Annotated in this window: 49 protein-coding genes (2 of these 49 cut by a window edge); 15 read left to right on the top strand and 34 right to left on the bottom strand. The window is 40.1% G+C overall.

The genetic code is table 11. The features are described 5' to 3' along the window. From ACFSKV_RS19485 to ACFSKV_RS19440, 10 genes are all read right to left on the bottom strand, one after another. Window positions 1-1,813: the 5' portion of an efflux RND transporter permease subunit gene (locus ACFSKV_RS19485; RefSeq protein ID WP_380806724.1), read on the bottom strand. 1,319 nt of this gene lie to the left of the window's left edge; the window shows 1,813 of its 3,132 coding nt (coding positions 1-1,813); its start codon is at window positions 1,811-1,813; its stop codon lies beyond the left edge, outside the window. Window positions 1,814-1,905: 92 nt separating this feature from the next. Then, window positions 1,906-3,279, bottom strand: coding sequence for a sensor histidine kinase (locus tag ACFSKV_RS19480; protein WP_380806721.1), 1,374 nt, complete (start codon window positions 3,277-3,279; stop codon window positions 1,906-1,908). Further along, complete coding sequence (locus ACFSKV_RS19475; RefSeq protein ID WP_380806718.1) at window positions 3,276-3,944, bottom strand: response regulator transcription factor; 669 nt, start codon at window positions 3,942-3,944, stop codon at window positions 3,276-3,278. Before ACFSKV_RS19475 ends, ACFSKV_RS19480 begins: the two co-directional genes overlap by 4 nt. A 78-nt stretch (window positions 3,945-4,022) precedes the next feature. After that, window positions 4,023-6,275, bottom strand: a complete 2,253-nt coding sequence (locus ACFSKV_RS19470; protein WP_380806715.1) for a lipid-A-disaccharide synthase N-terminal domain-containing protein — start codon at window positions 6,273-6,275, stop codon at window positions 4,023-4,025. Continuing rightward, window positions 6,268-6,996 carry a glycosyltransferase gene (locus ACFSKV_RS19465; protein ID WP_304518165.1) on the bottom strand — a complete coding sequence of 243 codons (729 nt, stop codon included), beginning with the start codon at window positions 6,994-6,996 and terminating at the stop codon, window positions 6,268-6,270. Before ACFSKV_RS19465 ends, ACFSKV_RS19470 begins: the two co-directional genes overlap by 8 nt. A gap of 193 nt (window positions 6,997-7,189) precedes the next feature. After that, window positions 7,190-8,629 carry a TolC family protein gene (locus tag ACFSKV_RS19460; protein ID WP_304518164.1) on the bottom strand — a complete coding sequence of 480 codons (1,440 nt, stop codon included), beginning with the start codon at window positions 8,627-8,629 and terminating at the stop codon, window positions 7,190-7,192. Further along, window positions 8,619-11,864: an efflux RND transporter permease subunit gene (locus ACFSKV_RS19455; protein WP_380806711.1), complete on the bottom strand. Its 3,246-nt coding sequence runs from the start codon at window positions 11,862-11,864 to the stop codon at window positions 8,619-8,621. Before ACFSKV_RS19455 ends, ACFSKV_RS19460 begins: the two co-directional genes overlap by 11 nt. 24 nt (window positions 11,865-11,888) lie before the next feature. Further along, window positions 11,889-12,977, bottom strand: coding sequence for an efflux RND transporter periplasmic adaptor subunit (locus tag ACFSKV_RS19450; protein WP_380806709.1), 1,089 nt, complete (start codon window positions 12,975-12,977; stop codon window positions 11,889-11,891). A gap of 123 nt (window positions 12,978-13,100) precedes the next feature. Continuing rightward, window positions 13,101-13,514: a hypothetical protein gene (locus ACFSKV_RS19445; protein WP_380806706.1), complete on the bottom strand. Its 414-nt coding sequence runs from the start codon at window positions 13,512-13,514 to the stop codon at window positions 13,101-13,103. 78 nt (window positions 13,515-13,592) lie between these two features. Continuing rightward, window positions 13,593-14,309 (bottom strand): VIT1/CCC1 transporter family protein, encoded by a 717-nt coding sequence (locus ACFSKV_RS19440; protein WP_380806703.1) that lies wholly within the window; start codon window positions 14,307-14,309, stop codon window positions 13,593-13,595. Between the two features lie 343 nt (window positions 14,310-14,652). On the opposite strand from ACFSKV_RS19440, the gene ACFSKV_RS19435 reads away from it, so the two are divergent. The 3 genes from ACFSKV_RS19435 (at window position 14,653) to ACFSKV_RS19425 (ending at window position 19,328) form a co-directional block, all read left to right on the top strand. Continuing rightward, window positions 14,653-16,125, top strand: a complete 1,473-nt coding sequence (locus tag ACFSKV_RS19435; protein WP_380806699.1) for an APC family permease — start codon at window positions 14,653-14,655, stop codon at window positions 16,123-16,125. Between the two features lie 15 nt (window positions 16,126-16,140). Next, entirely contained in the window at window positions 16,141-17,580 is a 1,440-nt protein-coding gene (locus ACFSKV_RS19430) for an aldo/keto reductase (RefSeq protein ID WP_380806696.1), read from the top strand. A 254-nt stretch (window positions 17,581-17,834) separates the two neighbouring features. Next, a complete protein-coding gene (locus ACFSKV_RS19425; protein ID WP_380806693.1) occupies window positions 17,835-19,328 on the top strand; it encodes a S10 family peptidase in 1,494 nt (497 codons plus the stop codon). A 513-nt stretch (window positions 19,329-19,841) separates the two neighbouring features. On the opposite strand, the gene ACFSKV_RS19420 is transcribed toward ACFSKV_RS19425, so the two are convergent. The 5 genes from ACFSKV_RS19420 to ACFSKV_RS19400 form a co-directional block, all read right to left on the bottom strand. Continuing rightward, on the bottom strand, window positions 19,842-20,720 hold the full coding sequence (locus ACFSKV_RS19420; RefSeq protein ID WP_380806690.1) for a PIG-L deacetylase family protein: 879 nt from the start codon (window positions 20,718-20,720) through the stop codon (window positions 19,842-19,844). Between the two features lie 206 nt (window positions 20,721-20,926). Next, window positions 20,927-22,405 (bottom strand): IMP dehydrogenase, encoded by a 1,479-nt coding sequence (gene guaB / locus ACFSKV_RS19415; RefSeq protein WP_380806687.1) that lies wholly within the window; start codon window positions 22,403-22,405, stop codon window positions 20,927-20,929. A gap of 192 nt (window positions 22,406-22,597) precedes the next feature. Continuing rightward, on the bottom strand, window positions 22,598-23,338 hold the full coding sequence (locus ACFSKV_RS19410) for a hypothetical protein (protein ID WP_380806685.1): 741 nt from the start codon (window positions 23,336-23,338) through the stop codon (window positions 22,598-22,600). Continuing rightward, window positions 23,338-23,778: an ABA4-like family protein gene (locus tag ACFSKV_RS19405; RefSeq protein WP_380806682.1), complete on the bottom strand. Its 441-nt coding sequence runs from the start codon at window positions 23,776-23,778 to the stop codon at window positions 23,338-23,340. Before ACFSKV_RS19405 ends, ACFSKV_RS19410 begins: the two co-directional genes overlap by 1 nt. Window positions 23,779-23,840: 62 nt before the next feature. Then, window positions 23,841-25,055 carry an RsmB/NOP family class I SAM-dependent RNA methyltransferase gene (locus ACFSKV_RS19400; protein WP_380806679.1) on the bottom strand — a complete coding sequence of 405 codons (1,215 nt, stop codon included), beginning with the start codon at window positions 25,053-25,055 and terminating at the stop codon, window positions 23,841-23,843. 82 nt (window positions 25,056-25,137) lie between these two features. On the opposite strand from ACFSKV_RS19400, the gene ACFSKV_RS19395 reads away from it, so the two are divergent. The 3 genes from ACFSKV_RS19395 to prmC are packed head-to-tail and all read left to right on the top strand — an operon-like array spanning window position 25,138 to window position 26,632. Next, complete coding sequence (locus tag ACFSKV_RS19395) at window positions 25,138-25,422, top strand: hypothetical protein (protein WP_380806676.1); 285 nt, start codon at window positions 25,138-25,140, stop codon at window positions 25,420-25,422. Continuing rightward, entirely contained in the window at window positions 25,419-25,802 is a 384-nt protein-coding gene (locus tag ACFSKV_RS19390; RefSeq protein ID WP_380806673.1) for a magnesium citrate secondary transporter, read from the top strand. The genes ACFSKV_RS19395 and ACFSKV_RS19390 overlap by 4 nt, the downstream gene beginning before the upstream one ends. Continuing rightward, on the top strand, window positions 25,799-26,632 hold the full coding sequence (gene prmC, locus ACFSKV_RS19385; RefSeq protein ID WP_380806670.1) for a peptide chain release factor N(5)-glutamine methyltransferase: 834 nt from the start codon (window positions 25,799-25,801) through the stop codon (window positions 26,630-26,632). Before ACFSKV_RS19390 ends, prmC begins: the two co-directional genes overlap by 4 nt. 59 nt (window positions 26,633-26,691) lie before the next feature. On the opposite strand, the gene ACFSKV_RS19380 is transcribed toward prmC, so the two are convergent. Continuing rightward, a complete protein-coding gene (locus tag ACFSKV_RS19380; protein WP_380806668.1) occupies window positions 26,692-27,312 on the bottom strand; it encodes a thiamine pyrophosphokinase in 621 nt (206 codons plus the stop codon). A 105-nt stretch (window positions 27,313-27,417) separates the two neighbouring features. After that, window positions 27,418-28,407, bottom strand: coding sequence for a dipeptidase (locus ACFSKV_RS19375; protein ID WP_380806666.1), 990 nt, complete (start codon window positions 28,405-28,407; stop codon window positions 27,418-27,420). Between the two features lie 94 nt (window positions 28,408-28,501). On the opposite strand from ACFSKV_RS19375, the gene ACFSKV_RS19370 reads away from it, so the two are divergent. Then, window positions 28,502-29,014 carry a 3-hydroxyanthranilate 3,4-dioxygenase gene (locus ACFSKV_RS19370; protein WP_380806664.1) on the top strand — a complete coding sequence of 171 codons (513 nt, stop codon included), beginning with the start codon at window positions 28,502-28,504 and terminating at the stop codon, window positions 29,012-29,014. A 129-nt stretch (window positions 29,015-29,143) separates the two neighbouring features. Here ACFSKV_RS19370 and ACFSKV_RS19365 read toward each other — a convergent pair whose 3' ends face one another. The 4 genes from ACFSKV_RS19365 to ACFSKV_RS19350 form a co-directional block, all read right to left on the bottom strand. Further along, complete coding sequence (locus ACFSKV_RS19365; protein WP_380806662.1) at window positions 29,144-30,418, bottom strand: BamA/TamA family outer membrane protein; 1,275 nt, start codon at window positions 30,416-30,418, stop codon at window positions 29,144-29,146. A 414-nt stretch (window positions 30,419-30,832) separates the two neighbouring features. Then, window positions 30,833-33,181, bottom strand: coding sequence for an arylsulfatase (locus tag ACFSKV_RS19360; RefSeq protein ID WP_380806660.1), 2,349 nt, complete (start codon window positions 33,179-33,181; stop codon window positions 30,833-30,835). 152 nt (window positions 33,182-33,333) lie between these two features. Beyond that, window positions 33,334-34,167: a transporter gene (locus tag ACFSKV_RS19355; protein WP_380806658.1), complete on the bottom strand. Its 834-nt coding sequence runs from the start codon at window positions 34,165-34,167 to the stop codon at window positions 33,334-33,336. A 154-nt stretch (window positions 34,168-34,321) separates the two neighbouring features. After that, window positions 34,322-34,813 carry a DUF6702 family protein gene (locus tag ACFSKV_RS19350; protein WP_380806655.1) on the bottom strand — a complete coding sequence of 164 codons (492 nt, stop codon included), beginning with the start codon at window positions 34,811-34,813 and terminating at the stop codon, window positions 34,322-34,324. 90 nt (window positions 34,814-34,903) lie between these two features. Here ACFSKV_RS19350 and ACFSKV_RS19345 point away from each other — a divergent pair, with 90 nt between their 5' ends. Together ACFSKV_RS19345 and ACFSKV_RS19340 are read left to right on the top strand one after the other, a co-directional pair. Next, window positions 34,904-35,485, top strand: a complete 582-nt coding sequence (locus ACFSKV_RS19345) for a HupE/UreJ family protein (protein WP_380806653.1) — start codon at window positions 34,904-34,906, stop codon at window positions 35,483-35,485. Window positions 35,486-35,555: 70 nt separating this feature from the next. After that, window positions 35,556-37,892 carry a M1 family metallopeptidase gene (locus tag ACFSKV_RS19340; RefSeq protein WP_380806651.1) on the top strand — a complete coding sequence of 779 codons (2,337 nt, stop codon included), beginning with the start codon at window positions 35,556-35,558 and terminating at the stop codon, window positions 37,890-37,892. A gap of 58 nt (window positions 37,893-37,950) precedes the next feature. Here ACFSKV_RS19340 and ACFSKV_RS19335 read toward each other — a convergent pair whose 3' ends face one another. Beyond that, the gene (locus ACFSKV_RS19335; RefSeq protein ID WP_380806648.1) at window positions 37,951-38,331 is read right to left on the bottom strand and encodes a HepT-like ribonuclease domain-containing protein; all 381 of its coding nucleotides are present in this window, start codon (window positions 38,329-38,331) and stop codon (window positions 37,951-37,953) included. Then, window positions 38,321-38,908 carry a helix-turn-helix domain-containing protein gene (locus ACFSKV_RS19330; RefSeq protein WP_380806646.1) on the bottom strand — a complete coding sequence of 196 codons (588 nt, stop codon included), beginning with the start codon at window positions 38,906-38,908 and terminating at the stop codon, window positions 38,321-38,323. The genes ACFSKV_RS19335 and ACFSKV_RS19330 overlap by 11 nt, the downstream gene beginning before the upstream one ends. Window positions 38,909-39,093: 185 nt before the next feature. Here ACFSKV_RS19330 and ACFSKV_RS19325 point away from each other — a divergent pair, with 185 nt between their 5' ends. Continuing rightward, complete coding sequence (locus ACFSKV_RS19325; RefSeq protein ID WP_380806644.1) at window positions 39,094-42,225, top strand: WD40/YVTN/BNR-like repeat-containing protein; 3,132 nt, start codon at window positions 39,094-39,096, stop codon at window positions 42,223-42,225. A 475-nt stretch (window positions 42,226-42,700) separates the two neighbouring features. On the opposite strand, the gene ACFSKV_RS19320 is transcribed toward ACFSKV_RS19325, so the two are convergent. Both ACFSKV_RS19320 and ACFSKV_RS19315 read right to left on the bottom strand, forming a co-directional pair. Next, complete coding sequence (locus ACFSKV_RS19320) at window positions 42,701-43,111, bottom strand: hypothetical protein (RefSeq protein WP_380806641.1); 411 nt, start codon at window positions 43,109-43,111, stop codon at window positions 42,701-42,703. 181 nt (window positions 43,112-43,292) lie between these two features. Further along, window positions 43,293-44,237 carry a DUF4097 family beta strand repeat-containing protein gene (locus tag ACFSKV_RS19315; RefSeq protein WP_380806639.1) on the bottom strand — a complete coding sequence of 315 codons (945 nt, stop codon included), beginning with the start codon at window positions 44,235-44,237 and terminating at the stop codon, window positions 43,293-43,295. Window positions 44,238-44,929: 692 nt separating this feature from the next. Here ACFSKV_RS19315 and ACFSKV_RS19310 point away from each other — a divergent pair. Continuing rightward, window positions 44,930-46,483, top strand: a complete 1,554-nt coding sequence (locus ACFSKV_RS19310; protein WP_380806637.1) for a sulfatase family protein — start codon at window positions 44,930-44,932, stop codon at window positions 46,481-46,483. Window positions 46,484-46,617: 134 nt separating this feature from the next. Here ACFSKV_RS19310 and ACFSKV_RS19305 read toward each other — a convergent pair whose 3' ends face one another. From ACFSKV_RS19305 to ACFSKV_RS19290, 4 genes are all read right to left on the bottom strand, one after another. Then, a complete protein-coding gene (locus ACFSKV_RS19305) occupies window positions 46,618-47,547 on the bottom strand; it encodes a DUF4097 family beta strand repeat-containing protein (RefSeq protein ID WP_380806635.1) in 930 nt (309 codons plus the stop codon). A 22-nt stretch (window positions 47,548-47,569) separates the two neighbouring features. Next, window positions 47,570-47,896 (bottom strand): type II toxin-antitoxin system RelE/ParE family toxin, encoded by a 327-nt coding sequence (locus ACFSKV_RS19300; RefSeq protein WP_380806633.1) that lies wholly within the window; start codon window positions 47,894-47,896, stop codon window positions 47,570-47,572. After that, the gene (locus ACFSKV_RS19295; protein WP_380806631.1) at window positions 47,886-48,092 is read right to left on the bottom strand and encodes a hypothetical protein; all 207 of its coding nucleotides are present in this window, start codon (window positions 48,090-48,092) and stop codon (window positions 47,886-47,888) included. The genes ACFSKV_RS19300 and ACFSKV_RS19295 overlap by 11 nt, the downstream gene beginning before the upstream one ends. A 621-nt stretch (window positions 48,093-48,713) precedes the next feature. Further along, window positions 48,714-49,217 carry a hypothetical protein gene (locus ACFSKV_RS19290; protein WP_380806628.1) on the bottom strand — a complete coding sequence of 168 codons (504 nt, stop codon included), beginning with the start codon at window positions 49,215-49,217 and terminating at the stop codon, window positions 48,714-48,716. A 613-nt stretch (window positions 49,218-49,830) separates the two neighbouring features. Here ACFSKV_RS19290 and ACFSKV_RS19285 point away from each other — a divergent pair. The 3 genes from ACFSKV_RS19285 (at window position 49,831) to ACFSKV_RS19275 (ending at window position 53,865) form a co-directional block, all read left to right on the top strand. Next, window positions 49,831-50,103 carry a hypothetical protein gene (locus ACFSKV_RS19285; protein WP_380806626.1) on the top strand — a complete coding sequence of 91 codons (273 nt, stop codon included), beginning with the start codon at window positions 49,831-49,833 and terminating at the stop codon, window positions 50,101-50,103. A 16-nt stretch (window positions 50,104-50,119) separates the two neighbouring features. After that, window positions 50,120-50,617: a hypothetical protein gene (locus tag ACFSKV_RS19280; protein WP_380806624.1), complete on the top strand. Its 498-nt coding sequence runs from the start codon at window positions 50,120-50,122 to the stop codon at window positions 50,615-50,617. Window positions 50,618-50,721: 104 nt separating this feature from the next. Beyond that, a complete protein-coding gene (locus ACFSKV_RS19275; RefSeq protein ID WP_380806621.1) occupies window positions 50,722-53,865 on the top strand; it encodes a DUF3427 domain-containing protein in 3,144 nt (1,047 codons plus the stop codon). On the opposite strand, the gene ACFSKV_RS19270 is transcribed toward ACFSKV_RS19275, so the two are convergent. The 4 genes from ACFSKV_RS19270 to ACFSKV_RS19255 form a co-directional block, all read right to left on the bottom strand. Next, window positions 53,842-54,027: a hypothetical protein gene (locus tag ACFSKV_RS19270; RefSeq protein WP_380806618.1), complete on the bottom strand. Its 186-nt coding sequence runs from the start codon at window positions 54,025-54,027 to the stop codon at window positions 53,842-53,844. The two genes, ACFSKV_RS19275 and ACFSKV_RS19270, sit on opposite strands and share 24 nt — an antisense overlap. 138 nt (window positions 54,028-54,165) lie before the next feature. Further along, complete coding sequence (locus ACFSKV_RS19265; protein WP_380806616.1) at window positions 54,166-54,489, bottom strand: four-helix bundle copper-binding protein; 324 nt, start codon at window positions 54,487-54,489, stop codon at window positions 54,166-54,168. A 97-nt stretch (window positions 54,490-54,586) separates the two neighbouring features. After that, a complete protein-coding gene (locus tag ACFSKV_RS19260; protein WP_380806613.1) occupies window positions 54,587-55,930 on the bottom strand; it encodes an amidohydrolase in 1,344 nt (447 codons plus the stop codon). Window positions 55,931-55,952: 22 nt separating this feature from the next. Continuing rightward, entirely contained in the window at window positions 55,953-56,111 is a 159-nt protein-coding gene (locus tag ACFSKV_RS19255; RefSeq protein ID WP_380806611.1) for a hypothetical protein, read from the bottom strand. Window positions 56,112-56,392: 281 nt separating this feature from the next. On the opposite strand from ACFSKV_RS19255, the gene ACFSKV_RS19250 reads away from it, so the two are divergent. Next, window positions 56,393-57,106, top strand: a complete 714-nt coding sequence (locus tag ACFSKV_RS19250; RefSeq protein WP_380806608.1) for a head GIN domain-containing protein — start codon at window positions 56,393-56,395, stop codon at window positions 57,104-57,106. A 229-nt stretch (window positions 57,107-57,335) separates the two neighbouring features. Here ACFSKV_RS19250 and ACFSKV_RS19245 read toward each other — a convergent pair whose 3' ends face one another. Beyond that, a protein-coding gene (locus ACFSKV_RS19245; RefSeq protein WP_380806606.1) for a class I SAM-dependent methyltransferase crosses the window boundary here: on the bottom strand, window positions 57,336-57,671 show its 3' portion. The gene runs 333 nt beyond the window's last position; only the last 336 of its 669 coding nucleotides appear in the window; its start codon lies off the right edge, out of view — the gene reads right to left on this strand; the stop codon is at window positions 57,336-57,338.

The raw sequence follows: 57,671 nt of genomic DNA, 5'->3' as shown, positions 1-57,671 counted from the left end.
GAAAACCAAGCAGAATTTTTTCAATTTCAGTTGTGGTGGTAATAGTATTGCTCAGGGTAGTTCCTGTTTTAAGAACAGGCTGAATGACAAAATCACCCTCATCCAAAGTAGGAATGAATTCGGCACCCATTCTTGAAAATATACCTACTGCCGTGACCAAAATAGCAACCGCAAGAACCAAAACAGTTTTTTTTCTTTCCAAAGCCCAGCTTATCGACGGTTGATAAAGACTGTTGATCCAATCAATCAATCTGTTGGTAATAGTTTTCTTATTTGGATCAGTGGCTTTGAGAAAAAGGGAAGAAACCACAGGTACATAAGTAAGTCCCAGAATCATTGTTCCTAGCAGAGCAAAGCTGAATACCTGGGCCATTGGACCGAACATTTTGCCTTCAACACCTGAAAGTGAAAGAATAGGGATAAAAACTATGATGATGATGATCTGGCCAAAAACAGCCGAATGCATCATTTTAGAAGCACTTTCAACAGCTATTTTGTCTTTTTGGATCCTTGTTTCTGACTTAGAAAGGCCTAAAATCATTCCGTATTTTGCAGTCAGTTGGAAAGCAATAAATTCCACAATGATCACAGCGCCATCAATGATGATACCGAAGTCGATCGCTCCAAGGCTCATCAAATTAGCATCTACCCCAAAAAGGTACATCATGGAAAGGGCGAATAACAAGCTCAGAGGAATCACTGAGGATACCACTAAACCAGACCGGAAATTTCCTAGGAGCAGTACTACTACAAACACAACAATCAAACAGCCTAAAATCAGGTTTTCAGCTATCGTGAAAGTGGTTTTGTCGATCAGTTCACTTCTGTCCAGGAAACCGTTGACAACTATGCCTTCTGGTAATGTAGGTGAGATCTGTTCAAGTTTTGCCTTCACCCGATCGATAGTTGCTTTTGAATCCGCGTCTTTGAGCATCATCACTTGACCTAAGACTTTTTCACCTTGTCCATTGGCGGTAATTGCACCAAACCGATTGGCATGGCCAAATTTCACTTTTGCCAGATCCCTAACATAAATAGGCGTGCCGTTACGGTTTTCGACAACAATCAACCCAATTTCTTCTAAGGTTTTGACCTGGCCTTCTGCCCGTATAAAAAAAGATTCATTGGTTTTTTCGATATATCCACCTCCGGCAATGGCATTGTTTTCCTCTAGTGCTTTAAAAACCTGGAGGAGATCAATGTTCATGGCTTTAAGCCTCTCTGGACTGACAGCCACCTCATATTGTTTTAGAAATCCCCCCCAGGTATTGACTTCTACTACGCCTGAAATGCCAGACAATTGTCTTTTGACAATCCAATCCTGAATGGTCCGTAGGTCTGTCAGGCTATACCTATTTTCATATCCTGGTTTGACATCAATAATGTACTGGAATATTTCTCCAAGTCCTGTGGAAATGGGGCCCATAAATGGTTGACCAAATCCCATTGGAATATTTTCCTCAGCGGTTTTGATCTTTTCTGCAATCAATTGCCGAGGTAGGTAAGTTCCCATTTTATCCTCAAAAACAATGGTAACCACAGATAATCCGAATTTCGAAACAGACCGTATTTCTTTCACTCCCGGAAGGTTGACCATTTCCAGTTCTATAGGATAGGTTAGGTATTTTTCAACATCTTCGGTTGAAAGGTTTCTCGAAGTGGTGATCACCTGCACCTGATTGTTGGTCACGTCAGGAACTGCCCCAATAGGAATTTGGGTCAAGGAATATGATCCGAAACCTATAAGGCCCAGAACAAAAAGAAAAACAATGATCTTGTTTCCTACACTCCAACGTATGATTTTGTCCAGCATGGTTTTACACTTGAGTTTTAATTCACTCAAATGTACCCACCTCTGTCTTTTGGGTTTCTTAGGGAATTCTTAAGGTTTGCTTAAGATCAGTTTTATTCAGGGAAAATAAGCCGAACATCTGTTCCATGTCCTTTTTCACTGACTATGGAAATATAGATGCCTAGCTGATCACAAAGTTTTTTCACTATAGAAAGCCCCAGACCTGAACCTGGGACCTTTCCCAATTCAGCTGAATTTTCCCGGAAAAAGGGATTGAAAATATTTGATAAAGCTTCTTTTTCAATACCAATTCCCTGGTCTTTGATTTCTAAGAGATTCTTACTATTTTCTTTCCAAATGGTAACAGAAATTTCGGAATCCTCTTTGGAATATTTCAGGGCATTTTGGATTAGGTTGGTCAAAATGATGAAAAGTGATTTTTCATTTGACCTTATAAAAACAGGCATTTCAGATTTGTTTAGGAAATGAATCTGCCTGCCTTCGTTATTAAAGATGGAATCTATCAAATCCTGCACCATGCTTCCCAGATCGATCTCGTGGATATCCAATGCACCTTTCTGAGATCTTGCCAAAGCCAACAGCTGATCAATAATGCTGTTTAATTTGTTTATTTCTTCAAGTCCTGCTTTTATCTTGTTGATGTATTCTTCCTGTTCCCTAGGTTTGCGTATCAACACCTCAAAGTTTCCTTTTATGACAGAAAGTGGGGTTCTGAGCTCGTGGGAGGCATCTGAGGTAAACTGCCGCTCTCTTTTCATGGCATTTTCCAACCTGTTTAGGAGGTCATTGATCGCCTCAGTTAATGAATAGATTTCATCATGGTTTTGTGGGAGAGGAATTCTTTCATTGAGGTTATTTTGAGAAATCAAATGAGCCTTTTGGGTAATGCTTTGAACGGGTTTGATACTTTTACCGGCCAAAAATCTCATGGTCAAAAAAAGTGATATCAGAATCAAAGGAAATAGTAAAAAAAGAATCGTCTTTAAGTTATTAAGTAAGGTTCTGGATTCTTCGAAAGACTTTGCTACCAACAGAAATCCTTCCAATTTATTTCCTTGCCTGAGGGCAATCTGCATGGTTCTTAATTCCTGATTTCCCAGAATCTGGTTAAATCCAATTTTTGATTCCGATTGGTCTTTGATAAAACCAAGTCTTAGATTTCCCAAATTTGGGGATTTGTCCAGTTGCTTTCCGTTTGAATCTACTATTTCGATGAAGATAGGGTGGAACTGCGTTTCCTGATGTTCTCTTTCTTCCCACTCATCTTTGTGCAAAAACCGGATTTCCCCATCTATCAAGGTAATCTGATCCTGATGTACGGCTGTTTCCCGTTCCAGGTCATTGTCCATATTCCTGATCAGGGTCCAATTGGCAACTCCGTAAATCAAAAGGAAAGCCATTAAAACCAGCATTGCGGAGGCAGTGGTCAGGTAAATAGATAAGCGGATTTTGTAGGGAAGATTCATTTTTCTTGGGCTATGTAACCGACTCCTCTCACAGTTTGCAAATAGTTGTCTTCTTTGGAAAACCCGAGTTTCTTTCTAATTGAATTGATAAAAACATCAATCACACCTGTATCATAGTCAAAATGGATATCCCAGACACTTTCGATGATTCTGCTTCTCCGGCATACCTTACCTTTATTTCGAAGTAGGTACTCCAGCAAAGCAAACTCTTTTTGGGTAAGGATTATCTCTTCACCCTCTTTTTCCACTCGGTGGCTGTCTGTATAAAGTTTGATGGGGCCAAGGGTAAATACCGTGCTTTCTCCTGATTTTGGGCGAAGTTGCACATGGATTCTTGCAAGCAACTCTTCAAAATGAAATGGCTTCCTGATATAGTCATTTGCCCCTGCTTCCAGCGCAAATACCAGTTCATCAGTGGTATCTTTTGCGCTAAGAAAAATTAAAGGAGTTGAGGGAAAAACCTTCCTGAAATTTCTGGTGATCTCAATTCCGCTCATTCCAGGGAGCATCCAGTCCACCAACAATAAATCATATTCCCCACTCAACGCCATCTGAAGTCCCTTTTTTCCCTCTTCAGCTACATCTACAGCATAAGATTCCTCTTCCAGTCCTTGTTTAAGAAATCCTGAAATACCGGGTTCATCCTCTATGACCAAAATTCTCATGCTGTATAATGCTTATGATTTTTCCTAAAATTACATATTCTAAACAAACACTGGAAAATTGGATCAGGTGAAAGAAAATCAATAAAATAAAACCCAACCGTCCATTTCCGTTTGATTTTTGAAATCTTCTTTAGGAAATGCTACCGTTCCTTTTGTTAACCTGCTCTTTTTTACCATCAATACGGAGGATGGAGGCAATTTTTCCAAAAGCCAATCCTGTTCCTCCTTTAGATTAATGAGATTCTTTTTCCAATTTTCATTTTTTTCAAATTGGGTTTCCCTATTCAGGTCCTCTGACCCATCATAGAGGGAAATGATGTTTTTATCAGTTAAGAAGGACATGGAAGGCAATCTTTTGTCATAGACTATGATGTTTTCTTTTTGAGGCAGCTCTTTTTGAATAAATTCAGCAATATTTTTTTGGTCATTGGCCAATCCCGCATTGTTTGTGAAAAAATAGGTGGAGGCTGCCGTAATACCCATAATAAATATATAGGCATTAAAAACTGTCCTATCCCTTACCTTCATGGGTATGGCCCGTACAGAAATCAAAACTGAAGCGGTCACTATTAAAATAAAATAAAATTTATAGTTCAGTACGATTTTGGGGTCTATTAAAGGACTGATGGCAAGACCTATTAAGATCAGTAAATGAAAATAAAACAATACCCTGTCCCATTTCTTTTGGGTTTCCGCTTTTAAGCCCAACCAAATAGCTGCTGCAGCCAATGCAATTCCCGGATAAACCGGCAAAATATAAAGCACTAATTTCGATTTGCTGATGGAGAAAAAGATGAGGGGAACAAATACCCAAATGAGGAAGGGAAGTAGATTTTTGTTTTTTTCATTCCAAACTTTTTTAGCTTGGAAAGCTATGATAAGTATCCATGGAAAAGCAGTGCCTATGACAATTGGGATATAGAACCAGAAGGGTTGACTTCTTTTGAAGGTATCTGAGGCGAAGCGCTCTACTGTATGCTTAAAAAGGAAATAATCCAGAAATTGCCTGTCTTCTATAAAAAGGAATACAAACCAGCTCAGTCCGATTCCCAAAAACAAAAGTATGCCTGTTAAGTGAAACCATCCGTTTCCTGATTTTAATTTTAAAAAGATTTTCTGCGATATCAAAAGCACAACCGCCACAATTAATACTACTGGGCCTTTGGTCAGGAATCCCAGCCCCAACATCAAGTAAAACAGCAATAAATACCTTCTTTTCTCTTTTTTTATGTAGAGAAACCAACAATATATACCGGTAAGAATAAATAATGCCAGGTATCCATCCGTTGTCAATGCCCTTCCTGAAATAATGACTGTTGGAAAAGAGGCATATAACATTGAGGCATAAAAAGCGCTATCCTTATCCCCAAAGATCAATCCCCATAATTTATAAACCAGCCATATCTGCAGCAGGATAGAGATTTGAAGAAACACCCTTGCTGACCAAGCCGAAATCCCGAATATTTTGTAGGAAGCAGCAGTAATCCAATAGGTTATTGGTGGTTTATGGTAATGGTAAATGCCCATTAAAGTGGGGTGGAGGTAATCTCCCGATTCCAACATTTCTTTTGGAATTTGGGCATACCTGGCTTCGCTGCTTTCAGTTACACCCCAACTGCCCAAATTAAAAAACAATACCATTGCGGTAAAAATCATCACGGCCTGAAATCTATAAGGCTTGAACTTGACGAAAAGGGACATTGATTTTCTAAAGCTAAATTGATAATTCAAATAAAGATTGCGGAAATAAACAATCAATCCAAAAGATTGCCCAATAAACAGAACCGCATCTTTTCTGAATATCGCATATACAGATATGATTATTGCTCCCACTATACTTATATACCAAAAAGACACCGGAAAAGCAGATTCATTGATTCTTTCAGAATAAAGCCACTGGATGACAAACCTTGAAGTAAATATCACCTGTCCAATTGTTCCCCAGGTTAACAAAAGACTCTCAATTTCTGGATTGTCCATCAACTTTTCCCAATTATAATCAAGGCCAAAGACTAAAAATAACAGTAGTAAGGCAGGTAAAAGATAGGCAGAGGACCTGATAAAAAGTGGAAGTATTTTCCATTCCCCTTTGATCTGTAAATTCCGGATATAGATCAGATAACCTACCAATTGACCTCCAACAATCACAATGTCATTCCTGAAAAAGCCATAAAGAATCAGTAAAAAAGATGCAATTAGGCTCAACTGCCAAAATAGGGCAGGGGAAACCACTTTATTTTCTTTTTCCGATTTTAATAGCTGGACAATAAATCTGGCCGCAAATAGGCCTTGTGCAAATAGTCCAAGACCAAGAATCAAAAAATTACTCATATATCAAAGGGTCCTTTACTTCCGAAATTTGATACCTGATATTCCTTTTTTTAAGTCTATAGACCAGTAAGGTATCCAAAAAGGGCTGGACCATCCTATTAAAAGCATTGAATTTGGATTTCCCTTCAATTCTTGGAAAATGACTTACTGGAATGACCTTAACTTTTCCACCGTAAATTTGGGTCAGGGCAGGGAAAAAACGGTGAACTCCATTAAAAAAGGGAAGAGTGATTACAAAATCCCTTTGAAATATCTTTAAGGGACAACCTGTATCCGAAATCCCATCATTTAGAAAACTATTCCGCACCCAATTGGCAAAGCCGGAAGAGAGTTTTTTTCCAAAACCATCCTGTCGGTTTTGTCTTTCCCCTGTGATAAGCTGAAAGTCATCCATATAGGGTTCAAAAGTCAAAAAATCCATCGGGGTGGTCTGTAAATCAGCATCCAGATAACCTACCCATTTTGTTTTTGCATGGTCAAAACCTGCTTTAATGGCTGTACTTAAACCAGCATTCTTTGAAAATGAAATAAATCCAAAATTTGGATTGGTATCACAGACTGATTTGATTTTGGATATGCTTGAATCAGTCGAACCATCATTTACAAAAAGAGCAAATACCTTACAGCTGGATTTTTTTTGATAGTTTTCCAGTTCGGTTTTTATTCTAAGGATATTACCCTCTTCATTGAAAATAGGAACGATGATAGTGATAAGCTTCATTTTTTCTTTATATCGGACAGACGAAAAAGGGGGAACCCAGGCTTTCAGAATTTTACGAAAGATCCTTTGGTTAATCAAATCAAATGTAAAGCTACAATAAATTAAAATTTCTCCTTAATAATTATTTTTCCTTTACAAAAAACCAGGCAAGTTCTTGAAAACCTGCCTGGCTCATTTTCTATTTCACTAAAGGTTAATTGGATTGCCATCCTCCACCCAAAGCCCTGTAAATATTTACTTTGGCATTGAGCTGTTTGGACTTGATTTCAATCAGATCAATTTTGGCTTCTAATGCTTCCCTTTGTGTCAACAATACCTCTGCATAATCAGCCCGGGCAGAATTGAACAGATTATTGGCAATACCGATTGACTGCTTTAGTAATTCTACCTCTTTATATTTGGTTTCTTGACTTTTTGAATAATTATCCAATTTGGAAAGCTGATTCAGCACATCTACATAAGCATTTAAAATGGTTTGCTCATAGTGATAAATGGCCTGAATCTGCTGTGCATTGGCACTGAAGTAGGCTGCTTTAATTGCATTTCTGTTGATTAAAGGTGCCATCAGGTCACCCGCTAAATTGTAAAATAAGGATTCAGGACTAAAGATGAACTTTGGATTAAATGCCTGAAATCCGATAGCCGATGAAATACCCAAAGAAGGATAGAAATTAGCTCTAGCTACCTGAACATCCAATTTTGCAGCGGCCAGTTCAAACTCAGCCTGTCTTATATCAGGTCTGTTGATCAATAACTCAGATGGCAAACCCGCTTGAATGGCATCTATTTTAATATCTGTAAAACCTGAGGAGTTACGCTCTATTTTACTCGGAAATCTAGCAGTTAGGAAATTGATCCTGTTCTCCGTTTCGACAACTTTTTGTTTCACCTCATACTGAAGGTTCTGTGTATTTAAAAGTTGGGCTTCAAAGCGGTTTACAGCCAGTTGCGAGACCCTTGCCGCATCTTTCTGTTGCCTGACTACTCTCAAAGCATTTGATTGAATATCAATGTTTTGGTTAATGATATCCAGTAGATTATCTAAAGCCAGAAGTTCATAATAGGCATCGGCAATTTCTGCAATCAGGTTGGTTACCATAAAGTTTTTCCCTTCAATGGTCGCGAGATATCTGTTTAAAGCGGATTTTTTTGAATTCCTTAGTTTTTTCCAAATATCTACTTCCCAACTTGCATAAGCACCTAACATCACATCAGAGAAGGGCTCCGGGAATTTTTTTCCAGGTTGGATTTCAAGCTGATCTTCTACTGCCCCAAAGCGGGTGTATTGTCCCACTTTGTCCACAGCTGCTCCTGCACCTAGATTAATGAATGGCAAATACTCCCCTTTCCTTGCTCGGATTTCATTACTGCTGATTTCAATCTCCTGAAGCATGATGTTCAGTTCCTGATTGTTGGCAAGAGCTGTGTCAATTAAAGCAATGAGATAGTTATCTGAAAAATATGCTCTCCAATTTGTGCTTGAAAGAACATTGTTGGCAATTAAAGTATCAGCATAACTATCTGGAACGGACTTATTTTCAATTTTGGTGGCAACCTGAGGAGTTTTGCAGCCCCATAGGGAAAACATAAAGATAAACCCCCAAATAAATATGGTTTTTGAATTAATTTTCATCTTGTTTGTTTTTTCGTTGTGCGGCTTTAAGAAATACCCTGAGTTTTTTAATCTTTTTGATCAAGGAGGCTTCAGATCTGCTTTCTACAAAATCTTCAGACAATGGGTTTTCATCTTCCCCTTGGATCAATTTGCGTCCTTCAGCTATTCTTCCAAAGAAATAATAGAGACCTGGCACAATGATCACACCGAAGATAGTTCCCAGAAGCATGCCCCCTAATGCAGAAGAACCAATAGTCCGGTTTCCAATTGCACCGGCTCCTGTAGCCCGTACCAGAGGGATCAATCCTGCAATGAATGCAAAAGAGGTCATCAATATTGGTCTAAATCTTACTTTGGCTCCTTCAATTGCAGCGGATAATACGCTTGCGCCCTGATTGTGCTTTTGAACGGCAAACTCTACAATCAAGACCGCGTTTTTGCCCAAGAGACCTACGAGCATGATCAATCCGATCTGTGCATAGATATCATTGGCAAGCCCCATCATTTTCAACAATAAGAAGGAGCCAAATACTCCTGCGGGTAGAGAAAACACAACGGACAGGGGTATGATGAAACTCTCGTATTGGGAAGCCAATACCAGGTAAACGAAAATCAATACTACAGCAAAGATGTAAATTGCCTCATTTCCCCTACTTGCTTCATCAAAGGAGAGTCCTTCCCAGGCAATATCATATCCAGTGGGAAGGTTTTGGGATGCAACTTCCCTGATAGCGTCGATGGCATCTCCAGTGGTATATCCAGGAGCAGGAACTCCCCGGATTGAAGAGGAAGTATAAAGGTTAAAACGAGTAATTTCATTTGGCCCTTGGGTTTTTTTTAGGGTCACAAAGGAGGAATAGGGTACCATTTCATCTTTGTCATTTTTGACATAAAGGTCAAGGATGTCCGAAGGGAGTTTTCTGTATTCAGGACTTGATTGGGTATATACTTTAAAGAAAGTATTGAACCTCGTAAATCCCTGTTCATAAGTACTACCAATCAAGACGTTTAGGTTTTCCATTGCTGTGCCGATTGAAACACCTTTCTGCATGGCCTTTTCATTATCAATCTCGATTTCATACTGAGGATAATTGGCCGCGTAAAAGGTAAATAGGCCGCTCAGTTCTTTGCGTTTTCCCAAGGCATCCATGAATTCAATGTTGACCTTATCGAATTCCTGGTAATCAACAGAAGGGTTTTTGTCCAACAAGCGTAGGGAAAAACCATCTGAAGACCCGTAACCCGGCACTGCCGGTGGTTCAAAATATTCCACTACTGCTCCGAGATCCTGGGTTTTTTCCTCCAGTTCCTCAATGATTTCCTTTACGGAATTCTTCCTGTCATCCCAATCTTTCAAATTGATCAAACATGTTCCTGCGTTGGAGCCCCTACCTTCAGTCAGAATTTCATAACCGGCCAAAGAAGTGACAGACTGGATATCTTCAATTTCTTCTGCTATAGCTTGTAATTGCTTGGACACATCATTGGTCCTTTCCAACGTACTTCCCGGAGGTGTCTGTATAATGGCGTAAATCTGCCCCTGATCTTCATTGGGTATAAAACCCGATGGTAATGTTTGATTGATGCCGAATATTCCGAAACCAAATGCAGCCAAAAGTCCGAAAGTGATTACTCGTCTGTTGACGATAAGTTCCAGGAGCCTGGCGTATCTCCCTGTAAGTTTCTCGAATATTCTGTTAAACCAATCAATAAACATACTGATTGGCGTTTTCTTTTTAGGTTTACCATGATTGTTCTTCAAAATCATCGCGCAAAGTACAGGAGTAAGAGTAAGGGCCACTATACCGGACAAGATAATTGCACTGGCCATGGTAATAGAAAACTGCCTGTAAAAAACCCCGACTGGTCCGGTCATAAAGGCAATGGGCACAAAAACCGCTGTCATGATCAAGGTTATTGCAATAATGGCTCCACTGATTTCACCCAATACTTTTTTGACTGCTTTGAAGGGTGTCAAGTGTTCCTCTTCCATTTTTGCGTGAACGGCTTCTACCACTACTATAGCGTCATCCACTACAATCCCAATGGCTAACACCAAGGCAAATAAGGTGATGAGGTTGATTGTCAATCCAAACATCTGCATGAAAACAAATGCGCCTACCAAAGAAACAGGAACTGCAATGATCGGAATAAGCGTGGACCGCCAATCCCCAAGGAAAATAAATACCACCAACGCTACCAAAATGAATGCTTCAACAAGGGTATGCATAACCTTGTCAATAGAAGCATTGACAAACTTGGAAACGTCATAGTTGATTTCATAATCCATCCCGGGAGGAAAGTCTTGTTTCAATTCTTCCAGTTTTTCCTTTGTTTTTGCAATTACCGCACTGGCATTTGTTCCAAAGTTTTGTTTTAACACAATTGATGCAGAAGGATAACCGTCTTTGTTAGAATAAATGTCAAAGAACTCACTTCCTAATTCAATTTCTGCAACCTCTTTCAATTTCAAAATTTCACCTTCAGGAGTTGCCCTGATAATGATATTTTCATACTCTTCAGGTTTGTTGAATCTACCTTTATAAGTCAAGGTGAATTCCAATGACTGGGCAGTTTTTCCGGAAGCCTGGCCCAATCTTCCCGGACGGCCAATGATGCTTTGCTCTTCCATTGCTTTCAATACCTCTTCTGTGGAGACATTGTAAGCCCTCATCCTGTCAGGTTTGAGCCATACGCGCATGGCAAAGGTCCGGCTACCCAGAATTTGGGCACGGCCCATGCCACTGATTCGTTGTAATTCCGGTATTACGTTGACATTGGCGTAGTTATAAAGAAATTTTTCATCTGCATTTTTATCTGTACTGAAAAGGTTTACATACATCAGCATACTAGGTTGGATGGGTGTAATGATGATCCCTTCTCTTTGTACCAATGGAGGCAGGTTGTTCATGATGGCATCCACCCTGGTTTTGACATTCACCACGGCAGCATTTGGATCCGTACCCGGTTCAAATACAATCTGAACTGTAGCTTCTCCGGCACTTGTTGCATCTGAGGTGATATACTGCATACCCTGTACCCCATTGATGGCCCGCTCCAGAGGTATCAAGGTGGATTCAACCAATACCTGGGCGCTAGAACCTGGGTAGGCAATGAAAATATTTACCCTCGGTGGGGCAATATCCGGAAATTGTGAGACCGGCCTTGTATTGATGGCCAATATTCCTAGAAATACGATTGCCAAGGAAATCGATATGGCAAGGACCGGCCTTTGTATGAATTTACTAAACATATTAATTCAATTTAGGGTCCTTACTTATTCCGCATAAAGCTGAGTCAAATCAGCGATGATTTTGGACATTTCCTTATAATGGAAAAGTATCTTCTGTTCGTTTTTCACTTTTCGAAGACCTTCAACCAAGATTTTGTCCGTTTCTTTTAATCCCTCATGGACTGTATACAGGTGTGGCATTTCGGCACCAACTTTTATTTCCCTTGATCGGACTACCCCATTCTCATCGACGACATAAACGTATTTCCGGTCCAGAATCTCGAAGGTGGCTTTTTGGGGGATGAGAAGTGCGCTTGGTAAATCTACTGGCATCAGGATATTTCCCGTTTGGCCATTTCTTAATATTCCTTTTGGATTGTCGAAGGTAGCCCGGAAAGCAATATTGCCGGTTTCATTGTTGAAATCAGCTTCAATAGTTTCCACTTTCCCTTTATGCTCATAAAATTGATTATTTGCAAGGCGAAGGGCCACCTCAGTGGGATCTGATGGTTTAGGTTTGGTAGCATAATCAAAGTACTCTGCTTCAGGCACATTGAAGTAAACCCAAATGGTACTATTGTCCGAAAGGGTGGTAAGGAGCTCTCCTTCATCCACCAAACTTCCCAAACGTACTTCATTAAACCGGCCCACAATTCCATCAAAGGGTGCTTTTATTTCTGTAAAACCCAGATGAGCTTTGGCTAAGGCCATTTCAGCTTTAGCTTTTTCAAGCATTGCCCTTGATAATGCCAGTTCATTTTTGGAAACAATGCCGCTGTCAGCTAGGGATTTAGTATTTTGAAATTCAATATCTGCAAAGGAAACTTCTGCTTCCGCCTTTTGCATTTCTGCCTGGTAAATAATAGGCATTATCTGGAAAAGAAGTTGGCCTTTTTTCACTGCTTGACCTTCATCTACATAGATTTTCTGGAGATATCCTTTTTCCAATGCCCTTAATTCAATATGCTGTATGGAACGGATTTGACTTACATATTCGTGATGGATAACTGTATCTTTTTTAATGGGGCTAGTTACCAGGAAATTGCCCTCTTCGTGCTTTTCAGAATGTGATTTGTGATTGCAGCCTGCTAAATGAAGTACTGCTATAGAAATGAGGAAATAGTAAATTCTCATTTTAGTAAAATTTTATTTGATAAATGGAAATATGAACCTTAATTCCCAAGGAACTCAAGGGTGTTCATAATGTGGTGATTAAATAATCCTTTACTTTTAAAAAAGGATATCCTACTCAAAAAATCAGGTTAAATCACTCTTCCATGAATGGAATAATATATAATAGGGAGTCCTTGAGGTGTTTAAAATTTCGCAGAAAAACGAAAAGTTTTTAGCTTCAACTCTTTGAATCAACAACTTCAACTGAACTCTATCCCCTATCAAAAAACAATTGAATGTTTCAGATTCTTCTACTTCCGATTCGCCTTCTTCCTGCCCTTCATTTTCTTTTCCTACAGGTAAATCTGAAGGAGGAACACTGCTATGATCAAAATCCGAAATATAGAAATCCGATTGGCTTGTAGTTGAAATCTTGAAAAAATGAGTATCTTCATAAGAGGTTTGGGCTTGTAGATGGGTCGTCCCAAGAAACAGCCAAACCACCATTAATAGTGGTAATGTCAAAAATGTAATATGTGTTTGTTTTCTTAAAGACATGAAAACAGTTGAAAATTCTTTAAATGAAACACAAATCTATTGCTAGTAATTCATTTTTCCCTAATATTTTTATAAATATTATACACTCACCCCAAACAGATACCCCACCAATCCAGATAAAACCATAGCTATAGTTCCCCAAATGGTAATTCTCAAAACTGCTTTTTTGATACTTGATCCACCTGTTTTGGCGGATACGGTCCCCAAAATGACCAAGAAAAGGATGGTAAAACCATAAAGGAAATATTCCAGATTGGTCACTGGGAGCAACAAGATCACCAAAAGTGGCAAAATCCCCCCAGCAGTGAAAGCGGCTCCTGAAGCCAAGGCCGCTTGGATCGGATTTGCCTGACTGATTTCATTGATGCCCAGCTCATCCCGTATATGGGTACCAAGGGCATCTGCAGCGGTAAGTTCTTTGGCTACCTGTTTGGCGGTAGATTTGGTCAACCCCCTTTTTTCATAGATCTGTGCTAGGATTCTTTCCTCTTGCTCGGGCATGTTCTGAAGCTCCTTTGTCTCTCTTTCTATATCTGACTTTTCGATGTCAGTTTGGGAACTTACGGACACATATTCCCCGGCTGCCATAGACAAGGCTCCTGCCACTAGCCCTGCCACTGTGGCCAAAACAATGGGGTCTTTGGTGGTACTGGCAGCTGTCACGCCAATAGCAAGGCTGGAAATGGAAATTATCCCGTCATTTGCCCCCAATACCGCTGCTCTAAGCCAGTTACTTCGGTGGATGTAATGGCTATCAAGATAGTTGTCTAGACTAAGTGTTTTTCGTGTTTCCATTGTCATTACTCATGTAAAATAAAGGTAAAATATGATCTTTTATTTGGGAGATTTTTTGGGTTTGCAGAATTTTTCAATGAAACTAGAAAGGTAATATTGGAGAAAAATTTACTTTTTCATCTGAATTATTCAGGCTTAACTACAGTATTGGTCCCTCCTTTAAATTATTAGTAATTAGCTATTTAAAGATTGCAATATATATCTAAATTGAAGATGGATAAATTTTGAATAAGTTCAACGGGAATATAAGACGCTTTTTAAATTTATTTAATTTAGTTAAAAAAACCATTTTGATTTGATGGAAAATAATAGGATTTTGCTTGGCTCAGATAAATAATTTTCCATGAATCAGCCAAGACTTAGCCGCCAATTGGGATTGATGGGTTTGATTGCCACTGGAGTTTGTTCTATGTTGGGTGCATCTATCAATGTGGTGCCTTTTATGATTCAACGTCATGTGCCAGGAATTGGCCCATATGTGTTACCGGCCTTTATTTTTGCTGCTATTCCAGCATTATTTGCGGGATTAGCCTACAGTATGCTGGCAACAGCTATGCCAAGGGCCGGTGGAAGTTATATCTATGCCAGTCGTGGACTTAATCCCTTTCTGGGATTTGTTGCCAGTTTTTCCCAATGGTTCGGCTTGTCCATTGTAATTGGGGTAGTAGCCTATGTGACCATTCCCTTTTTAAGGGACGTGGCTATTGCAATGTCCTGGATGGGTCTTGCTGACTCTCTGGATACAGGCATGGTGCGTGTAGGCCTTGCCCTGCTGCTGATTTGGTTATTTGTCTGGATAAATATAAGGGGGGCAAAGTCTTATGAAAAAACCATTATTCCCCTGATGCTCTTAATGTTCTTGATGGGGGGAATTGTGATTTTTGCAGGATTCAACTTTTCTCCTAGGGATTTTTCCCTCGCTATCTTAGAAAAGGAAAACATTATTATGGATATCTTGCCCAAACCTGACTTTCATCTACCAACTTTCCTTTCGGCAGCAGCGCTGTTGTTTGCCAGTTTTATTGGGTTTGACAGTATAGCGCAGGCAGGAGGTGAAGCAAAAAATCCAACAAGAAGATTGCCCTCGGCTATTGGTCTGACCATTTTATTTGTCGGTTCCTATTACATGATTTTCACTGCTGCAGTATATCATGCTATTCCCTGGTCATTTGTCGCAGAGGAAGCCATGAGAAAAGATATCACCGCGCCAGGACTTTTAGGGTATTTATTGCCTGATTACCTGACCGTTCTCATTGTGGGAGGAGCAGCCATTGCATTGATCAATGATCTGCCTGCCATGTTGCTTTCTGTTTCAAGGCTTATGTTTGCATGGGCTGAAGATGGAATTTTTCCAAAAAAGATCACCAAAATCCATCCTAAATTCCATACACCCTATATTGCCATTATCCTGAGTGGGCTGATGTCAAGTATCGGAGTTTTGGGGAGTCACTTTGCCGGAAATTTCTTTTTGGGAATAGATATCATGGTTACCTCCATGATGGTTAATTTTCTGTTAATGTGTATCACATTGGTCTTTATAAGGAAAGCCAATCCTTTGATTGCCAAAGAAATAAAAATAATCAAAAACGATTCCATTAGAAAATTGATAGGTATATTGGGGTCGATTGTACTGCTGTTTTTCCTGACGGTTCATACCTGGAAAGATATTATCACAGAAGTGGGAGCATGGTATTTCCATTCAACCCCTATTTGGCTGATAGTAATGGCTATTGCCTCTCTCATATTCTATGTGAAACTTAAAGGAATGAAGAGTATGGGTATTGATACCCGATCGCTTTTCAAAAAATTACCTTGATTAAAAATGGATAAAATGTATACTGAGCTTGCCCCGGGTCTGAAAATTTCCCGCGTTCTGACCGGATTATGGCAGATAGCAGATATGGAGAAAGGCGGAAATGAATTGGACTCCTACCTTACGGGTATGGCGATGGCTCCTTACGTAAAAGCCGGTTTGACGACTTTTGATATGGCAGATCATTATGGTTCAGCTGAAGTGATAGCAGGTACATTTAGAGAAAAGCATGATTTAGGTCCGCAGGCCCAGTTTCTGACCAAATGGGTTCCTAAACCCGGTAAATCGAACAAGGAAGACACAAGAGGAGCTGTTACCAAAGCTTTAGAAAGACTGAAGGTGGAAAGCATTGACCTGATGCAGTTTCATGCGTGGAATTATTTAGATCCAGTATGGTTAGACCAACTTTTCTGGTTGACCGAACTGAAAAAAGAAGGATTGATCAAGCACCTAGGGGTCACCAATTTTGACGCTATCCATTTACGGATGGCCTGTTCATCAGGTATTCCGATTGTCTCCAATCAGGTTTCCCATTCTTTGATTGATCCAAGGGCCTCTGGGGAAATGGCAAAGGTTTGTAAAGAGTTTGGAGTGAAAATTCTGGCCTATGGTACGCTGGCCGGAGGCTTCTTTTCAGAAAAATGGTTGGGTAAACCTGAGCCTGCTTTTGAAAAGGAAGGCAATTGGTCCCAAATGAAATATAAGCGGTTTATTGATGCTGCTGGAGGATGGTCCAGGTTTCAACACCTTCTTGAAATTGTGGATAAGATTGCCAAAAGGCATAAAGTTTCCATTGCCAATATTGCTACCAAGTATATCATGGATCAGGAATATGTGGCGGGGGTTATTGTGGGTTCCAGGTTGGGCCAAAGCAGTTATATTGACCAAACATTGAAGCTTTTTTCCTTCAATCTTTCTGCAGTGGATTTAAAGGTTATCAACAGCGTTAAATCCATTTTATACCCCATTCCTGGTGATTGCGGAGACGAATATAGAAAGCCTCCTTTTCTTACAGCCTCCGGCGATTTGAGCCACCACTTGGAGACTATGCCCACACCTTATGATATGGAAAATGGTCCTAACGGAAGTTCCAAAGTGTTTAGTGGAACACCTTGGGAAAAAATGGCAGGCTATTGCAGGGCAGTCAAAAAAGGAAACCGCATTTATGTTTCAGGAACTACAGCAACCCATGGGGATAAAATCATTGGTGGAAAAGATCCTTTATCCCAAACCCATTTTATTTTGGATAAAATAGAGGGAGCGATTGTTTCCTTGGGTGGAAAAATGGAGAATGTGGTGCGGACAAGGATTTTTGTGGATAAGCTGAAAAACTGGGAACCTGTTGCCAGGGCGCATGGACAAAGATTTGCCAATATACAGCCTGCCAATACCTTGGTCGAGGCTAAATTGGTGGGAGAGGGCTATTTGGTTGAAATTGAAGCAGAGGCTGAGATGTAGGCACTTTTTCCTACTTTGGGAAATAAAATAAAATCAGTATTTCTGGAATTCTCCCACTAAGAAAATAATCGGTTAGATGATATTGGGCCAGATATTTATTGATATTGGATATTAATAGATATTTTTCCGGGAACAATCCACAATCCCCCAGAAATTTCCAATTGGTAAGAAGAAGGATAATCATTAAATGGAAATTTCTTTTCATGCTTTCCAAAATTATCAACAATTTGAAATACCTTAAATTATCAGAAATAATGAATATAAAATACATCTTTATTTTAGCTTTCCTTTTCAACTTATCCACAGTTTATGGACAGGATGAAACCAATCCAATTCCTGAACCTGTAATTTTTGAAACCCAACATGAGGGGACCTTCCATGGGCAAAAAATAAAATACAAAGCAATTGCCGGGGAGATGTTTTTGAAAAATTCGGATGGAGAGGCGGTTGCTGCTTTATGGTCTACTTCTTACCTGAAAGAGGACCCCAATCCCTCCAAAAGACCGGTTACCTTTATCTTTAACGGTGGCCCCGGCTCAGCGTCTATCTGGTTGCATATGGGGGTTTTTGGACCAAAAGTTGTCAATGTGGATTCTGATGCCAAAAAGGATGATGGAGCAGCTCCTTTTGAAGTTATCCACAATGACTTGGCCTTATTGGACCTTACAGATTTGGTGTTTGTAGATCCTGTTGGTACAGGGTTTTCCACAGTAATTGGCAAAGGGAAAACCGAGGATTTTTGGGGATTAACTGAGGATGCACGGTCTATTGCTCAGTTTATAAGAATGTGGATAACAAAGCATCAAAGATGGCAGTCTCCCAAATACATTGCTGGAGAAAGCTTTGGAACCACCAGAGCTGCGGCAGTTACTGCTGTATTGGAAAGTGGTGGTCAGGCCATGGCTTTGAACGGTCTGATCCTGATTTCCCAGGCATTGGATTATCAGGGTTCCACTTCTGATCATGATAATATTGCCTCTTATTTTTCTTATTTTCCCACGATGGCTGCTACAGCATGGTATCATGGAAAAGCCGGTCAAGGGAAAAAATTAGAGGACTTTGTACAGGAAGCACGGGATTTTGCTTACGATAAATATTTGCCTTCTCTGTATAAAGGGAATCAGTTATCCACAGAGGATAAGAAATCCTTGGCTTCCCAAATTGCTAACTTTTTAGGGCTTGATCAGGAATATGTATTAAGATCTGATAACCGCATTTTAACCTCCAGGTTCAAAAAGGAATTGTTACGAGTTGAGGGAAAAACCATTGGGACCTTGGATGGGAGGTATTTGGGCGAAGAGGGTGACCTGACGGCCGACAGGCCCACACTGGGAGATCCATCCAGTTATGGAATTGATGCTGCCTATACTGCTGCTTTGAACGATTACTTTTCGAGCTACCTTCAAGTGAAAATGGACAGGCCTTATCTCACCTCCAATGGTGCCATTGGCAGTAAATGGAACTGGAGACCTGTCCCTCAGGGTTCCTATTGGGAACCTTCTTATGTGAACGTAGCGAGAAGTTTAGGAGAATCCATGCGGAGGAATAAAGACTTGAAAGTTATGGTAGCCAATGGGTATTACGATTTGATCACACCATTCTTGGATGCAGAGTATACCTTTGCACGGCATGATATTCCTATGGAGAGGGTTAAAATGACCTACTATGAAGGTGGTCACATGATGTATAACCATAGGCCCGATTTTGAAAAACTGGTGAAGGATATTAGAGAATTTATGGGGAATTAATCGTAACTGATTTAGACCTTATTTTTTTCGAACCACAAAAGTCAACAAAGTGAACAAATGAGTGGTAATTAAAAGGTTCTTCATAAATTGAGAAAGGCCTGATCTTCTCTACTATTGTGTTTCTTATGTCACTTTTGTGGTTCGTTATTTAAAGGCTTACATCCGCTTTGTGTACCTTGTGACTTTTCGGGAAATTTGTTGCCCACAAAGCCTCAAAGTGACACCAAGTTATTTTTGTCTTTAGCGGGCATTTTTACATATGTGAATAGTCCAATAATTTTAATGGAAGAACTTTTGTGTTCCTGTTGTCACTTTTGTGGTTCGTTATTTAAAGGCTTACATCCGCTTTGTGTACTTTTTGACTTTGAGGGACAATTGTTGCCCACAAAGCCTCAAAGTGACACCAAGTTATTTTTGTCTTTAGCCGGGCATTTTTATAATGTGAATGGTTCCCTAATTTAAAGGAAGAACTTTTGTGTTCCTATTGTCCCTTTTGTGGTTCGAAATAATCCTTTATGGTTTTAACATGGGGAAAAGTCTTCGGATTTCTGCTTCAGTGGGTTGGGAGCCGTATTCACAGACTTCAAAGAGTTCAACATGTTTTACCCGGGATGCCATTTCCGTTCCATACCATTTTTCCAAGGAAGTTAAAGCCGATGGAGATATCTTACCGGTTCTTTTTGATTTCAGCCAGGCTATTCTTTCCTCTTTCCCTAGAGGTACCTCCTCTTCATATCTCCCGATCCAAGGTAACCATTCATAAAATTGGCTTTCGTGGGCATCCATGGCATAAATTTTTTTATCTATTACTGTGGTGATATCTACCGCAATGTCAGCACGGAAAGGATATGGCTTTTGGAAGTGATCCTGAAAATATAGGAATACCGGATTTTTACTTAATGGTGGCGTGTCAGGCGCAATATTCGGAACTCCGACCATATAGGCTGCATCCTGAACCAAAATGGCCGTATAGCGGTGGTCTGGGTGGTAATCATTGGAACGGTGGGAAATAACTACATCAGCATTCCATTCCCTGATTTTTCGGATAATTTCAAGGCGGATGGGAAGCGTTGCCAATAATTCTCCATCATGGTGATCCAAGACCTCATATGCTATACCCAGGCGCCTTCCTGCCTCTTTGGCTTCTTCTGTCCTTCTTTTAGCTAAGGCTCCTCCCCCCATTTCCATATGCCCGGCATCTCCATTGGTAACAGAAATGAATTTTACATGATGTCCCATTTCAGCAAACAGCGCAGCAGTACCTCCTCCCTTGATATCACAATCGTCCGGATGAGCCCCTATCATGATGATCTGTAAGGGTTTATTCTGGGCAAAGGAGAAATGGATACAGGAGAAAACGAAGAACAGGACAAATAAATAATTAGGTTTCATAGGCAAATTCTTTTGGGTAAAGATCTACCTAAGATACTAAAATCAAAATAGTTAGTGATCTCATTTTCCTTAGAAGGAAGATTATCCTTAAAAAACTTATCCTATTTTCTTTAAAGCTTTGTCAAACAAATACAAAAAGCTTTCCCGATTAAGATCAAAAAAAGCGGTAAGTTTCCTCACCGCTTTTTAAGACCTAGTTAATATTTTTACATTTTAGCCGAATAATTTGGGGCTTCACGTGTGATGCTCACATCATGTGGATGGGACTCTTTCACACCGGCAGCTGTAATCTTGACAAACTTCCCATTGCGCTGTAAATCTTCAATGGTCTTTGTTCCACAATATCCCATACCTGCCTGCAAACCTCCTACCAGTTGATACAATACTTCAGAAACCAATCCTTTGTAAGCAACTCTTCCCACAATGCCTTCAGGGACAAGCTTTTTGATGTTGTCTTCTGCATCCTGGAAATAACGGTCTTTGGAACCGGATTCCATAGCCTCCAATGAGCCCATTCCACGATAGGTTTTGAATTTTCTTCCTTCGTAAATGATCATTTCACCCGGGGCTTCTTCCGTTCCTGCCAAAAGAGATCCAATCATGATGGAACTTCCCCCTGCAGCTATGGCTTTGACCAAGTCACCTGAATAGCGTATTCCTCCATCTGCAATGACAGGTACCCCGGTTCCTTTCAAAGCTTCAGCACACTCAAATACTGCTGAAAGCTGTGGTACACCCACCCCGGCAATTACCCTTGTAGTACAGATACTTCCAGGACCAACTCCAACCTTCACGGCGTCTGCTCCTGCTTCAGCCAATGCAATAGCCGCCTCCGCAGTGGCAATATTTCCTACGATCACATCCAGATCAGGGAATACCGCCTTGATTTTTTTACATGCCTCAATTACACCTCTTGAATGTCCATGGGCTGTATCAATAGAAACCACATCCACTCCAGCATTTTTTAAAGCTTCCACCCGTTCTATAATGTCTGCGGTAACCCCAACAGCTGCTCCAACCCTTAATCTTCCATATTCATCCTTACAAGCGTGGGGCTTATCTTTTCTTTTCAGGATATCTTTATAGGTGATTAGACCGGTAAGTTTGTTTTCTTCGTCCACTATCGGAAGTTTTTCGATTTTATATTCCTGTAGAATTTCTTCCGCTTGCTCCAAAGATACCCCTGCTTTTGCGGTAATCAATCCATCCACAGTCATGATATCTTTGATCATTACGGTGGGGTCTTTGATAAACCTGAGATCCCTATTGGTGATAATTCCTTTCAGTACTCTTTTTTCATCTACTACCGGTATCCCACCTATATGAAATTCACGCATGATGGCTTCGGCGTCCCTAACTTTCGAATTGATATCCAAGGTAATAGGGTCCAAAATCATACCAGCCTGGGAACGCTTTACCTTTCTCACCTGGGCAGCCTGTTTCTCAATGGACATGTTTTTGTGGATAAAACCCAGGCCACCTTCCAAAGCTATTGCAATAGCTAAATCAGCTTCTGTTACTGTATCCATGGCCGCAGAAACCAAAGGAATGTTCAGCCTGATGTTTTTAGTAAGTTGTGTGGAGGTGTTGGTATCTCTCGGAAGGACTTCAGAGTAACCGGGAACTAAAAGCACATCGTCGTAGGTGAGTGCTTCAAAGAGGAATTTATCAGAATTTCTGTTCATGGCAAATATTAGGTTAGGTAACCCTATTTGCCCGTCAAAGATACAAATATTTTCCCTTGCCAATCAAACAGCTTTCAAAATAAATTTAAGTTTTAGCAGATTTGTCTCTCATTTATAGAATTTTATTCGGATAATCAATAAAAGATCACACAAGGTTTCATTTGAAATAAATGGATTTCCAGTCCTTTAATTTCAGAAAAGCGCAATCCAAAGGGTCCCAAAAGAGAAAATAAAGTATAAGATTCCAAAGATTGTGACAGCCTTTACATTGTTTTTAGCAAATATCCACGCAAAAATTGGGATCACCTGCAATGCATGAAGTCCAAAGAAATGAAAAACCCTTAGATCAATAAATCCTTTGGCCCAATTCAGAAAAAATATTCCCTCAAGACCATCCGGAGCCCCAATCGTATGGCCTAAATTGGCCGCCATGACAAAACCCTGGAGGCTGGCTATAATAAATATCAACATGCCAAGCTGAATACTTCTTTTATAACCTACAGGTAAATGTTCTTCATTTTTCAATAAGCGGAATGACCAAAATACCATAAGGGTATTGACAAAAATCGCGATCCCCATTATATTAAAAAGCATCGCATTGAATGCTGTAGTTATGTTAAAATGTGACATCTCACCCCTTGAAGCCTGTCCTATAATGATGACCTGTTCTATAAGCAACATCAAAATGATGACAATTTTAATTGTCTGAACCTTCCTAGGTTGAGAAAGGTAGTAAAGATACCATGCCATGGTCCAGGAAAAAGTACCTATAGAAAGGCAAAACTTCATAGGTTTATGCCAAATGTTTGCTCCTAAGAGCATCCTGTCATCATAAAAGGAAAGGATCAATAGAATAAAAAATGTCACAAAATTGAGCAGCCCAAACCAGCCCAAAGCACGACTTCTTTTAAATATTTCCCTAAAGATTTTCATCAATGAAAAGGGCTTTGATTGAGTTTTTTGATTTTTATGGCTCTAATAACAAAATAAGTCAACAACCCAACAGGTCCCAGCATAAAGGTTAAAATCAAACAAGGAAGGACTATCCACCTGTTGATATCTTTTTCCCAAGCATCCTTACTTATCCACATACCCACAAAAAGGTCAAAAGCCAGATAATGGATCCAACCTGCCAACAGTGCTTCATCGGAATGGAATAATGCACGTACCTCTGCAAGACTTCCAAACCCACCTTCACTGTTACCTCCCAAACCTTGGGTGATATAAAACAGATAGGTCAATGCTAAAACAATGAAAACACCTGAAAAGAGGGTTTGATAAATCCATTTCCTTGGGTAAAAAATAAATAAGGCCAACCAAGAGAAAAAAGCCAAAGTACTGGCCATCCCGAATACTGCTTCTAACGTCGTCATAGTGGTTTTTTTAGATCTGTAAGAAATTTACATATTAATTTCCAAAATCTAACACCTCTATTTCATTCAATTGAATCCCTTGAAGTGCCTTTCTTTTTTAATTTTGCAATATAGAACCCATCGAAACCGCTTTCCTGTGCCAATACCTTTTGGTCTTCCACCATTTCAAAATCTTTTCCTTTTTCTGAAGCAAGAAACTTTTGCACCTGTTGTTGGTTTTCAGAAGGTAAAATGCTACAGGTAGCATAAACCAGAATGCCGCCGGGCCTTACCATAGAAGAGTAGTTTTGGATGATTTCCTGTTGGATTCCCTGAACTTTCTCTATAGACTCTGGACTCAGTTTCCACTTGGTGTCCGGGTTTCTTTTCAGTACACCCAGGCCGGAACAGGGCACATCCAATAAGACCCTGTCAGCTGATTCTTTCAGTCTTTTGATGGTTTTGTTGCCCTCAATCACTTTGGGTTCTATGATACTGATCCCATTTCTTCGGGCTCTCAACTTGGTGTTCTGCAATTTCCAACCTTCAAGATCCATGGACAAAATCCTTCCTTTGTTTTCCATCAAAGCTGCCAGGTGTAGGGATTTTCCCCCAGAACCTGCACAGGCATCAATTACCCTCATTCCAGGTTTGACATCCAAAGCAGCGGCAACCAGTTGGGAAGAAGCATCCTGAACTTCAAACAAGCCTTCTTTAAAGGCTGCATTTTTAAAAATATTCTGACGTTTTCCCAATACTAGAGCATCTTTATAGCCTTTTGGTGCATAAGTTTCAATACCATCTTCGGCTAAACGTTTGGCCAATTGCTCTCTGGTGATTTTTAAGGTATTGACCCTGAGTACCACTTCAGCCTGTTGGTTGAGGGTATCGATTTCCTTATCCCATTTTTCGCCCAATTGAGCGGCTCCCATTTCATCCAACCAATCTGGTATGGATTGTTTTAGAGCTCTGTTGCCAATAAGGGCTTCATATTTGGCTTTGATTTTTTGGGGCTCAAGTGCTTTGAATTCTCTCCAGTCCGGTAATCCTTTTCCCTGTAAAACCCAATAGGTACCAAAAAGATGGTATAAATCCTTAGAAGGGCTCACTTCATTGATCAATCGCCACCATCGGACCATTTCATACACAGATTCTGCCACAAAGGCCCTGTCCCTGGCACCCCATTTTGGGTTGGATTTGAGGGTTTTTTCGATGACTTTATCGGCATACCTGTTTTGGTTGAAAATTTCGTCAATGGCATAGATTACCCCCTTGACCGTATTTGGGAAAAGTTTCATGGGACAAAGATAGTCAATACTGTTGATCAATTGACCTGGCCATTTACTTCCTTCTTTGAAGATCCTTTCCTATTTTTAAGCCATGGGACAGAAAAAATGCCCTCATTGTGGGGAATGGTCAAAGTGGACCACCAACATGAATGACCTTTGTGAGCATTGTGGGCAATCCCTTGGGGGGAAAGACCTGGAGTACCATCAAATAAGGGAACGGGATAAGCAGGCCAACAATGAGCAATGGATTTTTTATATCAAAGAAACAGATTCTGCTTTTATGAAGGGATTGAAAACTGTAGGAAATGTTTTTTATACTATTTATATAGCCATATTAACTTTTTTGGCCTGGTTGGTGGCTATAATGCCGGGATGATGCGTGTGTTCAAAAACCCTTATTTTGTTCTTGCCTGTTTGATTTTTTGGGTGAACCAAGTTCTGGAAAAGTATTTTGGTATTTTCATACCCTGGATTCACGAATACCTGGATGATTTATTGGCCATGCCGGTTGTACTGGGGATTACTTTGCAGATTTTCCGATGGATTCATCCCCAAAAAGGAAAATTCAGGTTTTCAAAAATTCAGGTGGCAGTTGGCTGGCTTTATTTTTCTTTCCTTTTTGAATTTTTATTGCCCAAATGGTCAAAAATTTATACCTCTGATATTTGGGATGTTTTGGCTTATGGGATCGGTTCCTTGGCTTTTTTTGTATTAATCAATGTAAATTCGACCTCTAATAATGCCCCAAAGCTATGACACTTAAGGAATTATTTCAGGAATACAGTGGAGCCCTTCAAAAGCTTTATCCTAAAAATGAAGCTGAATCCCTTACTTTTTTGCTTTTTGAGGAATTTTTAGGTAAAAAAAGGATTGATCTGCTTAGAAATGAAAATATGGATAAAATACCCGAAGCGTTGAAGGTGGCTCTGTGGAAATTGATGGCCGGTGAACCTATTCAATACATAATCGGAAAGGCCCCTTTTTATGGAAGGGAATTTTTTGTCAATCCATCGGTTTTGATTCCTAGGAATGAAACCGAAGAATTGGTTCATTTGATTATCAAAGAAAACCAACAATCGGGATTGAAGATATTGGACATAGGTACAGGCTCCGGCTGTATTCCCATCAGTCTTGCTTTGGAAATGGACAAACCCTCGGTTTATGCCATAGATATTAGTGAGGATGCACTGGAAACGGCCATAAAAAATGCTTCAGAACTTCATGCAAAAGTAGATTTCAAAATATTGGATATCCTCAAGGAAGAAATTCCTTTCCAAGATTTGGACATTGTGGTCAGTAATCCTCCCTATGTGCGCTATTCAGAAAGAGAACAAATGCATCAGAATGTCCTGGATCATGAACCCCACTTGGCATTGTTTGTCTATGATGAAGATCCCTTACTTTTTTACCGGGTAATTGCAGAAAAGGCTTTGAAAGTATTGAAACCTGGGGGAAAACTGTATTTCGAGATCAATGAGGCTTTAGGAAAGGATACCAAAAAGTTGATGGAAAGTTTGGGATATTCAAAGGTAAGGTTGGTCAAAGACCTGAATGATAAAGATAGGATGCTTGTGGGGATTTGTTAGAGATACATGTAGTTAAAGTTAGAATTTTTTTGGCAGTAAAGTTTCTCTGAGAAAGCGGTTTAAGTCTCAATATTGAAAATCTCCCCTATCCAGAATATGCCTTTGGAATGAAATTCTGAGATCCCTTCCGGAACATTGACCATAGTAGCATGTTTAATAGGGATTATCCTTGATCCGGCTGTATTTCGTATTTCTATAAGGGTATTTTCTAAAGCATACAATTGAATTGTGCACGATGTAAACCATTTTCTGAATTGCCCTGTTTTTACTGGAAAGTAACGGATGTTGCCATCCCATACAACCAGATCCAAAAACTCCAGCATAGATTCAAGTTTATATAAGTTCCGGTGATCAAAACCTATGATATTTGCAGCGGAATGTTTGGTAGCAATCAGGTATTGTAGCGATTCTTCTAGAAATTGCCCTTCTTTCACCCCTAAAAATTTTACAGGATATTGTTCTTCCAACAAATGGAAATTGGATTTTTGAAACTCCAGATCAGCGAGAATCAAATCAATTTTGATCCCCCAGGAAATAACAGTATAAGCTTCCTCCTGACTGACCAAAACAGTGGGGACCCATTCCAAAAGAGGGGCAATTTGGTCAAAATGTATACCTGTGGTATCCAAAATGACCAAGGCGGGTTCCTGCTGTTCTTTTACAAAATGGTGCGAAGACATATGAAATTATCAATTATCAATTACCAATTATCAAACTCCAAAACACAAACTCCAAATTTCAATCTCCAAATCTACTTTTTTGGCCACAATACTGTCTCAAAAGGATCAAGCCCAGAGGGCTTTGAAAAAGCGTTGGGCGTTTTTATAGGCCAATTTTTCGAGTTGGGCTATGCTGAGATTTTCAGCCAATTTTTCCAGTATTGCTGGGTACTTGGAGGCATTTTCCACAATGGGAAAATAGAAAGGATGTCTTGAGGGATCGGGAAAGTCCTTGGTATAAAAGAAGTCTGCACCGAAACACATTTGTTCTTCTGCCCCTATCTCAAACCCATAAAGGATATGCTCAAAAATCCGTTCCGGCTTCTCATTGTCCAAAAAGGCCCTGAGAAAGTTTATCCCAATGATTCCACCTCTTTTGATTACTTCCTTGGCAAATTCATCGGAAAGATTCCTTTTATGGTTCCACAGCTTTCTGAAGTTTGAATGGCTGGCAATGACCGGGATGTCCAGTTTTTGTTTTTCTATGTGATTGAGAATGCCTTCCGCCAAGAGGTCTGAAGTGTGCGAAAGATCGATGGCTATTTTTTTCCCTGAAATATAATCCAGCAATTTTTTTCCATCATCCTTCAGACCTATTCCTTCTGTGTAATTTCCCCCTCCAAACCTGTTTTCGGTGTGATGGGTCAAACTTATATAGGCCATCCTTCCTGTAAGTTTGATCAAATGATCCAACTGATGAAAAGCCTCTTTTATAGGCACTTTTTCTTCAGCAAGTCCTGCCGCATTTTCAATGGCTGTGACTAATCCGATTTTAGAATTCAGATTCATCCCGGATAAAAATTCAGCATCTGCCTGTACAACCTCTTTAGGGTAAGTCATCAACATTTCCCTGAATTTAAACGCTTGCCTGATAGCTAGGTCCATGCTCCCTGGTTTGACGTCTGTATAAATGGCGCAAACCTGCATTTTCACATTTCCTTTTTGTAATAAGGGAATAGCACAGGCGATGTCTTCAACTTTGTCTGCTTCAGCCTTTGGGATTTTAGCCAAGTAAGACAAAATATCGCAGTGGGTATCTATAATGGGAATTTGCATAAGGCCTGAAATGAATACCCAAAGAAACCAAAAAATGATACTTTTTTAATACTTTTAAGCTTTAATATGTGTATTAAAATTTAAAGAATGAACTATGCCTGTTGCCAAGCCCATTAATTTTCATAAATGGATAGAAGAAAACCGTCATTTACTCAAACCGCCTATCGGCAATCAGGTAATGTACCAAGGGAATGATGATTTTATAGTGATGGTCGTGGGAGGGCCCAATTCGAGGAAGGATTTTCACTATGATGAGGGGGAAGAGTTTTTCTATCAGATTGAAGGGGATATTGTTCTCAAAATAGTGGATGAGGGAGAGGTAAAGGATATCGAAATCAAGGAAGGTGAAATGTTTCTCTTACCTGCCAGAACACCTCATTCTCCCAGAAGACCGGCCAATACTATCGGTTTGGTGATGGAAAGGTATAGGAGACCAGGGGAAAAGGATGGATTTATCTGGCACTGCGAAAACTGTGGGCATAAACTCTACGAAGAATATGCCGAGATTACAGATATTGTCAATCAATTGCCACCGATCATGGAAAGGTTTTGGAGTAACCCTGAACATACAAAATGTAGTAAGTGTGGAACAGTGATGGAGAAGTAGGAGGGAAAGATGATTTCGAAAGTCGGATTTCGGGAAATGGATTTGGAACTTTGATCCCACCTGATATTCCGAGAAGGTTGTAATTTTGGGGTTTGGAATTTGTAATTTTGGGGTTTGGATTTTGGAATTTTAAAAGGTTTCCCCAACTGCAAAATAGAATCCCCTTGCCCCTTCCTGTCCGAAGGCCATATCCACAGCCAGATTCAGCCTGCCGGTTTTATTTAACATAACCCTTGCTCCGATACCTCCTGCAGGCCTGGTGGCTTCAAATAATTTTAATTGAGGTTGTTGGATATCAAAAATGGTTAATGATTCTCTGGATGTAGTGGTCACACTGCCAAATACAACCCCGCCCAATAAACCGTTTCGGGTAATAGGGAACCGATATTCCGTTTCAGCGGTCACCCAACGTTGGCCTCTAAACCTTCCGGCAACATATCCTCTGCCAATCCTGTTTCTCATGTCACTGGCATTAAATGGTAAATGCATATAAGGAACCTCACCTGAGAATATAAAATGACCTATTCCCCAAAACCCAAGGATATGTCTTGGTCTTTCTTTTGAAAGGGATTTAAATAGTCGGGTTTCTAGATACAATTGGTCAAAGGTTGTAGCCGAAGCTAAAAACTTAGAATTGATTCTATAGGATACCTGAATAAAATTACCCCGATAGGTATTTACGGTATGGTCACGGCTGTCAAATACAAAATTTGCACTAACCCCAGAAGTAGAATAACCGGTAGGATCTATTCCTTTTAATGTGTTATAGGCATAGTGACTTGTAATCACTGGGCTTTCTGCCTCAAGATCCAACAAAACATCATGAATATTTTTGTGGGAATCCAAGTGGTACCCAAGTCCCCCATAGATATTTTTCTTTATTTGCCTTAATGCAGTGTAGTGAAATCTCCATTGATTGAATTCCAATGGCTGTGAACCCTCAATTCCCTCAATGGGGAATTCGCCAATATTCCAGCCATGCCTTATGGGTTGCTCGTTGTCTGAACCCAATCCATAGGTATTTTCCGTGAATTTGGCATATTTTAAATCCAACAGCATTTCCCATTTATTTTCATTGGTCATGATTGTCCCCCGGACATTTGCAATGACCTGGTTTTTTGTCGTGAGAGAAATAGAACTGGATAAATTGGAAACATTGGTAGTCTCAGGATTTCCGAGGTACATGGCACCGGTAAAACCTACTCCATAAAAGAAACCCATCAAAGGATTGGATCCAACTGTAGGAACCAAAAAATACATTAATTTTCCTTTTTGAGGAATTCCCGAGGTATTTTTCTTGCCGGCCTTCTTCCCTCTGATTATCTGTGGAAGGTCAACTGAATCAATATAATTGATAATTCTTGGTTGGGTATGATTGACCTGGGCAGTGGTATGTTGAATCACAGGATATCCTGTAAAAAAAAGAAAAAAGAATAAAATATTTAGGCAAATAGATAACCTAAGATGGGAAAGGGCATAATTCATTTGAACCAACCTTTATATATATAAAATTAACTAATTCTATAACCTGTTAATTGAAATTACATGAGTTTATTTCGCAAGACTATATGAGTTTGTGATCACAATAAATACCACTATCATTAATATAGCTTCCAATACAGGGATTTGAATCGCAAAGGCCAGTATCAATGGCGTTAATGAAATCACTCCTTCAAAATAATTCCTTTTAAAGGGGAGAATAGGGTCAAGACGAGTATTAATTTTATGAAATGCCCATCAAGAATCAATCACACTATTGGAATAGACTTCATGATGGGCATTTTGTATTTTATATCAATTGGAAACGTGAATATTCAACTACTTCACTTCTACTACTAACTTAGGTATTCTGCCGTTGAATTTTGATCTGGCTTCGGCGCCAATTCTTTCTACCACAGGTGTGGCAAGGTCGATGCCCACATCGGCAGTTTCATCAGCAGAGAATATGCCAGGTTGGGTACGCTCAATTCGGCCTTCGCCAACTTTGGTTCCATCAATGGACAGGGTTCCCATTCCTCCTTTTCCTGGTCCTCCACCATCATAAGCAAAATCAAACACGATGGTATGCTTGCCCGGGGTCAATTTTGTCTTCGCTGATACTGTGTAGCGGTCAATTCCCAAGAAATTATAGTCATAAGCAACAATTCCGTCTTTTACATACAATGCCCAACCACCAAATCGTCCACCTTGAGCAATCAAAATACCATTGGCGGTGGTGCCTGCATGGATTTCAACTTCTGCGGTAAGCGTGATTGGTCGATTTTTGATATTGATGAATACGTTTTCTGACATCCCAACCATTCCCTCGGCAAGCGTAAGGGTCTTTCGGTCTCCTATGATATCAGGACGTCCTACATTTGCGGCAATCATTCTCTCGAAAGTACGGTCATCAATTGGCAAAGCATAATTCCTCTCCGCTTCTTTCATAAACAGGTCCTGCAATTCTTTGAGTTTTTCTGGATACTGACCTGACAGGTCATTTACCAAACTGAAATCATTCGCTACATCATACAGTTCCCAGATATCTTCTGATAACGGTCTGCGCGGTTTTTCTTCCCAAGGGGCCTTGTGGATGGTTCTTGCATACCAGCCTTCATGGTAAATGGCACGGTTACCGATTATCTCAAAATATTGGGTGGTGTGCCGCTCTTTCGCAGCGGCATCGTTGAAGGCGTATACAAGACTGATTCCGTCCATAGGTCGCTGTTCGATTCCATTCACGATTTTTGGTTCGGGCAAACCAGCCGCTTCCAGAATGGTAGGCGCAATATCTATCACATGAGCAAACTGATTACGTAATCCACCGTTTGCTTTAATTCCTTTCGGCCAGCGAATAGACATGCCTACCTTGGTACCACCATGATCAGAGCCCATCTGCTTGGTCCATTTATAAGGAGTATCAAACATCACTGCCCATCCTGCTGCCATGTGCGGATAGGTTTCAGGACTTCCCCACTTGTCATATTTTTTGAGCATATCTTCTACTGTTTCCTGCACGCCATTGAAATAGGTCATTTCACTGAACATGCCATTTGCTCCACCTTCGGCGCTTGTTCCATTATCTCCATACACAAAAATAATCATGGTGTTATCCGCTTGCCCAGTTGCTTCAACAGCATCCAGCAGTCGTCCAATTTCATAGTCGGTCATGTCCAAGAAACCGGCAAAAACTTCAGCCTGCCTGGTAAATAATTTTTTCTGATCAGCTGTTAAACTCTCCCAATCTTGAATAGCTTCAGGTTTTGGAGCAAGTTTGGTTCCTTTAGGGACAATGCCCATTTCAATTTGACGAGCCAGAATTTGCTCTCGCATAACATCCCATCCCCCATCAAATTTACCTTTCCATTTGTCAATGTAACTTTGAGGAACATGGTGTGGGGCATGTGTTGCTCCCGGAGCAAAGTACATGAAGTAGGGTTTTTCAGGTGTAAGCGCTTTTTGATACTTCATCCAGGCTACTGCCTGATCGGTCATGTCCTTCATGAAATGATAGTCGGGATCCTCAGGAAGTTCTACAGGATGTGTTCCGTCATATACAAAGGGGGCCCATTGATTGGTTTCTCCTCCAAAAAATCCATAAAACTTATCAAAACCCTGTCGGTGTGGCCAACGGTCAAATGGACCGGAAACACTGGTTTCCCAAGTTGAAGTTTCATGCCACTTGCCAAAAGCACCAGTACTGTACCCATTCAACCTGAGCATCTCGGCTAATGGCGCAACATTTTGTGGAATTTCACCTGTATTTCCAGGGAATCCAGTGGCCATTTCTGTTATGAAACCCATATTATTTGCCTGGTGGTTACGACCGCTTTTTATTGCAGCCCGGGTTGGAGAACACACTGCGGTTGTATGAAAGTTGTTAAAATAGATTCCTTCAGATGCTACCTTATCAAAAGTGGGTGTTGCAACCGGGCCACCAAAAGCACTGGTCCCTGCAAAACCAAGATCGTCGACCAAAACAAGAATCACATTGGGCGCTCCTTCAGGAGCTTTTACCTCAAAACGAGGTGGAATTGTCGCATTGCGAACATCCAATTCACTCGTGGTCGCTGGAATTGGTGTTTTTATTGGAAGGTTGGTTCGATCTATTTCTCCTGGATTAATACCGGATTCTTTTTTGGATGTTGAATATTGGTTTTGCCCACAAGAAAATAAAAAAGAAACCAAAACCTATAATGGATTCCTGTTTTCACAGCCATTCACGAAGTCAAATAGCCGACTTTTCACAGAACTTGAAACATTTTTGTAATTGATACTGGATGCTAATGGCGAAATTCTCTCATCGCCTTAGGTAAATGCCTATTTATTTTAAGTAAAAATTATTTATTCAATCCACTGACCCATGATTTTTGCCAACCCAATGTCAAGGTAGTGAAATCCTGACCTAAACGTACAATTACGCCGGTACTAAATGCAAATTTTAAAGAGCTAAACTTTCCAGTAGGCACCACGGCGGTGATTCCAAGCCGGGTGTTTTCTGCTCTGTCATCATTGACAATATTATTTAGAGAAGATTTCCCTCCAGCATAGAATGTACCGTCTAGTGCTACCCAAAATAGAGGGTTGATGTTGTAACTCAAATGGGCCTGAAATGCGCCCATTGGTTTTTGTGTTCTGACCACATCCCCAGGGAAAAATGAATTGTTGGCGGTGAAAAACCAAACACCGCTGTAAAAATCAGCCAGCCAACGTTTTCCAATTGGGTGTGAGATGGCCAGTTCAGGTCTAAAAGACCACCTGTTGGTTCCCAAATTGATCAGCTTGTCTTCGAAAAACTGGCCAGTCGGGGCAATAATATTTATACTTGTCCCGATAATGGTGTTTCTTTTGGCATTTCTTAATTCTTCCAATGTGGCTGCTTCGCCCCCAAAGACCAAAACGGAATACCTTAAACGCATATCTGCCAATCCGGAGCGGCTTACACTGGCAGATACCTCTTCTATATCTCCTGAAACTTTGGCCCAGGCATAAGGAAAGACCACCAATGCCTGTGAACTTAAACCAAAAAAGTTGAATGCATGGGAAATACCAATAGATGAAGTAAGCAAATCCGCTTTAATATTCTGAAGGGGTATGGTCGGATCTGTCACAACATCGCCAAAGGAATAACCAAGGCCGGTTACCAATACGGTTGTTTTAAGAGGAACTCTCATGTAGGCCCTTGGGTCAAGATCCTGTGAAAAAATGGGATGGTTTAGACAAAAAATGTAGATACAAAAAAATATTTTTCCGGAATATGAAACCTTAGCGTTCATTGCAGGGAACTGTTTGTACGAATATACAAACCTTTGCTAGCTGATTTTGAAATTAAGGAAAATTTAAAATCCCTTTTTCTTTCCCCTTGTACAAAATTAAACTCTTGGGTTTCTTGTCTATATAAAAATTGATGATATTCTGTTGACCTTCAAAATGCTCGATAAGAACATTATTGTAAACCTCAACTTGGTTGGGAGTTTCTACTTTTTCAGACTCCAGATAGAACCAGGCTGCTTCTTCTTCAATTTCAAAACCCAGATAATTCAGTTTCACCTTTTTACCGTTTACGGAGATTTCATTTCTTTCTAAAAGGTATTCCGCAGCCATTTTTTCAAGGGCATTTCTATCTGATGGGTTCAGAAAATCCACTTTGGATGAATATAGGTCTCCCAAAGCAACTTCCAGGTCATCCCAGAAGATTTTTTGGGCGATTTCCAAACGACCATTGTTGGTGTTGTATCTTATTTCGGTTAAGCTGATATAGAAAGGGTGAAAAAACACCTTCCATCCCAAAAAGAGAAGGAATATATAATTCAATTGCATTTGGATAAGCTTATTTTATTTTCTTTGCAAATTAGACATTAAACTTGCATCTCTGAAAAATAATTCAGGAATTAAAGGAATAAGCAGCGAATGGGACAGTTTCAACTGTATTTTCAATTGGGAATCCAGCATATCCTGGATTTAGATGGTTTTGATCATATTTTATTTGTAGTGGCACTCTGTGCCATTTATGTGTTAAGGGACTGGAAGAAAATCATCATTCTGGTCACCGCATTTACAGTAGGCCACTCCATTACCTTGGCATTGGCAACGCTACAATTGGTCAAAGTAAATGCTGAATGGGTGGAATTTCTAATTCCTGTGACCATAGGAATCACAGCCTTAAGTAATATATTTAAACCTAAATCATCCACTGGCAGGGGTATTCAGATCAATTACCTCTTTGCCATTTTCTTTGGACTGATCCATGGATTGGGATTTTCCAATTACCTGAGATCCCTTTTAGGCAAAGAATCTTCTATATTCGAACCCTTATTGGCATTCAATTTAGGTTTGGAAGTAGGCCAATTGGCAATTGTTGTCATATTTATGGTTACTTCCAGTATATTGGTAGGCATCATTGGCATAAACAGGAGAGATTGGGCTTTGGTCATTTCATCCCTTGTGTTGGGCATGTCCATCATGATGATGTTGGACACTAAATTTTGGTAGTATTAAATAAAAGCGCATAATCCCTCAAACAATAAAAATGAGAGTTTGAATTGGTTAAAATGAAAAGTTTATGAAAAAACTATTTACCCTAACATCCTTCCTTTTAATTATTATAAGCGCCATTCCTTCCTTTGCGCAATGGTCAGAGCAGAATCACGCCGAGCGTTTTGAGCAATTGGGGCCCATGCTTCGTTCTCCCAATGTATACAGAACGGCATCCGGTGCCCCTGGTCATATGTATTGGCAGCAAAAAGCGGATCATGAAATAGAAGTCGAACTGAATGATGATAACCAATCTATTAAAGGTTGGCAAAAAGTTACTTATTACAACAATTCCCCTGACCCTTTGAAATACCTTTGGATCCAATTGGACCAAAACGAAAGGGCAAAGGATTCCAATACCCCAAAAATCGCGGAAAGTACCATCAATCCAAGAATGAGCTTACGCCAGTTGGAGTCCATTTTGTGGCATGACCTGGACTTGGGGTATAAAATCCATTCGGTAAAGGATATGTCAGGAAAAGACATCTCTGTTACCATTGTTCAGACTATGATGCGGGTAGATCTTCCACAGCCATTGATGCCGGGACAAAGTACGGAGTTTACCGTGGACTGGAGCTTTAATATCCATGATAGGATGAGCTTTATCGGTGGCCGTCCGGGATATGAATTTTTCCCAAAAGATGGAAATTACCTTTATACCATGGCGGAATGGTTTCCCAGAATGGCTGTTTATTCTGACTTTGAAGGATGGCAGCATAAGCAGTTTGTAGGAAGGGGTGAATTTGCACTGACTTTTGGGGATTATAAAGTAAAAATCACGGTACCTGCTGACCATATGGTGGGAGCAACAGGGGTTTTACAAAATCCGAATGAAGTGCTAAGTTCAACAGAACTTCAAAGGTGGGAACAAGCTAAAAAGACCTATGACAAACCTGTCATCATCAGAACCCAAGTGGAAGCGGAGAGGTTGGAAAAACAAAAGGCCAGAGACAAAAAAACATGGGTTTTCCATGCAGAAAATGTAAGAGACTTTGCCTGGACTTCTTCCCGTAAATTCATCTGGGATGCCATGGCTGTCAAACAGGGAGGTAAAGATGTAATGGCCATGTCTTACTATGCCAAAGAAGGAAATCCTCTTTGGGAGCAGTATTCAACAAGGGTGGTGGCCCATACTATAAAGTCCTATTCAGCAAGAACTTTTGACTATCCTTATCCCGTAGCCATTTCTGTTGAAGCTACCAATGGAATGGAGTATCCTATGATCTGTTTCAACTATGGACGTCCGGATGAGGATGGCACTTATTCCGATGCCATCAAATACGGGATGATCTCTGTGATTATTCACGAAGTTGGGCACAATTTCTTCCCTATGATTGTCAATTCTGATGAAAGACAGTGGTCCTGGATGGATGAGGGATTGAATACCTTTATGCAATACCTGGCCGAACAGGAATGGGATAGAAATTATCCTTCCCGAAGAGGGCCTGCACATAAAATTGCACCATACATGGCCAGCGAAAAGCACCTTTTGGAGCCTATCATGACCAATTCTGAAAATATTATCCAGTTTGGTCCTAATGCTTATGCCAAACCTGCGACAGCATTGAATATCCTCAGGGAAACCATCATGGGCAGGGAGCTTTTTGACTATGCCTACAAAGAATATGCAGAAAGATGGATGTTCAAACATCCGACTCCTGATGATTTCTTCAGGACGATGGAAGACGCTTCCGGCATAGACCTGGATTGGTTCTGGAGAGGATGGTTCTTCGGTGCTGAACCTGTGGATATTTCTTTAGAGGCTGTAAATTGGTATAAACTGGATAACAGAACTCCTGCTCAGAAAAAAGCAGATGAGAAGAAGGCTGCTGACAAAGAAGCCTACCATATTTCCATGGATTATAACAAAAAAGACATTCCACAATCCGTGGTAGAAGCTGATCCTGCAACCCGGGATTTCTACAACAGCTATAATCCATTTACGGTAACCCCAGAGGATGAAAAAGCTTACAATGATTTTATGGCCTCTTTGAATCCAAAAGAAAAAGAATTGCTGAACAGTGGGCTGAATTTTTATGAGCTTAAATTCAGAAATGTGGGAGGTCTTGTGATGCCTTTGATAATTCAATTTAACTATACTGACGGAACTTCCGAGGTGGAAAGAATTCCTGCCGAAATCTGGAGACTCAATGAATGGGAAGTTAGTAAAGTGTTTGCCAAGAAAAAAGAGGTTTCCAATATAGTGTTGGATCCCTTAAGGGAAACAGCAGATATCGATGAGTCCAATAATTATTGGCCAAGACAGTTTGTACCAAGCCGATTTGAACTGTTCAAAGGAGCTGGAGGCGTCAGAGGAGCTGCAAGGGGAGATAATCCTATGAAACGTGCTCGTACTGGAAGATAATGAATTGAGAAATAAAATAAAAAGCCCTGAAAATTGACTTTTCAGGGCTTTTTTGGTTTTAAAAAGTTTTCCTTTGAGTAAAAAATGATGTAGGAAACTCGTTGGCGATCATTTCATTGATAACCAAAGATAGAGTTCCAAGCTCCTGTGAAATGATTTCCCACACAGCACTTAGCTTGAGGTTGAAATACTCGTGGGCAATGAAGTTTCGGAATGATTTGACTTTATACCAGGGATAGGTATAGCGGTTAAGTATTTCATCATCTACATGATTAATGGCCTCTTCGATAACAATAAACTGCATTAAAACTGCTTGATGTACCAACTCATGTTTTTCAAAGGATTCTTTTTCCAGACCTTTGGTAAATCTTTGAATAGACTCGATGGCTTGTTGGATGTGTATAAGTCTAGCCTTACTTTTGAGTCTCTTATCTTTCATAAATCAACCTCAAATCTTTTTTTATCTCTTGAGAAGCTACTGAATCAATCGAGTCATAGAAACCAATATCAACAGGCATTTGCAAGAGTCTCTCTAACACGAATTTGATATCTGCTAAATCAAAATAGGAGGTATCCTCCTCAGCCTCTATGGCTAGGTCTACATCATTTGGAGAGATGTTGTCCTCACGGGTAAAAGAACCAAATATCCATGCTTTTTTTACTTTAGAAAAATTAGCGAGCTCATTGCAAATCGCTTGTTCAACTTCTTTCTTTTCATAAAAAAGGGACGGTATATAAGCTGCTTTTTCTTCTGCAACAGACAGTGCTTCCCGCCCTAACATTTCTCCATTGATCTGATACAGCAACTTATCAGACATCCATTTTACCAATAAGTCGGATTCAGCCACGTTAAAAAACGAAGCTAGCTTAATTACCTGGGCCTTGGTGGCATTTCTTTTTCCTCGTTCTATTTTACTCAACAGGCCTTGATCGATTTCCAAAACACCGGATACCTGCTTCAACGAAAGCTTCCTGCTCTTTCTTAATTCTCTTATTAGCTCTCCAAAATAATCCATGTAAAACCTTTATTTTATAAATTTAGACAAAATTTGTCAAACTAATAAACGCTCAGCCTCAAAATATCCAGAAACAGAACCGCACGATTGAAGTTGTTTTATGGAACAAATTAAATTTGACATAGCAGTAAGTAATTTTAGTTTCTGTTGCTTAACTTGATCTTTTTAAATACCAAAATCTAATTATGAAAAAACTCCTCTGCATTATCCTGGTTTTCTTATGTTTTCAGGTGTCTGCCCAAGATATTTTCAATTCCTCCCTACCCTTAAAATACCGCAATATAGGTCCCTTTCGTGGTGGCCGGTCCGTTACAGTAAGTGGAGTCGTTGGTGATCCTTTGACCTATTTCATGGGTACTACAGGTGGTGGAGTGTGGAAAACAACAGATGCAGGACAGCATTGGAGCAATATTTCAGATGGATATTTTACTACAGGCTCTGTGGGTGCCATTGCGGTTTCAGAAAGCCATCCAAGGATCGTTTTCGTGGGAATGGGAGAGCATGCACCACGTGGCGTGATGACTTCCTATGGAGATGGGGTCTATAAATCCACCGATGGTGGAAGCACTTGGAAAAAAATGGGATTGGAAAAAACCCAACATATATCCAGGATAATCATCCATCCGGAAAACCCAGATATTGTATTTGTCGCTGCGCAGGGCGCTTTGCATGCTGCCAATGAAGAAAGAGGGGTTTATAAATCCACTGATGGTGGGGAAACCTGGGAGCGAGTACTTTTTGTGAACAGTTTGACGGGTGCGGTAGAATTGTCCATGGACATGAACTTTCCCGATGTACTGTATGCTGCCATGTGGGAACATCAGCGTCTGCCCTGGAAAGTGATCTCAGGTGGGGAAGGAAGTGGGCTTTATAAGTCTGTTGATGCTGGGAAAACATGGGAAAGGTTGGAAAATGGCCTCCCTAAGGAAATGGGAAAAATGGCCATTGCCGTCTCCCGTGCAAATTCCCAAAAAGTATATGCATTGATCGAAAGTGATTCGGAAAAAGGATTGGGTGGCTTGTTTGTATCTGAAGACGGAGGGGAAAGTTGGACTAAAGTGAGTGGTGACAACCGCTTGGTTCAGAGAGCTTGGTATTATATTGAAGTTTTTCCAGATCCGAATGCAGAACATACCGTCTATGTGCTTAGCGCTCCTGCCTTACGGTCTATCGACGGCGGCAAGACCTGGGAAGTATTGCCTAATGCCCATGGAGATTATCATGATCTTTGGATCAATCCAAAAAATTCCAACAATATGGTCATGGCAGATGACGGAGGGGCAGCCATTTCATTTAACCATGCCAAAACATGGTCCAGACAGGACAATATGCCCACGGCCCAGTTTTACAGAATAAATACGGATAATCAATTTCCATATAGAATTTATGGAGGCCAGCAGGACAATACTGCTGTTGTCATCAACAGCCTGGCTTTGGGAAGGGGTGAGATAACGCAGGAACACTGGAATTATTCGGCTGGTGGTGAGTCTGCCTTTTTGGCCTTTGATCCGGATGATCCAAGGTATGTGATGGGGGGAAGTTATCTGGGTACCATTGAACTATTGGACACCAAATCCCAAGCATCTACCAATGTGATGATTGCTCCGATACAATATCTGGGCAGGGACGCCAGTAATATGAAATACCGCTTCAACTGGAATGCGCCTATCATTTGGTCAAAACATGAGCCCGGTACCTTTTACCATGCTGCTCAATATGTTTTGAGAACAAGGGATATGGGGAATTCCTGGGAAGTAATTTCCCCAGACCTGACCCGTAATGAAAAAGAAAAGCAGGGCAAGGGCGGAGGCCCATATACCAATGAGGCTGTAGGAGCAGAAAATTATGGAACAATTGCCTATATTATCGAAGCTCCACATGAAAAGGGGGTATTCTGGACAGGTAGTGATGATGGATTGGTTCACCTGACCAAGGATGGTGGAGCAACCTGGACTAATGTGACACCTAATGGAATGCCCGAAAGTTTGGTAAATGCCATCGAAGTATCTCCCCATGATCCCGGAACAGTGTATATTGCTACCACCCGGTATAAATTCAATGATTACACACCTGCTTTGTATAAGACCACAGATTATGGTAAAACCTGGACCAATATCAGTAAGGGAATACCTTATGGTGCTTTTACCCGGGTGGTTAGGGAGGATACCAAAGTCAAAGGTTTACTTTATGCCGGTACTGAAACAGGCATGTACCTTTCCCGCAATGGAGGTTCCAGCTGGGAGCCCTTCCAGCTCAATTTGCCGGTAACCCCTATCACAGATCTGAAGGTGGCCCATGATGATCTGGTGGTGGCTACTGCCGGAAGATCCTACTGGATATTGGATGACCTGAATGTGGTCAGAGAGATGAATAAGACTGTGGATAAACCACAACTTTATACCCCTGATGACGCGGTCATAGGCCATTGGTATTCTTCCATGAATTCAAGCGAGGCCACTGGAACATCACCGCTGTCAGGAGTGAACCCTGCCAATGGCGTAGTGATTTATTACCATCTTCCGGAAAACATTGCTGATACCACTCTTCTGACTTTGGAAATCAAGGATGAAAAAGGGAACCTTGTCCGGAAATTTTCCAGCAAAAAAGACACTAAATTCATTGCTTATGATGGTGGACCATCACCGGAACCAGTACTTTCTGTTAAAAAAGGTCTGAACCGTTTTGTCTGGGATATGCGATATCCTACCATGCCAGGGCTTCCTAAAGCCTATATTGAATCCAGTTTCAGGGGACATAAAGTCATACCGGGTACCTATACCCTTCATCTCAAATCAGAGCCTGGTGAATCCAGTGTAAGGTCTAAGGTTTTGGATAATCCTTTGTTCGAAACCAGCCCGGCTCAATATGAGGAATATCATACCTTTATGCTGGAAATGGAGACTTCCTTGACTGAAATGCATAATATGGTCAATAAAGCCATGGATTACCAGGTACAGCTGAAAAGCTTCTTGGATAAAATAGAAGGAGATGAAAGCCGGAGAGCTCTCTTGGATGAAGGAAAAAAACTGCTCCAAGCCATGCAGGCATGGGATGAAGATATGGTCCAGAGAAAGTCCAAAGCCTATGATGATGTGGAAAACTTCCCCAATAAGTTTACAGCCAATTACCTCTTCCTGATGAACCAGACGGAAAGTCAGATACCAAAAGTGAATCAAGGATCGAGAGAACGATATGCAGAACTTTCAGCACAATGGGAAGTGCTCAAAACGGAAGGGGAACGCCTGATTAATTCGGCAATTCCGGCTTATAATAACTTGCTCCAGGAAGCCGGGATAGGGGTGTTGTTTGTCAAGTAGGGAAATTGGAAGGCGGATGTCGGATTTTCAAACCATTAAGAATTTAATGAATTAAGGGTTTTCATTAAGGTTTCGGAATTTGGAAGGCGGATTTGGGACAGTAAATGTTCCGGATAAAAAATTGAATTTGGCTCCCACAAAGGCGCGAAGATCACTATGGGCCATAGGTTTCGGATTTCGGTAAAGGAATTAGTAATTATGAATTAAGAATGAGGAATTAAGAATGAATTCCCGCACGTCCCTTGCGGTTTAAGAAAGATGGTTCACGAAAAGGGTGCAAAGAATAATACCCAAAGCTTCGCAAAGAATCATTGATTGAATTGCCAAAATCCCTTAAGGACATTGGCGTTCCTTGCTGTTTAAATAATTGGCCACAGTGCCAAAAAATAATTTCCACAAAATCGGCACTGCATAATCTAAAAACCCGGCCTTAAGAATTTTGATTTTGGTGTTTGAATTTTGGAATTTGATTTTTTCAGGAATCAAATTTATACTCATTCTTGATCACCTCTACCCTTACAGATCTGGCGGAATGCGATAAAATACGCCATTCCTGAATGATCTTTCCTCCCCAAAAATCCATTTCCACTTTCAATACCTCTCCATCAACCTTCCATTTTCCGGAGAAATCCTGTGTTACTATGGGAGGTGTACCGCAAAAACCCGAATTTGAACGGTTGATTAATTTTCCGTTTTCTTGAAAAATAAAACCATAAGTATTTTCCTTCAGTGCATTGGTCCGCTCCATGGAAAATCCAGTCTCATTGTATTCAAGATTAGACCATGATCCTAAGGGGAATTCACCGCTTTCAAATGTCATGGTTTCCTGATCCATGCAGGAACTCAGCAGGAATAAAAAAGAAAAAAGGAGTACAATTTTTTTCATGGCTTCTTTAATTTGTTGCCATGACGAAAATTATACCCCAGGTTGTTGTGGTTAAAGGGAAAAAATAATTAAAAATCCAAAATCCAAAGGTACCAAGTACCAAGTACAAAGTACCAAGACTAAGACACCGACATCCACATCTCACTTCCGACATTCGAGACATCCAACATCCTCACAATACCTATCTTTTGTCCACTTTGATAGAGCCTCCCGAGGTGGAAAGAGTCACAGGTATGCCGCCTCCATGGACTTTTCCGATGATCTGATCCCTGGTTTTTACCCCTTCAAAATAGGCGAGCTGTGAAGATACACTCCCCCCTTTGATATTCAGGTCCATACCTTCATCTTCAGGAAGGGTTACACTGATGCTGCCCCCGCTTGCTTTAAGGGAAAGCTCTCCTTCCAGGTTGACAATATTGGCTTTGATACTACCTCCTGAAGAACTTGCAACGATCATACCTGAAACCTCATTCAAATTTACACTGCCTCCTGAAGAATTCACGGAGATCTCTCCTGAAAATTCGTCTACTTTTACCGATCCACCGCTTGTATTCAACACCATAGTTCCATCAAAATGATTGATAGAAAGGCTTCCTCCTGAACTTTTGGCTGTTAAATTTCCCTCACAAGCTGAGATCTTAATACTTCCCCCACTGCTCTTGATATCATGGTTTCCTTCCAGGCCTTGAAGGGAAATCGATCCTCCACTGCTATTGAAATTGGTAGACATTTCCTCCGGAACCTGTACCTGTATGGAAAAACTGATGTTGTTTTTGCCAAAATTCCAATTGGATTTGTTTTTGGATTGTATGGAAACCCATACCTTATCCCCAGACTGATCCACTTCTACCTGATAGTCGTTTAGTCTTTCCTTTATTTCTTGATCATTCACATCCACCTCTTTTCCATTTCGTCTGGCAAATATTTCCACATACACCTTGTCCTCATCCCATGAGGAAACAGCAATACTGGAACCGGAAGAGCTGATATCCAAAGATTTAATACCTTCCGCGGAAAATTCTTTAGCAATGTAGGGATCAGCAAAAAATACCATTCCCTTTTCTGCATAGGAAAAAAAAGGGAGTGACATGAGGTAGGTAAATAATAGCAGTTTTAGCGTTTTCATAGCAAGTTTGGTTTAGGTAAAACATATTTTACCAGATTCATGCCATTATCAAAAAGGCTTACAACAGGCTTATTTGATCTTTTTTTAGCGGTTTGCCCTGTCCGATGACCGTATTTTTGACCGCATACGAACGAAATTAAATTACCAATTACCAATTACCAATTACCAATTACCAAAATTCAAACTCCAAAATCCAAAACTTCAAACTCCAACTGGTTCAAGACTTTGCCTTGGACCAAAACAATGCACTATCCAGGCTCTTACCTTAAAAATTCACATTGCTTATCCCCGGCGATTCTATACATTTTCCTAAGTGGATAAGATTACGGTATTCGACCCCAACAGGGTCGTATGTTTATAGCTGTCAATTAATTCTATAGGCATTTGACCCCAATGGGGTCACACAGTTTTTAAAATTGCATTTAATGATTAGAATCTATTATTAATGAAATTTTCTAAATAGAGTTTTGGAAGTACAGAAATTTATCAACCCTCTTTAATTCATGAAAAAGTGCTTTCTGAAGAAATTATGATGGGATATAAAAAGTTTATTTGGATTGGTAACCACTCATTTATTATCTTTCTTTTTGATCAATACATCACGGAGGTCGAAAAAATGCAATCCAAAATAGCTACCATCAAATTCCTAAATGCGATGCGAAAAAGGACCAACCAAAGATTCCAAATAGCTTATGAAGAGTAAAATATCAGCATTCACCCTGATGGTGATTGGTTTTTCCACATTTTTATTGGGGTGTCAGGTAAAAGAAACAGGTCAAATAGACCAACTTCCCAATATTGTGATCATTTATTTGGATGATTTGGGTTATGGGGACCTCAGTGCCTATGGGGCCACTGAAATCCAGACCCCAAATATGGACCGGCTGGCCAATGAAGGACTCAGGTTCACCAATGCCTATGCCACCTCTGCGACCTGTACGCCCAGTAGATATGCATTACTTACAGGAATATATCCATGGAGAAATGAAAACGCCAAAATTTTACCGGGTACCGCTCCACTCTTGATTGACGTGGATCAAATGACCATTCCCAAAATGCTGAAAACTAAGGGTTATCACACCGGCGTGGTAGGAAAATGGCATCTGGGATTAGGGGATGGATTTGCAGATTGGAATGAACCCATTTCCCCAGGGCCCAATGAAGTCGGATTTGATTATTCCTATATCATGGCTGCTACCCAGGATAGGGTACCTACGGTGTATATAGAGAATGGAAATGTGGTAGGTCTTGAAAAAGAGGACCCCATTTTGGTAGATTATGATCAAAATTTTGAGGGGGAACCTACCGGATTGGATAACTCTGAATTACTGAAAATGAAATGGCACCATGGGCATAACAATAGCATTGTGAATGGGATTCCCCGCATAGGATTTATGAAAGGCGGTGAAAAGGCCAAATGGATAGATGAGGATATGGCCGATGAATTCCTTCAGAAAGCCCAACATTATATCAAAAATCAGCAAGAGGGCCAGCCATTCTTCCTTTATTATGCCTTGCAGCAACCCCATGTGCCCAGGACACCACATCCACGATTTGTGGGAAAATCAGGTATGGGACCCAGAGGGGATGTGATCCTAGAGGCCGATTGGTGTGTGGGGGAACTCATGAAAACTTTAGAAGAGGAAGGGCTTTTGGAAAATACTATGGTGGTCTTTTCATCAGACAATGGCCCTGTTTTAAATGATGGCTATTATGATGATGCCGTGGAAAAATTGGGGAATCATACCCCGTGGGGACCTTTGAGAGGAGGGAAATACAGTCTCTTTGAAGCGGGTACCCGGGTCCCATTTATGGTTTATTGGAAAGGAAAAATCCAACCAGCGGTTTCTGATGCCTTGGTTTCCCAATTGGATTTCCTGACTTCATTTTCCAAACTCGTCGGAAGCGACATCCGCACGGATGACAGCATGGATATGCTCTCGGAATTATTAGGTAAAACCCAAGACGGAAGAGAGGAACTGATTATTGAAGCCACTTCCCGCACTGCTTTGAGATATGGGGATTACGTGATGATTCCGCCTTATGATGGTCCTGCTATCCAAAATCAGGTCAATATTGAACTGGGAAATGATAAGGAATTCCAGCTGTATAACCTTAAAAATGACATTGGTCAAAACAATAATCTCGCAGCTTCCGAACCCGAATTGCTGGAAAAACTCAAAAAAAGGTTTGAAGAAATCAGGGGAAAAGGTTTTGGTACTGTGGAGGAATTGGAGTTGAAATAGGTGAATTTCAAAATTCAAACCCCAAACTCCAAACCCCAAGCTCCAAATCTCAAAATCCAAAATCTAAAGGTACCATGTACCAAGTACTAAGTACCAAGAGATAGACTCCGACATTCGACATCCGACATCAGAAATCAATTATAATCCACTCTTACATTCGCGCCGGAAGTTATGGCGCTGACTGGGATTCCACCGCCATTGATGGTCCCTTTGACCAGGGTTTTTTTGGTTTCTCCTTCAAAATTGAGATGCTTGCTGACCACTATGCTGCCACTGAAATTAACTGTCATCGGCAGTTCCTTTGGTAATATCAAATCTATACCTGCTCCTTTGGAGGTCATGGAAATTTCTTCCAAGGGTTTCACAAAACTTGCTTTTATGCTTCCTCCTTCTGATAGGGCGATGGCTTTTCCACTGATGTCAGTTAGGCTCATGTTGCCTCCCGATGAATTTGCTTTTATAGAACCGGAAAAACTATCCACCCTTAAGCTTCCTCCTCCTGAATTCAGGTCCACTTCCCCTTTAAACTTATCCACAAAAATGCTTCCCCCCGAACTCTCTGCACTCATCTCTCCTTTACAATCAATGGCCCGAATACTTCCCCCATGGCTTTTGAGCTGTTGCTTTCCATCCATTCCGGCCAGGGTAATGGATCCCCCATCTGTATTAAAAAAGGAATTTTTGGATGGAGGGCTCATTACCTTGAAAAGCAGCAGGATATTGTCCTTACCGGACTTCAGTCTCGATTTTTTTTCATAATCTACCTGAATGATCAGTCTGTTCCCTACTTCTTGAACATTGAATTGATAGGCTTCCAGTTTTTTCTCCAATTGGGGGTCATCCCAACTGACGGGTTTGTTGTCCCTCAAGGCCAGCACTTCCACATAAATCCGGTCTTCTTCCCAAGAATTGAGCTGAACGCTAAGGCCTTTGGTCTGAAAATCCAAGGTTTCAATGGTTTGCCCTGAAAATTCTTGGGAAAGGATGGGCTTGTCCTGATTGCTTTGCCAGGCATAGCAGCTGATTGGGCCAAGTATTAAAAACAAGAAGAGTAGCTGTTTCATATCGGGGTCCCTTATGGTTTTTTTATTGAATAAACTGAAGAAGTGACTTAATTTGACTGTCAGAAATATTTTCCTTTTCAGATTTGTCATAGATGGATAATAAAAATATGGTATCCTCAGCTACATAAAAATGGGTAATTACTCTTGCCCCACCTGATTTTCCTTTTCCTTTTGAAGCAATTGCAAGGCGGATTTTAAAGCAGTTATTTCCAAGGGAAGTTCCGGCAGTAGGATCAATTGAAAGTTGCCTTCCGAGTTCAGCTAGTTCGATTTTTAGGGAAGGGTATTTTTTCATGAGTTTTTTGGCTTCTTTACGGAAAGGGGCGATAGTAGCTACTTTAAAGCTCATCGAGAAACTCGCTTAAAGGTTGGGCTTTTTTCTTTCCAGCTTTAATTTGGTTTACTTCCTCTACTGCTTCTTTCAAACCTGCCAAAATTTCTGCTTTGTACGGTGTAAGGGGTTTTGCTTTTACAAATTTAAAGTTACTAAGCAGTTCCAAAATAAAAGCAACTTTTTCATCTTTTATGTCCAATAGTACTTTCATACCTAATCCTTTTTTTTAAAGAAAACGCCTTTTTTGTTTATAAGTTCAGGAATAATTTTGATTACCAGAGAGATCAAATGCTTTTGGTGGTATGCTAAACTGTTTATACTCAGGAAGCATTTTTGAAATTTATCCTTTACCCAAAAATAGTCAAATTTGTATGGCAAAGAAATGAGAAGCATGATTCTGTTTAGAACTTTTCAAGTTTCGTTTTCAGACAAAGCTGTAAAAAGGCAAAAAAACTGCCCCATCTTGGGGCAGTTTTAACCTAAACTAAGCACTATGAACTAAAACGGCAAATGGTGCCTGCAATTTCCGGCACGTGAGCAATGAATTTAAACCCGGAAAGCAGGACTTAAAAGTAGAATTGTTCCATATTATGGATATTAACCGAAGAGTTCCTTGCTGAGTTGCATGAAATTAAACTTTTAAGTATTGAATGATTTTATGGTTGGGATAAAGGATTTTTAGGGAGGGTTTTTCCTTGGTAATTATGAATTTTTCACTGTTCAGGATTAAAAATCACAAACAGCCTGGTTTTAGTTTGTTCTACTTAGTTTTAAGCTAAAAATTCCTTTTAATTCTAGTTGCCGGCCATAATTTATCCCCAATGAAGTTTTGTTATTCTTCCACTCTGGTATAGGCCATTGGCGTAGGCGGGGCGCAGTTGGCCAATGATCTCGGGGTGAGAACATCATTGCAGCCCAAAAATGTAAGCACCAGGATATTGTCATTTTCTTCCAGGGAAAATTCGGCAATTTCGTCAGGTATTATCCATTCCAGCTGTTCTTTTAATAGGCTGGTCTGGCTTGGTGGGTTAGAATAATCCTCTGCATAAAATCCCCTGATATTAGACAAAACCAAGTTGCCTTCTCTTTTGGAATATTTTCCCTTGGAGTAACCTATAATTCCGGGTTGAAGCTCTTGCGTCTGAATGGTTCTTACAGAGAAACTTTCAAAATTTCCATTGGTATTGAATACATAAGAAACAATCCAAGAATCTTCTTCAACATTAAATTCCTTTTCCCATTTCCCTACCAATTCTTTTGGAATAATGACTTCCTCAGATTCTACACAAGAGAAAAAAAATAGTACCAAGATGGAGTATAGTAAAGTTTTTTTCATAGTAAAAATGGGTTAAGATTGATCTTGGTTTTTTAACGTGCTTTTGTTTCGGAGAGTTTAAGTTTAAACTAAAATATTTTTAACCTAAAAGACTGTTAGCCAGTTATTTTATAGAAATAAAATGAACCACAAAAGGAACAAAAGTAAACTTGACCTTTGAGGCTTTCAAAACCTCGAAGGGCTGACCTAATAAGAGGCCATCCAATTTCAAAAACAAACTTAATGTCTTGGTTCCTCTGTCTGCCTGAAGGTAGATTTAAACTTCAGAAGTCGTCCCGCCAACCTTTGAGGTCTTTCACGCCGCAAAGTAAGGACCTCGAAGGTTTCTGGTAAGAAAACTACTTCACTTATCGTGAATTCCCAGCTGTTCTTGCCTAGTCAAAAAAACTGCCCTTAATGAAATCCTTTATCCGTTAACTTATTGGTTCTCACCTACCCTACACCCTGGCCCCTCGCTAAAATGATCCCTGTGGATCATTTCTTCACGCTCGGTCCTCCTTCAACTCCTTAATGGTTCAAAAAATGCCCTTCTTATTTCGACAATTGATGACAATTAATTTTTTATCCTGATCCTTTTCGGGATCTTTGGTAAAGGAAGAAAAAAGGAATTTTTATGGAAAAGCAGCAATATTGTCCGATATGCCAGCAGGAAGTAGATTATTCCTCCAGGTATCCCAAGTATCTCTGTGGTAACTGTATGGACCTTTGTACCGATGCCAAAGGAAGGCCGGTGGCATTTTACAATACCAGTATTTCCGGCCATGGTTGTCAGGGGGAATACAAGGATACAGAAGAGCGTTATGAGGGAAATATCTGCTATGTAAATGGCATTCCCTGCAAAGCGGAAGAGCACCATTTTGGAGGGATTGTGGTGGAGGTGGTTTAGGAGGGGATTTTCAGTGATGGAAAAGAAAGATAAAATCTATGACCTTATGTTTAACTCATTAGAAGATGATGGGTTTTTTAAGGCACTTGAATTAAAGTATGGGAAAACTGTTCCTCTTTATCATGCTACGGATTTATCATCCTATGAAAGGATTAAAGAGGAAGGCTTGGTGTTGAATGAAGGTAAGAATTACTTGCATTGGGGACATTCAAGTCAACTTTATTTTCAAATAGGTAAGTCTGATTATTTAGATAGTTTTCGCTGTGTCTTATTGAAATATGATGCTCCAATTGATTGGTTGGCTCAATTAGCATTTGCAGATCTCGGTAATGTAACCGTGAAAGATGAAGATTTGGAAAAATATGGAGTAGATCTCGAGCAAATTACTTCTTCAATGAAAGATTTCCTCAAATATTACATATGGAATAATTTTAAGATTGAGGGGATGGAGATTGCGATTATGGATTTAGATTTGATTGGTATTGGGGAGATTTTTCCGGAGAGGGTTTTATAAAGTGTGTTTTTAAAATCTTACCGAATTACAAAAATTCAGTGTAGACGCTGAATAATTAATTTATATTTTAGTATTTCCTAAGGATTTAAATTTTAGCTTTTATTATGAGACAAGGCATTTATGAGGAGCTGATTACTCAACTTGTTGATTCTAAATTGAGGGAATTAGACCAGGAAAAGTTTTTTATAAAAAAGAAACCACTTGATAAAGAAGAAGCAAAAATTGTACTTTCCCAAAGTTTTCAATTTGTCTTGAAAAGAGCCTTAGGCTTGATATCTTCCGAGGATCAGGTTTTAAAGCAAATCGAATTGGTGAATAAGTTGATTCGAATTTTAAAAGACTCTTTAGATGAGCCAGACTTTGATTTTGATATTATAGATATAAATGCCAAAATCCTAACAGCTGTTTATTCAAAAGTTGATTTTGGTTTTTCAGATTTTGATAAATTTTTAAAGGAAGTAACACCAAGTACTAGATTGTTACATAGTTCTTTATTTACAGGTGGTGGAGGAAATCAAAGTTTTCAATTAGATGGTGAGCTTCAAAAAGAGATTAACTCTTCAGATGAAATCGATTTTTTAGTATCGTTTATAAAATGGAATGGCTTAAGACTCCTTCAAGATCATTTGATTGATTTCACAAATAGGGGAGGAAAGCTAAGAGTAATCACCACGACATATGTAGGTGCTACGGACGCTAAATGTGTTGAGTTTCTCTCAAAGTTGAAAAATACAGAGGTTAAGGTTTCTTATAATACTGAAAATGAAAGGGTTCATGTAAAATCCTACATGTTCAAGCGAAGCACAGGATTTCATACCGCTTATATTGGTTCGTCCAACTTGTCTAAAGCCGCTTTAACCAAAGGGTTAGAATGGAATGTTAAATTAACGAACAAAGAAATTCCTCACGTCTTAGATAAGGCGTTCAAAACTTTCGATACTTACTGGCAAAGTTCAGATTTTGAAACTTATGTTCATGAAGTGCATGGAGATAAATTAAAGGTTGCGCTTAAAAAAGGAAAATTCTCTGGAAATCAAGGTAGTATTAACCTGAATGTGTTTGATATTAAGCCATATAAGTTTCAGGAAGAAATCTTAGAAAAATTAGAAGTTGAAAGAACTGTTCATCATCGGTATAAAAATTTAGTAGTTGCTGCTACCGGTACTGGAAAAACTATTATTTCTGCTTTTGATTATTCCAGATTTAGAAAAGTCAACCCTGGAGCAAAGTTTTTATTTGTAGCACATAGGGAAGAAATTTTAAAGCAATCTTTAGCAGTTTTTCGTGGCATTTTAAAGGATTCAAATTTTGGTGAATTATGGGTTGGTGGATCGACTCCAAATCAATTTGATAATGTCTTCGCATCTGTTCAGACCTTGAATAATAGGATTTCTGATTTATCCTTAAGCGAAGATTTTTATGATTTCATCATCATTGATGAAGTTCATCATATTGCAGCAAATAGTTATAGGCCTATTCTTCAAAAATTTAAGCCAAAAATTTTACTGGGTTTAACTGCTACCCCAGAGAGAATGGATGGAGCGGATATTCTCGAAGACTTTTGTGATCATATTGCAGCGGAAATCAGGCTACCAGAGGCTATGAATCAAAAACTCCTATGCCCATTCAACTACTTTGGGCTAACCGATACAGTTGATTTGGCTAACCTAAATTGGTCTAGAGGTAGATATGTTCCAAGTGAATTGAATAAAGTTTATACAGGCAATGATTTAAGGGTCAATCATATCTTGTCAAATCTTGAAAAGTACCTTACGGACATTCAGGATGTTCGAGCACTTGGTTTTTGTGTTACTCAAGATCATGCCAAATATATGGCGGAAAAATTTGTATTGGCAGGCTTAAAGGCAGATTATTTAATTTCAAATGGACCAACAGATAGAAGTTCAATTGGAGAAAGACTTACTAAAAAAGAGATAAACTATTTGTTCGTAGTTGATATATTTAATGAAGGAGTAGATATCCCTGAAATTGATACTGTTTTATTTTTAAGGCCAACAGAAAGTTTAACCATATTTCTTCAGCAATTAGGAAGGGGGTTGAGACTTTCTGATGGTAAAGACTGTTTAACAGTATTGGACTTTGTTGGAAATGCTCGATCAGAATATGATTTTGAAGGGAAGTTTAGGGCGATGATTGGGAAGACTAGCCAATCCATTTTGAAAGAAGTTGAAAATAATTTTCCCCATGTTCCACTGGGCTGTAGTATTATACTTGAAAGGCAAGCAAAGGAGACGATTTTAAAAAATATCAAGGAGGCCACAAGTCCAAATAGAATTCAACTTTTATCAAAAATTAGAAATTTTAGACATCAGACAAGCCTTCCATTAACTCTCAAAAACTTTACTGAATTTTATAGAATTCCGTTGCCATTGATTTTTAAGCGAGGTTCTTGGAAAAGGCTTTGTGTTGAAGCGGGTGTGATGGAAGATTTTGATTCGAAAAATGAAAAAGAATTGGTAAGCTGTATTGCAAAAAAATGGTTGTCAACAGAATCATCTTCTTATTTTAACTTTATAAAAAAGCTAGTCAAATCGAAGTTTCAGTTTTCTTTCAATAGTTTGAATGAAGAAGAGAAGTTGATGTGTATGATGCTTCATTATGACTTTTGGCAAAAGGAAGGAGGTTTCGATTCCTTAGAAGATAGTATCAAAGCAATTGGTAGAAACCCGTTTATAGTGGAGGAAATGGATGAGGTCATCGATGTTCTGTTTGACAAGGTTTCTGTATTAGAAAGGGAGATAGAACTACCGTACAAACAACCTTTAAGATTGTATGCTCGATATACCAGAGATCAGATTTTGGCTGCATTTAGCTTAAGTACATTCGAAAAGAGATCTTCCAATAGGGAAGGTGCTGCAGAGAACAAGCATTTAAATACGGAGTTACTATTTGTTGACTTATTAAAGTCTGAGGAAGATTTTTCGCCGACTACCATGTACAATGACTTCGCGATTAATGAGCGAAAATTCCATTGGGAAACTCAAAATTCAGCAAGACCCGATAAAGGCAAAGGTTTAAGCTATATTCAACATAAAGAAGAAGGAAAAATTATTCTCTTATTTATCCGAGAACAAAAAAAGAATGAATTCAAAAACACTACAGGTTATGTCTTTATAGGTAAGGCTGAATATGAAAGTCATTATGGCTCCCAGCCTATGAGTGTTAATTGGAATTTAGAAGAGCCAATTCCTCCGTATTTGTGGTCAGCTTCTGCAAAGCTTGCCTAATTTGGACAAAAGCTCAGGCTTGGTATTCTTGCCCTTGATCTGGGACATGTTGAAAGACCGCTGAGGGGTGGTGTAAAAACCTGCTTCCTCCGAAAATCTGGGCACAGAGATTTTCGGTTCAGGATAGGGTTTGATGAGGGTAGGTTTCGACTTTTTGACCATGGCTTTCAATGATATGAATATAACTCAAAAAATGATCATCATGGATTATGAGGTCAAGCTAAACCATATGGAATGGACTAAGATTACATTGTTGGGAATTTAAAAACGCCTGATATGTTAAATATCAGGCGTTTTTGTCTAATTATTCAGATAAGCCAGACAGGCTTCTTGACAATTTTTGCATGCTTTGGCACAGGCCTGACAATGATCGTGTGCATGTTTACCACATTCCTCAGCACATAGGCCACAGATTTTCGCACAATACTTAATCAGATCATTTACTTCTTTGAAACTCCCTGATAGCACCTGAGCAGTAGTCAAGCATACAGAACCACAGACATGATCTGTTTGGATACAGTCTTTCATATGGTTCACGTCTTTTTCCTGAAGACATGCATCTGCACAGTGAAAACATGCATTGGCACATTCCTGAAGTTTGATAATCAGTTCGTTACGTTTCATGGTTAATTTGGTTTGTTGTTACAAATTCATTTAACGCTTTGAAAACATGCAAATACCATTCCATTAACAGGAAGCCCATTTTGAGACTTATGCCCTTCTAACAATTTTTACTTTCAAAGACCAAATTGCCCTTATGATACAATTGCTTCACGGAGGATAACCTGGCCACGGCTTCGGCGGAACAAGAGGCCGCCACCAAATTGAAGCTGGCTTTATCCCCGACTTTGGGCCAGACCTGATTGCCGTCTTTGTCCAATGGCGTTACGCCCTTAGTCCCAATGCCCAGACATCGGGACAATCCAAATTCATGGTTGTACCTGTATAATTCGGCCATGGTCTTGGCCTTATCCAACATACTTCCTGTGCCAAATGGCTGCCAATGGTCCGTCACACAGTCTGTACCCGCCATGACAGGAATGCCATGCTCTATGAGCTTGGGAATAGGCATCACATTATACCCTATCGGCACGGTGGTGGTAATGCCGATCTGCGCATCTGCAAGGGCTTCGCAGGTAGCTTCAAGGGTTTTGCTGTCCAAGGCTCCCAAAATAAAACAATGGCTGAGGTAAGTTTTTCCTTTCAATACCGGGTTTTCCTTGACTTTGGCTATCAGGTACTCCACTGTTTGCAAGCCTGACTCACCTGTTTCATGTAGGTGTATATCCAGGCCCTTACCATAGTCCAATGCCAGTTGCACGGTAAAGTCCACAGTCTTTTCAATATGTCCGTCGATAGAATAGGGATCCACGCCTCCGATAAAATCAACACCCATGCCTGCTGCCTCCCGCATCAGGTCCTGTGATCCGGAGTAAAAGACGCCGTGTTGGGGAAAGGCCACCAGTTCAGCACCAAAACCAGCTTCTTTGGCCTCCAGGGCTTTTTGGAGGTTTTTCAAAGAATCCAGTTTGGAAGTAGGCTCTATGTTGACATGGCTTCTGGCAAAATCGGTTCCTTTGGAATGCAGCAGTTCAATCAGTTTCTTGGCCCGCTCCGTGGAATGGGGCAAAAGTGTGGGGATGACCTCTTTCTCATGTTCGATCAGCTCTTTGACAGTCCGGAATTTACTTTCCCTTGCCTTCCAAGGTCCACTGTAGTAGGTTTTATCCAGGTGGATATGCATGTCCTTCATGGCGGGCAGCATCAGGTATCCTTGGGCATCAATCGCATCAGCAGCAGGGTTGTTCGGAAGAATTTCGCTGATTTTCCCATTCTCCACCGTTACGGTGAAAAGCTTGGTTTCCGTAGCAATGACTTCAATTTCATCCCGGATAAAGCCGGTTTCCATCCTTACATTTTTAAGCATGAATTTGGAGTGGTGCTGGTTTGGATACATTTCACTGCTGCTGTCGGCAAATCCAAAGGTAGGAGACAGAAAACCTGCACCTGTGAGGGCGATGGTTTGGGAAAGGAAATTTCTTCTGTTGAGCTGCTTGTTTGACATAGTGTAAAGTTTAGGACCAAAATTAGGCATTGAGAAAGAAATCGTGTTTATGGGGAGCTTCGATAATGTTTTTGCCTTGGATGCTGTGATCTAAAATGCAGAGCCCCTCTAGGTTGTTGGCCTGGAATTCCTTAAGATCCAAAATAGGGAAAAGCGTAGTTTTCTGGTTTGGGTTGCCCATGTATAAATCTATTGATTTTTAATTGTAAGGAAAAAATCAATAATTTTTGTTTGATGGGTCTGTACCTTATACAGTATCCCAAGGGGTATTTCTGAACAGTTTTTATAATTGGGTCTTCCTTCCCTTGATATGGGATAGATTGAAAGACTAATGTGCAGTAGGCAAGCTAAAGCAGATAAAACTATAAATAATGCAGCAATAGATTAAATCTTATCTTTTATATTCTTTTCATTAAAAGTTTTTTAACTTGATTCCCTAAAATCCTTTAAACCAGCGCTATTATGAAATCTAACCTATTATTAATTGCCTTTTTGACAATATCCTTTTTTTCCTGTACTTCCCGACAGGAAGGGGAATCTGATGGGGTGTATCAGGAAACGGTGGAAATAGATGGCCCCACCAAGCTTTTGGTAAAGGGAGCATTCAATCTTTTCATTTCACAGGGAGACCTGGAATCTTTGACCATTGAAGGAAGCGAAGATTTGGTCAAAAAGCTAAAAATAAACCAAAATGGGGATGTACTGGAGTTAGTTTACCAGGAGGAAAATGTTAAATTATTCGGCAAGGAAGGTCTTAAAGTCAATTTGACTATCGCAGATCTCAAGGAATTGGAATTTGAAGGTGCCGGAAATATACAGACAAAGGGCCAATTGGATCTTGATGACTTTCAGATTGTAGGAAAAGGTGTGGGCAATATTGAAATGGATCTGGATGCGGATCAAGTGGATGCGGATCTGAATTTTGTGGGCCAAATGATACTCAAGGGAGCTGCTGATCAATTTTTGCTTTCAAATGAAGGCGTCGGCAATATAGATGCTTCCCAATTTTGGGTGCAGAAGGCGGAAATAAACAGTTCAGGAATTGGCGCAGTTTCCGTGCACTGCGAGGGGGAATTGTCCCTTGAAGTCAGCGGTATAGGCACGGTGAGTTATACCGGAAATCCGACCATCGTATATGAAAAAGTAAGTGGGATAGGCAAGGTGAACAGGAATTAAGGTCCGAAGTCGGATGTCTGATGTGGGATGAGGGATGAAGGGGGAAGGTAAAATTCGGATTTCGAAAGGCGGAATTCGGAAGTTGGAATGGATGGCGGTGTCACGTGTCTTGGTACTTTGTACTTGGTACATGGTACCTTTGGATTTTTGATTTTGGAACTTGATACTTGGTACATTATGGTACCTTTGGATTTGAATCTTTTACTTTGTAATTGATCATTGGAAATTTTCAAAGATTATGCGCCGTGAATGACTTGTTCATACCCCACATTTTTTCCTTATAAATCCTGGCATTCGGAAATAGGCGCTTCATCTCTTGGTGGCTGATCAGGCGGATTTCCTCGAGATATTGCCTTGCATGCCCGGGATCCCATTTCTGCATCCTGCTCAATTTGGTTTTTGTCAAAATACCGTATGTGAATTTTTTTGGGAAATATTGCATAAAGGGTAGGGCATAATGGGCTTCAATAAAAAAATGTTTGTTGGGAGTCTGTATAAAATATTTCTTTCCGACCCGCATGCATTCCTTGGCCATCTTCTGCTGGTTTTCCCAGGTATAAAGGTG

Origin of the sequence: Shivajiella indica, from assembly GCF_042683085.1 — a bacterium.
Classification (GTDB): Bacteria; Bacteroidota; Bacteroidia; order Cytophagales; family Cyclobacteriaceae; genus Shivajiella; species Shivajiella indica.
The sequence above is the reverse complement of the archived record's forward strand: the minus strand, read 5'-3'. Positions and strand labels throughout refer to the sequence as shown.

Excerpts from the sequence above, each read along its gene's own strand:
- ACFSKV_RS19480 (WP_380806721.1), bottom strand. The coding sequence starts at position 3,279 with ATGAATCTTCCCTACAAAATCCGCTTATCTATTTACCTGACCACTGCC.
- ACFSKV_RS19475 (WP_380806718.1), bottom strand. The coding sequence starts at position 3,944 with ATGAGAATTTTGGTCATAGAGGATGAACCCGGTATTTCAGGATTTCTT.
- ACFSKV_RS19470 (WP_380806715.1), bottom strand. The coding sequence starts at position 6,275 with ATGAGTAATTTTTTGATTCTTGGTCTTGGACTATTTGCACAAGGCCTA.
- ACFSKV_RS19465 (WP_304518165.1), bottom strand. The coding sequence starts at position 6,996 with ATGAAGCTTATCACTATCATCGTTCCTATTTTCAATGAAGAGGGTAAT.
- ACFSKV_RS19460 (WP_304518164.1), bottom strand. The coding sequence starts at position 8,629 with ATGAAAATTAATTCAAAAACCATATTTATTTGGGGGTTTATCTTTATG.
- ACFSKV_RS19455 (WP_380806711.1), bottom strand. The coding sequence starts at position 11,864 with ATGTTTAGTAAATTCATACAAAGGCCGGTCCTTGCCATATCGATTTCC.
- ACFSKV_RS19450 (WP_380806709.1), bottom strand. The coding sequence starts at position 12,977 with ATGAGAATTTACTATTTCCTCATTTCTATAGCAGTACTTCATTTAGCA.
- ACFSKV_RS19445 (WP_380806706.1), bottom strand. The coding sequence starts at position 13,514 with ATGTCTTTAAGAAAACAAACACATATTACATTTTTGACATTACCACTA.
- ACFSKV_RS19440 (WP_380806703.1), bottom strand. The coding sequence starts at position 14,309 with ATGGAAACACGAAAAACACTTAGTCTAGACAACTATCTTGATAGCCAT.
- ACFSKV_RS19435 (WP_380806699.1), top strand. The coding sequence starts at position 14,653 with ATGAATCAGCCAAGACTTAGCCGCCAATTGGGATTGATGGGTTTGATT.
- ACFSKV_RS19430 (WP_380806696.1), top strand. The coding sequence starts at position 16,141 with ATGTATACTGAGCTTGCCCCGGGTCTGAAAATTTCCCGCGTTCTGACC.
- ACFSKV_RS19425 (WP_380806693.1), top strand. The coding sequence starts at position 17,835 with ATGAATATAAAATACATCTTTATTTTAGCTTTCCTTTTCAACTTATCC.
- ACFSKV_RS19420 (WP_380806690.1), bottom strand. The coding sequence starts at position 20,720 with ATGAAACCTAATTATTTATTTGTCCTGTTCTTCGTTTTCTCCTGTATC.
- guaB (WP_380806687.1), bottom strand. The coding sequence starts at position 22,405 with ATGAACAGAAATTCTGATAAATTCCTCTTTGAAGCACTCACCTACGAC.
- ACFSKV_RS19410 (WP_380806685.1), bottom strand. The coding sequence starts at position 23,338 with ATGAAAATCTTTAGGGAAATATTTAAAAGAAGTCGTGCTTTGGGCTGG.
- ACFSKV_RS19405 (WP_380806682.1), bottom strand. The coding sequence starts at position 23,778 with ATGACGACGTTAGAAGCAGTATTCGGGATGGCCAGTACTTTGGCTTTT.
- ACFSKV_RS19400 (WP_380806679.1), bottom strand. The coding sequence starts at position 25,055 with ATGAAACTTTTCCCAAATACGGTCAAGGGGGTAATCTATGCCATTGAC.
- ACFSKV_RS19395 (WP_380806676.1), top strand. The coding sequence starts at position 25,138 with ATGGGACAGAAAAAATGCCCTCATTGTGGGGAATGGTCAAAGTGGACC.
- ACFSKV_RS19390 (WP_380806673.1), top strand. The coding sequence starts at position 25,419 with ATGATGCGTGTGTTCAAAAACCCTTATTTTGTTCTTGCCTGTTTGATT.
- prmC (WP_380806670.1), top strand. The coding sequence starts at position 25,799 with ATGACACTTAAGGAATTATTTCAGGAATACAGTGGAGCCCTTCAAAAG.
- ACFSKV_RS19380 (WP_380806668.1), bottom strand. The coding sequence starts at position 27,312 with ATGTCTTCGCACCATTTTGTAAAAGAACAGCAGGAACCCGCCTTGGTC.
- ACFSKV_RS19375 (WP_380806666.1), bottom strand. The coding sequence starts at position 28,407 with ATGCAAATTCCCATTATAGATACCCACTGCGATATTTTGTCTTACTTG.
- ACFSKV_RS19370 (WP_380806664.1), top strand. The coding sequence starts at position 28,502 with ATGCCTGTTGCCAAGCCCATTAATTTTCATAAATGGATAGAAGAAAAC.
- ACFSKV_RS19355 (WP_380806658.1), bottom strand. The coding sequence starts at position 34,167 with ATGAGAGTTCCTCTTAAAACAACCGTATTGGTAACCGGCCTTGGTTAT.
- ACFSKV_RS19350 (WP_380806655.1), bottom strand. The coding sequence starts at position 34,813 with ATGCAATTGAATTATATATTCCTTCTCTTTTTGGGATGGAAGGTGTTT.
- ACFSKV_RS19345 (WP_380806653.1), top strand. The coding sequence starts at position 34,904 with ATGGGACAGTTTCAACTGTATTTTCAATTGGGAATCCAGCATATCCTG.
- ACFSKV_RS19340 (WP_380806651.1), top strand. The coding sequence starts at position 35,556 with ATGAAAAAACTATTTACCCTAACATCCTTCCTTTTAATTATTATAAGC.
- ACFSKV_RS19335 (WP_380806648.1), bottom strand. The coding sequence starts at position 38,331 with ATGAAAGATAAGAGACTCAAAAGTAAGGCTAGACTTATACACATCCAA.
- ACFSKV_RS19330 (WP_380806646.1), bottom strand. The coding sequence starts at position 38,908 with ATGGATTATTTTGGAGAGCTAATAAGAGAATTAAGAAAGAGCAGGAAG.
- ACFSKV_RS19325 (WP_380806644.1), top strand. The coding sequence starts at position 39,094 with ATGAAAAAACTCCTCTGCATTATCCTGGTTTTCTTATGTTTTCAGGTG.
- ACFSKV_RS19320 (WP_380806641.1), bottom strand. The coding sequence starts at position 43,111 with ATGAAAAAAATTGTACTCCTTTTTTCTTTTTTATTCCTGCTGAGTTCC.
- ACFSKV_RS19315 (WP_380806639.1), bottom strand. The coding sequence starts at position 44,237 with ATGAAAACGCTAAAACTGCTATTATTTACCTACCTCATGTCACTCCCT.
- ACFSKV_RS19310 (WP_380806637.1), top strand. The coding sequence starts at position 44,930 with ATGAAGAGTAAAATATCAGCATTCACCCTGATGGTGATTGGTTTTTCC.
- ACFSKV_RS19305 (WP_380806635.1), bottom strand. The coding sequence starts at position 47,547 with ATGAAACAGCTACTCTTCTTGTTTTTAATACTTGGCCCAATCAGCTGC.
- ACFSKV_RS19300 (WP_380806633.1), bottom strand. The coding sequence starts at position 47,896 with ATGAGCTTTAAAGTAGCTACTATCGCCCCTTTCCGTAAAGAAGCCAAA.
- ACFSKV_RS19295 (WP_380806631.1), bottom strand. The coding sequence starts at position 48,092 with ATGAAAGTACTATTGGACATAAAAGATGAAAAAGTTGCTTTTATTTTG.
- ACFSKV_RS19290 (WP_380806628.1), bottom strand. The coding sequence starts at position 49,217 with ATGAAAAAAACTTTACTATACTCCATCTTGGTACTATTTTTTTTCTCT.
- ACFSKV_RS19285 (WP_380806626.1), top strand. The coding sequence starts at position 49,831 with ATGGAAAAGCAGCAATATTGTCCGATATGCCAGCAGGAAGTAGATTAT.
- ACFSKV_RS19280 (WP_380806624.1), top strand. The coding sequence starts at position 50,120 with ATGGAAAAGAAAGATAAAATCTATGACCTTATGTTTAACTCATTAGAA.
- ACFSKV_RS19275 (WP_380806621.1), top strand. The coding sequence starts at position 50,722 with ATGAGACAAGGCATTTATGAGGAGCTGATTACTCAACTTGTTGATTCT.
- ACFSKV_RS19270 (WP_380806618.1), bottom strand. The coding sequence starts at position 54,027 with ATGGTCAAAAAGTCGAAACCTACCCTCATCAAACCCTATCCTGAACCG.
- ACFSKV_RS19265 (WP_380806616.1), bottom strand. The coding sequence starts at position 54,489 with ATGAAACGTAACGAACTGATTATCAAACTTCAGGAATGTGCCAATGCA.
- ACFSKV_RS19260 (WP_380806613.1), bottom strand. The coding sequence starts at position 55,930 with ATGTCAAACAAGCAGCTCAACAGAAGAAATTTCCTTTCCCAAACCATC.
- ACFSKV_RS19255 (WP_380806611.1), bottom strand. The coding sequence starts at position 56,111 with ATGGGCAACCCAAACCAGAAAACTACGCTTTTCCCTATTTTGGATCTT.
- ACFSKV_RS19250 (WP_380806608.1), top strand. The coding sequence starts at position 56,393 with ATGAAATCTAACCTATTATTAATTGCCTTTTTGACAATATCCTTTTTT.